61 protein-coding genes (1 of these 61 cut by a window edge) are annotated in these 57,671 nt (G+C 45.0%); 51 read left to right on the top strand and 10 right to left on the bottom strand.

Annotated elements, in window-relative coordinates; all coding sequences use genetic code 11:
• The first annotated feature begins 325 nt into the window (after positions 1 to 325).
• The 11 genes from MHZ95_RS14355 to MHZ95_RS14305 all read left to right on the top strand — a co-directional run bounded on the left by MHZ95_RS14355 (position 326) and on the right by MHZ95_RS14305 (position 9,059).
• On the top strand, positions 326 to 841 hold the full coding sequence (locus MHZ95_RS14355) for a YqeG family HAD IIIA-type phosphatase (protein WP_239391467.1): 516 nt from the start codon (positions 326 to 328) through the stop codon (positions 839 to 841).
• A 2-nt stretch (positions 842 to 843) separates the two neighbouring features.
• On the top strand, positions 844 to 1,944 hold the full coding sequence (gene yqeH, locus MHZ95_RS14350) for a ribosome biogenesis GTPase YqeH (protein WP_239391466.1): 1,101 nt from the start codon (positions 844 to 846) through the stop codon (positions 1,942 to 1,944).
• Between the two features lie 13 nt (positions 1,945 to 1,957).
• Positions 1,958 to 2,788, top strand: coding sequence for a shikimate dehydrogenase (aroE, locus tag MHZ95_RS14345; protein ID WP_239391465.1), 831 nt, complete (start codon positions 1,958 to 1,960; stop codon positions 2,786 to 2,788).
• A complete protein-coding gene (gene yhbY, locus MHZ95_RS14340; protein WP_239391464.1) occupies positions 2,788 to 3,078 on the top strand; it encodes a ribosome assembly RNA-binding protein YhbY in 291 nt (96 codons plus the stop codon). Before aroE ends, yhbY begins: the two co-directional genes overlap by 1 nt.
• 16 nt (positions 3,079 to 3,094) lie before the next feature.
• Complete coding sequence (locus tag MHZ95_RS14335) at positions 3,095 to 3,664, top strand: nicotinate-nucleotide adenylyltransferase (RefSeq protein WP_239391463.1); 570 nt, start codon at positions 3,095 to 3,097, stop codon at positions 3,662 to 3,664.
• On the top strand, positions 3,654 to 4,208 hold the full coding sequence (gene yqeK / locus MHZ95_RS14330) for a bis(5'-nucleosyl)-tetraphosphatase (symmetrical) YqeK (RefSeq protein ID WP_239391462.1): 555 nt from the start codon (positions 3,654 to 3,656) through the stop codon (positions 4,206 to 4,208). Before MHZ95_RS14335 ends, yqeK begins: the two co-directional genes overlap by 11 nt.
• A 32-nt stretch (positions 4,209 to 4,240) precedes the next feature.
• Positions 4,241 to 4,588, top strand: coding sequence for a ribosome silencing factor (gene rsfS, locus MHZ95_RS14325; protein WP_239391461.1), 348 nt, complete (start codon positions 4,241 to 4,243; stop codon positions 4,586 to 4,588).
• Complete coding sequence (locus MHZ95_RS14320; protein ID WP_239391460.1) at positions 4,578 to 5,324, top strand: class I SAM-dependent DNA methyltransferase; 747 nt, start codon at positions 4,578 to 4,580, stop codon at positions 5,322 to 5,324. Before rsfS ends, MHZ95_RS14320 begins: the two co-directional genes overlap by 11 nt.
• A gap of 246 nt (positions 5,325 to 5,570) precedes the next feature.
• Positions 5,571 to 6,173, top strand: coding sequence for a helix-hairpin-helix domain-containing protein (locus MHZ95_RS14315; RefSeq protein WP_239391459.1), 603 nt, complete (start codon positions 5,571 to 5,573; stop codon positions 6,171 to 6,173).
• 34 nt (positions 6,174 to 6,207) lie between these two features.
• Positions 6,208 to 6,771: a ComE operon protein 2 gene (locus tag MHZ95_RS14310; RefSeq protein ID WP_239391458.1), complete on the top strand. Its 564-nt coding sequence runs from the start codon at positions 6,208 to 6,210 to the stop codon at positions 6,769 to 6,771.
• A 152-nt stretch (positions 6,772 to 6,923) separates the two neighbouring features.
• Positions 6,924 to 9,059: a DNA internalization-related competence protein ComEC/Rec2 gene (locus MHZ95_RS14305; protein WP_239391457.1), complete on the top strand. Its 2,136-nt coding sequence runs from the start codon at positions 6,924 to 6,926 to the stop codon at positions 9,057 to 9,059.
• A 57-nt stretch (positions 9,060 to 9,116) separates the two neighbouring features.
• Here MHZ95_RS14305 and MHZ95_RS14300 read toward each other — a convergent pair whose 3' ends face one another.
• Entirely contained in the window at positions 9,117 to 9,251 is a 135-nt protein-coding gene (locus MHZ95_RS14300) for a YqzM family protein (protein ID WP_239391456.1), read from the bottom strand.
• A 163-nt stretch (positions 9,252 to 9,414) separates the two neighbouring features.
• Here MHZ95_RS14300 and holA point away from each other — a divergent pair, with 163 nt between their 5' ends.
• Entirely contained in the window at positions 9,415 to 10,431 is a 1,017-nt protein-coding gene (holA, locus tag MHZ95_RS14295; protein WP_239391455.1) for a DNA polymerase III subunit delta, read from the top strand.
• A gap of 42 nt (positions 10,432 to 10,473) precedes the next feature.
• Here holA and rpsT read toward each other — a convergent pair whose 3' ends face one another.
• Positions 10,474 to 10,725 carry a 30S ribosomal protein S20 gene (rpsT, locus tag MHZ95_RS14290; RefSeq protein WP_239391454.1) on the bottom strand — a complete coding sequence of 84 codons (252 nt, stop codon included), beginning with the start codon at positions 10,723 to 10,725 and terminating at the stop codon, positions 10,474 to 10,476.
• 231 nt (positions 10,726 to 10,956) lie between these two features.
• Here rpsT and gpr point away from each other — a divergent pair, with 231 nt between their 5' ends.
• From gpr to MHZ95_RS14270, 4 genes are all read left to right on the top strand, one after another.
• Positions 10,957 to 11,994, top strand: coding sequence for a GPR endopeptidase (gpr, locus tag MHZ95_RS14285; RefSeq protein WP_239391453.1), 1,038 nt, complete (start codon positions 10,957 to 10,959; stop codon positions 11,992 to 11,994).
• 50 nt (positions 11,995 to 12,044) lie between these two features.
• Positions 12,045 to 12,845, top strand: coding sequence for a stage II sporulation protein P (gene spoIIP / locus MHZ95_RS14280; protein WP_239391452.1), 801 nt, complete (start codon positions 12,045 to 12,047; stop codon positions 12,843 to 12,845).
• Positions 12,846 to 12,915: 70 nt separating this feature from the next.
• Entirely contained in the window at positions 12,916 to 14,739 is a 1,824-nt protein-coding gene (gene lepA / locus MHZ95_RS14275; RefSeq protein WP_239391451.1) for a translation elongation factor 4, read from the top strand.
• Between the two features lie 452 nt (positions 14,740 to 15,191).
• A complete protein-coding gene (locus tag MHZ95_RS14270) occupies positions 15,192 to 15,701 on the top strand; it encodes a DUF3189 family protein (protein WP_239391450.1) in 510 nt (169 codons plus the stop codon).
• A gap of 962 nt (positions 15,702 to 16,663) precedes the next feature.
• Here the strand turns inward: MHZ95_RS14270 and MHZ95_RS14265 are convergent.
• Positions 16,664 to 17,164, bottom strand: coding sequence for a hypothetical protein (locus MHZ95_RS14265; protein WP_239391449.1), 501 nt, complete (start codon positions 17,162 to 17,164; stop codon positions 16,664 to 16,666).
• 470 nt (positions 17,165 to 17,634) lie between these two features.
• On the opposite strand from MHZ95_RS14265, the gene hemW reads away from it, so the two are divergent.
• From hemW to MHZ95_RS14230, 7 genes are all read left to right on the top strand, one after another.
• Positions 17,635 to 18,768 carry a radical SAM family heme chaperone HemW gene (hemW, locus tag MHZ95_RS14260; RefSeq protein ID WP_239391448.1) on the top strand — a complete coding sequence of 378 codons (1,134 nt, stop codon included), beginning with the start codon at positions 17,635 to 17,637 and terminating at the stop codon, positions 18,766 to 18,768.
• 150 nt (positions 18,769 to 18,918) lie between these two features.
• Positions 18,919 to 19,974 (top strand): heat-inducible transcriptional repressor HrcA, encoded by a 1,056-nt coding sequence (hrcA, locus tag MHZ95_RS14255; RefSeq protein WP_239391447.1) that lies wholly within the window; start codon positions 18,919 to 18,921, stop codon positions 19,972 to 19,974.
• Complete coding sequence (grpE, locus tag MHZ95_RS14250) at positions 19,971 to 20,567, top strand: nucleotide exchange factor GrpE (RefSeq protein ID WP_239391446.1); 597 nt, start codon at positions 19,971 to 19,973, stop codon at positions 20,565 to 20,567. The genes hrcA and grpE overlap by 4 nt, the downstream gene beginning before the upstream one ends.
• Before the next feature lie 33 nt (positions 20,568 to 20,600).
• Positions 20,601 to 22,424 (top strand): molecular chaperone DnaK, encoded by a 1,824-nt coding sequence (gene dnaK, locus MHZ95_RS14245; protein WP_239391445.1) that lies wholly within the window; start codon positions 20,601 to 20,603, stop codon positions 22,422 to 22,424.
• Positions 22,425 to 22,611: 187 nt separating this feature from the next.
• Positions 22,612 to 23,733 (top strand): molecular chaperone DnaJ, encoded by a 1,122-nt coding sequence (dnaJ, locus tag MHZ95_RS14240; protein ID WP_239391444.1) that lies wholly within the window; start codon positions 22,612 to 22,614, stop codon positions 23,731 to 23,733.
• Between the two features lie 15 nt (positions 23,734 to 23,748).
• Complete coding sequence (prmA, locus tag MHZ95_RS14235; protein WP_239391443.1) at positions 23,749 to 24,693, top strand: 50S ribosomal protein L11 methyltransferase; 945 nt, start codon at positions 23,749 to 23,751, stop codon at positions 24,691 to 24,693.
• 4 nt (positions 24,694 to 24,697) lie between these two features.
• Positions 24,698 to 25,438, top strand: a complete 741-nt coding sequence (locus MHZ95_RS14230; protein ID WP_239391492.1) for a 16S rRNA (uracil(1498)-N(3))-methyltransferase — start codon at positions 24,698 to 24,700, stop codon at positions 25,436 to 25,438.
• Between the two features lie 99 nt (positions 25,439 to 25,537).
• Here the strand turns inward: MHZ95_RS14230 and MHZ95_RS14225 are convergent, their stop codons facing one another.
• The gene (locus MHZ95_RS14225) at positions 25,538 to 26,167 is read right to left on the bottom strand and encodes a hypothetical protein (RefSeq protein ID WP_239391442.1); all 630 of its coding nucleotides are present in this window, start codon (positions 26,165 to 26,167) and stop codon (positions 25,538 to 25,540) included.
• A gap of 182 nt (positions 26,168 to 26,349) precedes the next feature.
• Between MHZ95_RS14225 and mtaB the strand changes: the two genes are divergently transcribed.
• The 15 genes from mtaB (at position 26,350) to recO (ending at position 39,499) form a co-directional block, all read left to right on the top strand.
• Positions 26,350 to 27,705, top strand: coding sequence for a tRNA (N(6)-L-threonylcarbamoyladenosine(37)-C(2))-methylthiotransferase MtaB (gene mtaB, locus MHZ95_RS14220; RefSeq protein ID WP_239391441.1), 1,356 nt, complete (start codon positions 26,350 to 26,352; stop codon positions 27,703 to 27,705).
• A gap of 107 nt (positions 27,706 to 27,812) precedes the next feature.
• Positions 27,813 to 28,484: a deoxyribose-phosphate aldolase gene (gene deoC / locus MHZ95_RS14215; protein WP_239391440.1), complete on the top strand. Its 672-nt coding sequence runs from the start codon at positions 27,813 to 27,815 to the stop codon at positions 28,482 to 28,484.
• 184 nt (positions 28,485 to 28,668) lie between these two features.
• Entirely contained in the window at positions 28,669 to 28,842 is a 174-nt protein-coding gene (gene rpsU / locus MHZ95_RS14210) for a 30S ribosomal protein S21 (RefSeq protein ID WP_016426884.1), read from the top strand.
• A gap of 181 nt (positions 28,843 to 29,023) precedes the next feature.
• A complete protein-coding gene (locus tag MHZ95_RS14205) occupies positions 29,024 to 30,361 on the top strand; it encodes an NfeD family protein (protein ID WP_239391439.1) in 1,338 nt (445 codons plus the stop codon).
• Positions 30,361 to 31,374: a flotillin-like protein FloA gene (gene floA, locus MHZ95_RS14200; protein WP_239391438.1), complete on the top strand. Its 1,014-nt coding sequence runs from the start codon at positions 30,361 to 30,363 to the stop codon at positions 31,372 to 31,374. The genes MHZ95_RS14205 and floA overlap by 1 nt, the downstream gene beginning before the upstream one ends.
• A gap of 37 nt (positions 31,375 to 31,411) precedes the next feature.
• On the top strand, positions 31,412 to 31,879 hold the full coding sequence (locus MHZ95_RS14195; RefSeq protein ID WP_239391437.1) for a hypothetical protein: 468 nt from the start codon (positions 31,412 to 31,414) through the stop codon (positions 31,877 to 31,879).
• Between the two features lie 49 nt (positions 31,880 to 31,928).
• Entirely contained in the window at positions 31,929 to 32,177 is a 249-nt protein-coding gene (locus MHZ95_RS14190; protein ID WP_239391436.1) for a hypothetical protein, read from the top strand.
• Positions 32,170 to 33,261 (top strand): sporulation protein YqfD, encoded by a 1,092-nt coding sequence (locus MHZ95_RS14185; RefSeq protein ID WP_239391435.1) that lies wholly within the window; start codon positions 32,170 to 32,172, stop codon positions 33,259 to 33,261. Before MHZ95_RS14190 ends, MHZ95_RS14185 begins: the two co-directional genes overlap by 8 nt.
• A gap of 56 nt (positions 33,262 to 33,317) precedes the next feature.
• Entirely contained in the window at positions 33,318 to 34,220 is a 903-nt protein-coding gene (locus MHZ95_RS14180; RefSeq protein WP_370643053.1) for a PhoH family protein, read from the top strand.
• Positions 34,221 to 34,359: 139 nt separating this feature from the next.
• Positions 34,360 to 36,486 (top strand): HD family phosphohydrolase, encoded by a 2,127-nt coding sequence (locus MHZ95_RS14175; protein ID WP_239391433.1) that lies wholly within the window; start codon positions 34,360 to 34,362, stop codon positions 36,484 to 36,486.
• A gap of 22 nt (positions 36,487 to 36,508) precedes the next feature.
• Complete coding sequence (ybeY, locus tag MHZ95_RS14170) at positions 36,509 to 36,979, top strand: rRNA maturation RNase YbeY (protein ID WP_239391432.1); 471 nt, start codon at positions 36,509 to 36,511, stop codon at positions 36,977 to 36,979.
• A 5-nt stretch (positions 36,980 to 36,984) separates the two neighbouring features.
• The gene (locus MHZ95_RS14165) at positions 36,985 to 37,341 is read left to right on the top strand and encodes a diacylglycerol kinase family protein (protein WP_239391431.1); all 357 of its coding nucleotides are present in this window, start codon (positions 36,985 to 36,987) and stop codon (positions 37,339 to 37,341) included.
• Positions 37,342 to 37,353: 12 nt separating this feature from the next.
• Positions 37,354 to 37,761 (top strand): cytidine deaminase, encoded by a 408-nt coding sequence (locus MHZ95_RS14160; RefSeq protein WP_239391430.1) that lies wholly within the window; start codon positions 37,354 to 37,356, stop codon positions 37,759 to 37,761.
• Positions 37,748 to 38,662, top strand: a complete 915-nt coding sequence (gene era / locus MHZ95_RS14155; protein WP_239391429.1) for a GTPase Era — start codon at positions 37,748 to 37,750, stop codon at positions 38,660 to 38,662. The genes MHZ95_RS14160 and era overlap by 14 nt, the downstream gene beginning before the upstream one ends.
• A 51-nt stretch (positions 38,663 to 38,713) precedes the next feature.
• A complete protein-coding gene (gene recO / locus MHZ95_RS14150) occupies positions 38,714 to 39,499 on the top strand; it encodes a DNA repair protein RecO (protein WP_239391428.1) in 786 nt (261 codons plus the stop codon).
• Positions 39,500 to 39,652: 153 nt separating this feature from the next.
• On the opposite strand, the gene MHZ95_RS14145 is transcribed toward recO, so the two are convergent.
• On the bottom strand, positions 39,653 to 41,023 hold the full coding sequence (locus MHZ95_RS14145) for a glycine--tRNA ligase (protein WP_239391427.1): 1,371 nt from the start codon (positions 41,021 to 41,023) through the stop codon (positions 39,653 to 39,655).
• Positions 41,024 to 41,346: 323 nt separating this feature from the next.
• Here MHZ95_RS14145 and ccpN point away from each other — a divergent pair, with 323 nt between their 5' ends.
• From ccpN to MHZ95_RS14105, 8 genes are all read left to right on the top strand, one after another.
• Positions 41,347 to 41,976, top strand: coding sequence for a transcriptional regulator CcpN (gene ccpN / locus MHZ95_RS14140; protein WP_255726782.1), 630 nt, complete (start codon positions 41,347 to 41,349; stop codon positions 41,974 to 41,976).
• Between the two features lie 10 nt (positions 41,977 to 41,986).
• Complete coding sequence (locus MHZ95_RS14135) at positions 41,987 to 42,802, top strand: pyruvate, water dikinase regulatory protein (protein WP_239391425.1); 816 nt, start codon at positions 41,987 to 41,989, stop codon at positions 42,800 to 42,802.
• A 555-nt stretch (positions 42,803 to 43,357) separates the two neighbouring features.
• Positions 43,358 to 45,181 (top strand): DNA primase, encoded by a 1,824-nt coding sequence (gene dnaG / locus MHZ95_RS14130; protein ID WP_239391424.1) that lies wholly within the window; start codon positions 43,358 to 43,360, stop codon positions 45,179 to 45,181.
• 34 nt (positions 45,182 to 45,215) lie between these two features.
• Complete coding sequence (rpoD, locus tag MHZ95_RS14125; RefSeq protein WP_239391423.1) at positions 45,216 to 46,334, top strand: RNA polymerase sigma factor RpoD; 1,119 nt, start codon at positions 45,216 to 45,218, stop codon at positions 46,332 to 46,334.
• A gap of 139 nt (positions 46,335 to 46,473) precedes the next feature.
• On the top strand, positions 46,474 to 47,028 hold the full coding sequence (locus MHZ95_RS14120) for a hypothetical protein (protein WP_239391422.1): 555 nt from the start codon (positions 46,474 to 46,476) through the stop codon (positions 47,026 to 47,028).
• 254 nt (positions 47,029 to 47,282) lie between these two features.
• Positions 47,283 to 47,648 (top strand): cytochrome c550, encoded by a 366-nt coding sequence (gene cccA, locus MHZ95_RS14115; protein ID WP_239391421.1) that lies wholly within the window; start codon positions 47,283 to 47,285, stop codon positions 47,646 to 47,648.
• A gap of 156 nt (positions 47,649 to 47,804) precedes the next feature.
• Positions 47,805 to 48,503 (top strand): tRNA (adenine(22)-N(1))-methyltransferase, encoded by a 699-nt coding sequence (locus MHZ95_RS14110; RefSeq protein WP_239391420.1) that lies wholly within the window; start codon positions 47,805 to 47,807, stop codon positions 48,501 to 48,503.
• Positions 48,500 to 49,618: a Nif3-like dinuclear metal center hexameric protein gene (locus MHZ95_RS14105; protein WP_239391419.1), complete on the top strand. Its 1,119-nt coding sequence runs from the start codon at positions 48,500 to 48,502 to the stop codon at positions 49,616 to 49,618. The genes MHZ95_RS14110 and MHZ95_RS14105 overlap by 4 nt, the downstream gene beginning before the upstream one ends.
• 41 nt (positions 49,619 to 49,659) lie before the next feature.
• Here the strand turns inward: MHZ95_RS14105 and MHZ95_RS14100 are convergent, their stop codons facing one another.
• Together MHZ95_RS14100 and vrrA are read right to left on the bottom strand one after the other, a co-directional pair.
• Positions 49,660 to 50,637 (bottom strand): 4-hydroxy-3-methylbut-2-enyl diphosphate reductase, encoded by a 978-nt coding sequence (locus MHZ95_RS14100; protein ID WP_239391418.1) that lies wholly within the window; start codon positions 50,635 to 50,637, stop codon positions 49,660 to 49,662.
• Between the two features lie 99 nt (positions 50,638 to 50,736).
• The gene (vrrA, locus tag MHZ95_RS14095) at positions 50,737 to 51,243 is read right to left on the bottom strand and encodes a VrrA/YqfQ family protein (RefSeq protein ID WP_239391417.1); all 507 of its coding nucleotides are present in this window, start codon (positions 51,241 to 51,243) and stop codon (positions 50,737 to 50,739) included.
• A 113-nt stretch (positions 51,244 to 51,356) separates the two neighbouring features.
• Here vrrA and MHZ95_RS14090 point away from each other — a divergent pair, with 113 nt between their 5' ends.
• On the top strand, positions 51,357 to 52,652 hold the full coding sequence (locus MHZ95_RS14090; RefSeq protein ID WP_239391416.1) for a DEAD/DEAH box helicase: 1,296 nt from the start codon (positions 51,357 to 51,359) through the stop codon (positions 52,650 to 52,652).
• Positions 52,649 to 53,554, top strand: coding sequence for a deoxyribonuclease IV (locus MHZ95_RS14085; RefSeq protein WP_239391415.1), 906 nt, complete (start codon positions 52,649 to 52,651; stop codon positions 53,552 to 53,554). The genes MHZ95_RS14090 and MHZ95_RS14085 overlap by 4 nt, the downstream gene beginning before the upstream one ends.
• 67 nt (positions 53,555 to 53,621) lie before the next feature.
• On the opposite strand, the gene MHZ95_RS14080 is transcribed toward MHZ95_RS14085, so the two are convergent.
• On the bottom strand, positions 53,622 to 53,870 hold the full coding sequence (locus MHZ95_RS14080) for a hypothetical protein (protein ID WP_239391414.1): 249 nt from the start codon (positions 53,868 to 53,870) through the stop codon (positions 53,622 to 53,624).
• 188 nt (positions 53,871 to 54,058) lie between these two features.
• Between MHZ95_RS14080 and MHZ95_RS14075 the strand changes: the two genes are divergently transcribed.
• Genes MHZ95_RS14075 through MHZ95_RS14065 form a run of 3 tightly spaced genes read left to right on the top strand, consistent with a single transcriptional unit; the run spans position 54,059 to position 56,102 of the window.
• Positions 54,059 to 54,829 (top strand): metal ABC transporter ATP-binding protein, encoded by a 771-nt coding sequence (locus tag MHZ95_RS14075; protein ID WP_239391413.1) that lies wholly within the window; start codon positions 54,059 to 54,061, stop codon positions 54,827 to 54,829.
• On the top strand, positions 54,826 to 55,692 hold the full coding sequence (locus MHZ95_RS14070; protein WP_239391412.1) for a metal ABC transporter permease: 867 nt from the start codon (positions 54,826 to 54,828) through the stop codon (positions 55,690 to 55,692). Before MHZ95_RS14075 ends, MHZ95_RS14070 begins: the two co-directional genes overlap by 4 nt.
• The gene (locus MHZ95_RS14065) at positions 55,689 to 56,102 is read left to right on the top strand and encodes a Fur family transcriptional regulator (protein ID WP_239391411.1); all 414 of its coding nucleotides are present in this window, start codon (positions 55,689 to 55,691) and stop codon (positions 56,100 to 56,102) included. The genes MHZ95_RS14070 and MHZ95_RS14065 overlap by 4 nt, the downstream gene beginning before the upstream one ends.
• Positions 56,103 to 56,334: 232 nt before the next feature.
• Here the strand turns inward: MHZ95_RS14065 and MHZ95_RS14060 are convergent, their stop codons facing one another.
• Positions 56,335 to 56,925: a 5' nucleotidase, NT5C type gene (locus MHZ95_RS14060; protein WP_239391410.1), complete on the bottom strand. Its 591-nt coding sequence runs from the start codon at positions 56,923 to 56,925 to the stop codon at positions 56,335 to 56,337.
• Positions 56,922 to 57,671: the 3' portion of a flavodoxin-dependent (E)-4-hydroxy-3-methylbut-2-enyl-diphosphate synthase gene (ispG, locus tag MHZ95_RS14055; protein ID WP_370643047.1), read on the bottom strand. 372 nt of this gene lie beyond the right edge of the window; the window shows 750 of its 1,122 coding nt (coding positions 373–1,122); the start codon falls outside the window, past its right edge — the gene reads right to left on this strand; it ends in the stop codon at positions 56,922 to 56,924. The genes MHZ95_RS14060 and ispG overlap by 4 nt, the downstream gene beginning before the upstream one ends.

Genomic DNA, 57,671 nt, shown 5'->3' with positions numbered 1-57,671 from the left:
TGCTTAGCTACAGAACAAAGCGATTGACCAAGGAAGCGGATGGGAGGCAGTGCAACCTGCTCTTTTCTTTTGTCTAGGCTCCGGGCGCCAGATGCTCGGGTCATAAGTCGTTTCGGCTGCGAGGCAAAGAACGCCTCATCGCCGACTCGCCTTATGCCTGTCGCGGGCCTACAGGAAGTAGGTCACGCTGTCGTTGCCACAGGACGTGGCGACCTTAGACTGCGATTCTCATTTCAGGCGCCCTGCTCTTTTCTTTTCGGTGCGTGAAAGGCGGAGTGTTATGTTATAATCGTTTCAGAATTAGAACTTAATCGGAGTGGATTTCGTGTATAACTATTTTTTACCGGATGAATATGTGAAAGACATCTTTCAAATCAAACCGGAAGTGCTGAAAGAAAAGGGGATTAAAGGCATTATTACAGATTTGGACAACACCCTTGTCGAATGGGATCGTCCGGAAGCGACTCCAGCCATCATCGACTGGATGAAATCCATGAAAGAAGCGGGCATACAAGTGACGGTCGTCTCCAATAATAATGAGATGCGGGTGAAAACGTTCTGTGATCCCATTGGAACGCCATTCATTTGCGAAGCGCGGAAACCGTTGCGTAAATCCTTTAAAAAAGCATTGACGACCATGGGAATTCGAAAAGAGGAAGCTGTGGTCATCGGTGACCAGCTGATGACCGATATCCTTGGCGGCAATCGAAAAGGTTTACATACGATCCTTGTCGTGCCTGTCGCGAACTCAGATGGATTTTTTACAAAGTTTAACAGAATGATGGAAAGAAGAATCATGGCCGGACTGAAACGGAAAGGCCTGATCAAGTGGGAGGAATAAGTTTGGAACAATTGAAATGTATCGGATGCGGCATTACGATCCAAGTGGAAGATCCAAAAGTGGAAGGCTATGCACCGCCTGCCTCCTTGGAAAAAGAGGAAGTCATTTGCCAACGCTGTTTCAGGTTGCGGAACTACAATGAGTTGCAGCCTGTTTCCTTATCGGGCGATGATTTCCTGAATATCTTGAACGGGATCGGGGAAAGGGACGGTATGATTGTCAAGATCGTTGATATCTTTGATTTCAACGGCAGTTGGATCAATGGCTTACACCGTTTTGTCGGTCATAAAGATATTTTGCTGATCGGCAATAAATCGGACGTGTTGCCGAAGTCCGTCAACCGCAATCGACTCATCAATTGGATGCGGGCCGAAGCGGTGAAACTCGGTTTGAAACCGGTTGATGTCCTTCTTGTCTCCGCTCATAAAGGGCATGGGATGGAAGAGGCGCTGGCAGCGATCGATACGATACGGAAAGGCAAAGATGTCTACGTCGTCGGCTGTACAAATGTCGGAAAGTCGACCTTCATTAATCGTATCATTAAAGGAGCGACAGGGGTGGGGGAAGTCATAACGACATCCCATTTCCCGGGAACGACTTTGGATCTTGTCGAGATTCCGCTCGATGATGGAAAAGCGATTTACGATACACCGGGGATTATCAACGATCACCAAATTGCACACCATCTGGATGCGATAGATTTGAAAGCCATCACACCGAAGAAAGAGTTGAAGCCGAAAGTGTTCCAGTTGAATCCGGAACAGACGCTTTTCATCGGTGGACTTGCACGTTTCGATTTTATCAAAGGGGATCGCTCATCCTTTACGATCCATGTGTCCAATGAGTTGCCGATTCATCGGACAAAATTGGACAATGCGGATGCGCTTTATGAAAAACATCTCGGCGACATGCTGTCACCGCCATCGGGTGAGTCGCTGGAACAATTGCCGCCTTTTGTACGGCATGAATATTCGATAAAAAAAGCGAAAACGGATCTCGTCATTTCAGGTCTGGGCTGGATCACTGTCCAGCATCCCGACGTTGTCGTTGCCGTTCATGCGCCTCGTGGGGTAGATGTTGTACTGAGGCCTTCGCTCATTTAAGGGGGAGTGTTCGATGAAAAAATGGTATGCGGTCATCGGTGACCCGATTGCACAATCCATGTCGCCTGGTTTGCATGGCGCATGGTTCGAAGAAAATGCAATCGATGCCACGTATATTCCGCTTCATATACAGGCGGAAAAACTTGAACAAGCTGTAGAAAGTTTAAAAACCTTAGGATGCAGCGGTTGGAATGTGACGGTTCCACATAAAAATGCTATCATTCCATTTCTGGATCGATTGGATTCATCTGCAGAGCAGATGGGAGCTGTCAATACGGTGCATGTTTCGCCGGATGGCACGCTAGTTGGCTCCAATACGGATGGGCTTGGTTTTGTCCAATCATTGGAAGAGGCATATGGAGAACAGTGTAAAGGACGAAAAGTTCTTTTAATCGGTGCCGGTGGAGCCGCGCGGGGGATTGCTTTTGCGCTGGAGCACATGGGTTATGGTCCGATTGTCATTACAAACCGCACAGTGGAAAAAGCGCAACAATTGGCAACGAATCTCAAGGATGCCACTGCACAAACACTGGCAGAAGCGGAAGAGACACTAGCTGATTATGGTTTGATTGTCCAAACCACTTCAGTCGGTATGAATTTCGCGCAGGAAGGCATGCCGCTGAATCCAGAAAACATCGCTGCCGATGCAGTCGTCGCAGATATCATTTATAACCCGCTCGAAACGGAATTTTTGGCACAAGCTCGCAAAAATGGGGCGAAAACGTTGAATGGGGTCGGCATGTTCGTCCATCAGGGCGCCCTTGCATTCCAGACATGGACAGACATTCGTCCCGATACGGAAAAAACCATTGAAAAAATAACAGCAATAGTTGGAGGCAAATAATGTTAACAGGTAAGCAAAAAAGATTTCTACGCAGCGAAGCGCATCATTTACAACCCATTTTCCAAATCGGAAAAAGTGGTTTGACGGAGTCGGTCATCCATCAAATCGAAGAGGCGCTTGAAGCGAAAGAATTGATCAAAGTGAATATTTTACAAAACTGCGAAGAAGATAAAAACGACATTGCGGCTGAACTGTCGGAGCGAGAAGGACTAGAAGTCGTTCAGGTAATCGGCAATATCCTCATTCTGTATAAAGAGTCCAGAGAGAAAAAACGCATCGTCTTGCCATAAGGAGGGATTTGCTTCCATGAAAAAGGTAGGCATACTTGGCGGTACGTTCAATCCTCCTCATATCGGGCATCTCATCGTCGCAAACGAAGTGAAAAATGCCTTGGGACTGGACGAAGTTCGGCTTATGCCGACCGCCGTTCCACCCCATAAAGTGGCACAAGGCGATGCAACAGCAGAAGAGCGCCTGCAAATGGTCGAACTTGCCGTGTCAGGGATAGAAGGCTTGACGGCCTGCCCGTTTGAAGTGGAACAAGGCGGCGTATCCTATACGTATGAGACGATGAAAAGGCTGACGGTCATAGAGCCGGAGACGTCCTTCCATTTCATCATTGGCGGGGATATGATCGATCAGTTACCGACATGGTATCGGATTGATGAGTTGGTCCGTCTTGTCCAATTCATCGGAGTCAATCGACCAGGAAACAGCGGGGAAACGGAGTATCCAGTCCAATTGGTGGACATTCCGCAGATCGACTTGTCGTCCTCATTGATCCGGGAACGTTTTTTGGAAAAGCGGACAGTCCGTTTTTTGATTCCCCACGAAGTGGAGTCGTTTATCCGGGAGGTGGGCCTATATGGATGTTGAACAGTTGAAAAAAGTCTTGCAACAACGATTGACACAATCGCGCTATGAACATGTGCTCCGTGTTGCAGAAACAGCTAAAGCGATGGCGGTGCGTTACGACATTTCGGTGTTGAAAGCGGGACAGGCGGCATTGTTCCATGATATTGCAAAATGTATGTCCAAAACGGACTTACGTGACATATTGGAACGAGAACAAGAAGATCCGCGACTGCTCGACTTCCATCACGAACTATGGCATGGTCCTGTCGGTGCGGTAATTGCGCAGCAAGAATTCAACGTTGCAGATCCGGATGTTGTGCATGCGATTCGTTATCATACAACTGGACGAGCAGGAATGTCCGATCTTGAAAAACTGATTTATGTTGCTGATATGATCGAGCCCGGACGTGATTTTCCAGGCGTGGAAACATTGAGGGAGCTTGCAAATGAAAATCTCCATGCAGCGATGGGCGCTTGCATCTATCAGTCGGTGAAGTATTTGGTGAATAAAAAAGTCTCGGTTTATCCAGATTCGATCGATTGTTATAATATATACATCGATTGAGTCAAGGATATTCGGAAAGGAAAAGTGAAACAATGACAACTACATTACTAACAACAGCTTATCAAGCGGTGGATGATAAAAAAGGGGAAGACATTGTCGTCTTGAATATGGAAGGGGTATCGCTTATTGCCGATCAATTTATCATCTGTCATGCCAATTCGGAGCGGCAAGTACAAGCCATCGCAAAAGAAGTGGCAGATAAAGCGGCAGAAATCGGTCATCCTGTGAAACGGATGGAAGGCCTCGACTTGGCGAGATGGGTGCTGGTCGATCTTGGCGATGTCGTCGTACATGTTTTCCATCGTGACGAGCGCGGATACTATAATTTGGAAAAACTTTGGGGAGATGCCCCGTTGTTGAATATGACAGATGGAAACTAAGCAGTCTTATGGAGAATTCGCTGCCGTCTATGATGAACTGATGACGGATATCCCGTATGAGACATATGTGGAACTCGTCATGACGGCAACGGCAGGACTTCGCGGCAAACGTATTTTGGACATTGGTTGTGGAACCGGTCTATTATCTGTCCAGTTGGCAAAGCAAGGGGCTGACGTGACAGGGATCGATCTGTCCGCAGACATGTTGGCCGTTGCGGAAAAGCGGGCGCAGGCACTTTCCTTGCCTGTAAAGTTCGTGCAGCAACCGATGCAGCAATTAGCCGGCGTTACCGGCTATGATGCGGCAGTTATTGCGATTGACTCGCTGAATTATTTACAAGAACGTGAAGAGGTCCTTTCAACTTTCCGCAATATTCATGCGGCACTGGTAGTGGGAGGGACGCTCCTCTTTGACGTCCATTCCACATTTAAGACGGATGTCATTTTCATGGAGGGACCTTTTACGTTCGATAACGGTCGAATCGCTTACATATGGGAAACGGAGGAGGGGGAGCATCCCCATTCCGTTTATTCGGAACTTGCTTTTTTCATTCAAGAACAAAATGACGCCTATCGACGGTTCGATGAAGTGCATACACAGCGGACATTTCCGGTACATGACTATGTCAACATGCTGGAGGAAGCTGGTTTTTCAATTGAACGGGTTTTTGCGGATTGGGAAGATTTAGCGCCTGACGAAGAAAGTGAAAGAATCTTTTTTCAAGTAAGAAAATAACCCTTTTTGACTTCATCCAGTTGAGGTTAAAACCTCAACTGGATGAAGTCATGCCTCCGGCGGATGCCACAGATTTTTCAGATGAATTTATCGAGCAAGCTCGATAAAATCTGGGCGCAATAACGCCTCGGCGTTATTGATTTTGGACGGTCATTCATTTATATTGAAAGAGACTCCATATGGATGCCGCCAAAGAAAGGGTGAATACGACTGTTTCTTTCGCTTGTATCCGGCAAGTGGCGTAAGATGATCACCCCCATTGCTGTAGTCGCTATCGTCAGCGCTTTTCTGTTCTTCCCCAAAGGACAGGACGACGATCAAACATATGTTATGAGCGACTCCAACCCATTCCCTGAACTGATTGAAGAAGAAATTGAAGAAAATGAAACGGTCCTTCCACCTGTCCCCGAACCCATCGTTGTCGATGTGAAAGGGGCTGTTCAACATCCTGGCGTCTATTCGTTATCGGAAGGCGAACGGCTGATCGATGCCATCCATGCGGCAGGCGGATATTTACCCGATGCGGATTCCCGCATGCTGAACCACGCCTTAAAACTGACGGATGAATTTGTCGTCTACGTCCCGAGCGTTGGGGAAGAGCCGATCGACATTATCCAAACGACGACAGCCGGGAAAAGTGCGGGACAAAATGATGGAAAAGTCAATATCAATACAGCGGATGAACAAGAACTGATGACCATTCCGGGTGTCGGTCCTGCGAAAGCCGCCGCCATTATCCAATACCGGACGGATCATGGACTGTTCAAAACGCCTGAATCATTGATGGAAGTGTCCGGGATCGGACAAAAAACATTTGAGAAGCTGGAATCACAAATTACAGTGAAATGAGTGCTTAAATTTTATCTATACGAGGAGGGTCCATATGGAGCGCATTACATGGGACCAGTTTTTCATGGCGCAATGCCATCTATTAGCAGTGAGAAGCACATGTACAAGACTTGCAGTCGGTGCGACAATCGTCCGAGAGAATCGGATTATCGCTGGAGGTTATAATGGATCAATTTCAGGAGGCGACCATTGCATCGATCATGGCTGTTATGTCGTGGACAATCATTGCATCCGTACGATCCACGCGGAGATGAACGCTTTGCTGCAATGTTCGAAATACGGCATTCCGGTTGCAGGTTCGACGTTGTATGTCACCCATTTCCCGTGTCTCCAATGCTCGAAGGCGATCATTCAATCGGGTATCCGCCATGTGATCTATGCCACAGATTACAAAAATAGCGAATATGCCATCGAGTTATTTAAACAATCCGGTGTCACTGTACAGCATATTCCATTCGACGAAAAGAAAGTGGATTTTTCCAGTGAACAGAAACTGGAATTATTTAATGAATTGCTTCAAAAAATGCAGACACTTGGTCTAAGAGATGAAGAACTGGCTCCCTATACACAAAGGGTGAATGACTTATTCGGGAAATAATCTCGCGTGTCCGTGTCATCTATATCGCATTTCCGGTAGCCGTATCGGCATTCGCCGCATACGGACCGGTCCATTTACTATCTCTTAATCTGTTGTTACTCCCCATTTTCCTACGTAGAAAAGAAGAATTCCTCACACCTATCCTCGCAGTTTTGGCTGCTTGTCTCTCTTTTTTTGTCATCTCAGCAAACTTACCGGAAACGATCGAATCCGGACCGGCTACCTTGACGTTGACTTGGTCGGACAATGTGAAAATTGACGGCGGCAAGATAAAGGGCTTCGCGACAACATCGACAGGGTTAACTGTCTATGCCATCTATTCCTTTAAAAATGAACGGGAGAAAAACCTGTTTCAGGATGCCCCGTTCCCTTCCATGCAATGGACGGTCACCGGTTCTTTCCGGGAACCGGAGCTCCCTTCACATGCGTTTTCTTTCGATATGCAAAAATATATGCGGATGTACGGCGCGTCGGGAATTTTCGAGGCGGAGACTTTGTTGAAAGTCGATCAGCGATCCGGAATCGGCGTCAAGTTGCGTGAACAGCGCCGTCAAGTGAAAAAACATATCGAGAATACCTTCCCTGAATCGTTGGTCGTGGAGGCGGAAGCATTATTGATCGGGGACCGTAGCGGGATGGATGAAGATTTGGCTGCGGATTATCAGACACTGGGCATTACCCATCTGTTTGCCATTTCCGGGTTGCACGTCGGGTTGCTGACGTTTCTTTTCCGCAGTACATTGCTCCGATTAAGCATGAGGCGGGAAACGGTCGACCTTTTGCTGATCATCCTATTGCCGTGCTATGCGGTATTGGCAGGTGGGGCCCCGTCGGTCTGGCGGGCGGTGTCTGCAACGGTCCTCGTACTGCTGGCCGCTTCAGGACGCATGAAGATCAGGTTGGAAGACGCGCTGGCCATCAGTGCGATCATTTTCATATGGATGCAGCCTTATGTATTGTTTCAACCGGGATTCCAGTTATCTTATTTGGCTGCATTCGCACTCGTCTATTCATCGGCCATTTTGGCGACTTCCCGTTCCGCACTGAAGACGTCGTTTTTTGTGACATCCATTAGTCAGCTGGCGTTATTTCCCGTCTTGCTGTTTCATTTTCACGGGTTATCCATTTCATCATTTATTGTGAATCTAGTCTATGTCCCGCTTTATTCCATCATCATTTTACCAGCAAATATCATCCTGTTGGTGACATCCTACTTGTCACCAGTTATCGTTAACAGCATGTTCTATGTCTATGAGCCGTTCAGGGATGTGGTCGGCGACGTGACAAGTTCGATCGCCTCTTTGCCTTATCAATTATGGACACCGGGAAAACCCGGTGCCTGGTTGACCTCGATCGCGGTTGGAGGTGTTATGCTTTTTCTCATCCGTTGGGAAAGCGGAGCCCGATTTGGGCGGAGCGTCCTTTTTCTTCTCGTCCCAGCATTGCTCATCCATTTTACACCGTACACGGACAGTTCCTTGCACGTGACCTATCTGGATGTGGGGCAGGGGGATAGCATTGTCATTGAACTGCCTTATCGGAAAGCGGTCTATGTCATCGACACGGGTGGAACGATCACATTTGGGGAACCCGATTGGCGCACGCCATCCAAACCGTTTGAAGTCGGAAGGAAAATCGTCGTCCCTTATTTGAAAGGTCGAGGCATTACGACTATTGATAAGTTGATTTTGACGCATGCTGATGCGGATCATGTGGAAGGGGCAGATGAAGTATTGGAAGAGGTGACCGTAAGAGAAATTCATATTTCACCTGGGAGTGAGGAAGAGCGAAGCATGCAGGATATTTTGCGGTTGGCGGATCAACAGAACATCCCGATTGTTCCGATACAAGAAGGGATTTCATGGAGGATGGGCGATGCGGCCTTCTATTACGTCGGACCGACAACGGAGAAATATGTTGGAAACGATAGCTCGCTCGTTTTGTATATGACGACAACGGGACCTTCATTTTTATTTACTGGAGATATGGAGGAAGAAGGGGAAAGACGCTTTCTTCAGAAATATGGGCAAGCAACATTCAGCTCCCTCATTTTAAAGGCAGGCCATCATGGTAGTAAGACGTCCAGTAGTGAGCCATTTATTGCGGCGCTGCAACCGGAATGGACGATTTTTTCAGCGGGAAGGAATAACCGCTACGGCCATCCGCACCCGGAAGTCGTAGATCGATTTCGCGATTACGGACTGAAAACGATGGCCACCGCAGAATCAGGTTCGATCACTGTTACGATAAAAGGGGATCGTTACCAAATCACTTCGATGGAAAAATGAAAAAACGGTTTCGCGATTTCCGTAATGGAAATGCAAAACCGTTTTCTTCACGTTTGTTTAGCCAGCGACTACGTCGATAATTGTAGCAATAACAAATATTGCTGAGAAAGCTACGAAAGCGACAACAAAGCCAACTCCCGAATCGATCGCATCATTACGTTTTGACTGGACGTCATGTTCAAACTCATTCATTGCTACCCCTCCTAATTCCACTTTAGTATAGATGATTGCCCACTAAAAATCCATAGCTTTCGCCTTTTTCTAGATTTGTGAAAGAAAAAGACACAAATTGTTCATATGAACGGTTGTTCTTGTTGTATAATTGAGGTCGAGGATTGCTGAAGAGGTGATACAAATGGCGAATGCCATATGGAAGAAAATAGCTGCGGGACAAATTGATCCAGTCTACTTGTTGACCGGACTTGAACAACATATATTTGATACGACAGTGAATCGACTCAAAAAAGCAATGCCGGATCTGGATGAAGCATCACTCATCCGATTTGACTTGGAAGAGACGCCTGTCGAAGCCGTCATTGAGGAAGCCGATACGTTGCCGTTCCTGCAAGAACGAAAATTGATCATCGCAGGAAATGCCAACTTTTTGAAAGCGCAAGATAAAAGTAGGGAAAAAGTGACGCATAATCTGGCTATGCTGGAAACATGGCTCGCCAATCCATCGCCGACTGCTGTGGTGGTTTTCATGGCACCTTACGAAAAGTTGGACGCGAGAAAACGGATTACAAAAATCATGAAAGAACAGGCGACCGTTATTGAAGCGGAACGTCTCCAAGGGAAGGACCTAATAGCTTGGATCCAACAGGAGGCGAGCTCGATCGGAACGTATATTTCAGCGGATGATGCCCAGTTGCTCGTCGACATGGCAGGAGATCAACTGCTGACACTAGCTACAGAGATAAATAAAATGGGTACGTATTTGAATGGAGAAGGTGAGATTACCGCATCGGTCATTGAATTGCTCGTCCCGCGCACACCCGAAATGGATGTTTTCCGGCTGACGGATGCTTATGTGGCGGGGAGGGTGCCGGATACAATTTCAATCTATCACGACTTGTTGCGGAACGGGGAAGAACCGATCATGCTCACTTCGCTCATCGCCAGTCAAATCAGGTTGATGATTCATGTAGGGACATTGCGGAAAAAAGGATACCACCAACAACAAATTGCCAAAACATTAGGTGTCCATCCATACCGGGTGAAATTGATGATGGAAAACCGGCAAATCCCTCAGGCGGAGCGGCTGCTTGTTATTTTGGACAAACTTGCGGAAATCGATTATAAATTAAAATCGACGGGTGGAAAAAGAGAACGCGTCCTGGAATTGTTTTTCATGGAACCGCTCAGAAAATGAAAAAAGGTCGTCCATTACAGGACGACCTTTTTTACATTTGGATTATAAAGCTTTTTTAGTAAGACGTGCTTTTTGACGAGCAGCAGTGTTTTTGTGGATAAGACCTTTACGTGCAGCTGTATCCATTTTTTTGATTGCGTCTTTTAGAAGGATAGTAGCATCCTCAGCTTTAGCGTCAAGAGCAACTTCAGCTTTACGTACAGCTGTACGCATAGCATGCTTCGTAGTTGAGTTTTGTTCGTTAGCAGCAGCGCTTTGTTTAACGCGTTTGATAGCTCCTTTGATGTTTGGCAATTCATTCACCTCCAATTTCAGGTAAGGCAAGAGTGTTTCCACGAATTTACGGATATCTCTTTACAACAAGCATTATTTTAACAAATTGAGAACTAGATTGCAACAAGAAAAGCTGTAGGGAACGCAACCAAAGTTCGCCGCGTCCTGCAACGATGGTTACAAGACCAACATCCTGTTGACCTAAGAATATTTCCTTGACACAACGGACAAACTTGTTGTTGAGGTGATTGGATGGAGAAGTTGGATTTTTTTAGAACGGATCTTCTCGATGAAAGCGAGGAAATGGTCCGGCATCGGACGGCATCGGAAAAAAATCGATTAAAAGAAGAGGAAGGCATTTCGTTTGGCGAATCCAGATTAGGTCGTGTTGTCGTCACGTCCGTCGTGGTCGATGCTGAAGGGGAAAAAAGGATTGGCAAGAAAAAAGGAACATATATTACGTTAACCGTACCAGCGTTGACTCCAGGTGATACGGAAGGGATAGACGACCTAGCGCGTGTGCTAATCGACAAACTGGAAGAAATGATCGCAGCGATCCCATCTGTGAAAGATGGGAAAATCCTCTTTATAGGATTGGGGAATCGCGATGTGACCCCGGATGCGGTCGGTCCATTGACGATGGATCGTTTGCAATCCATTGTGCCGGAATATTATGCAGAGGATGGCAGTGAAGTGTTTGTCTATGCGCCGGGCGTTACGATTCAAACCGGCTTGGAAACGGCTGATTTTGTCCAAGCGCTTACCGATAAGATAAAGCCCGATTTACTTATCGTCATCGACGCGCTTGCCGCAAGGAGCAGTGCAAGGCTTTGCCGCACGATCCAATTGACGGATACGGGCATCCACCCGGGATCCGGTGTCGGAAATAATCGGAAAGAAGTGTCAGAAGAAGTTTTAGGGGTTCCGGTCATCGCAATCGGCATTCCGACCGTTGTGGACGGCCCTGTCCTAATTGCGGATGCAATCGATTCGATGTTTGGCTATATCGCTTCTAAGATCAGTGAAAAGGATAGCCCATCTTCTCGGCTTTCGGTTACGCCTTGGCTGCACAGTGAAAACAAAGATGCAGATCGTTCTACATTGCTGCCGATTTTTGGAGATTGGGCATCTTGGCCGCATGAAGACCGTATTCAATTGTTTGAAGAAGTATTAGCGAATCATGAACTACGGACGTTCATTTCGCCGAAAGAGATTGATTCTTGGGTTTCGATCTATGCGGACACGTTGTCGGATTCATTGTCATCCTGGGTAGCTAATTTAAAAAAATAGTCATTGCTCCGTTTTCTGACGCATATAGTTGGAAAACGGAGGGATGCCATTTGAAAAAAACATCGCTAATCTGGGGCTCACTCATTCTGTTTCTCTTCCTGTTTCCTGTCTTCGTCAGTATGACGGCAGAAGGACAAACGGCGAAATCTCCTAAACTTGTCAAGGAATCTTCCTACATGGTCTACGCCGCTAATGTGTTGGAGGAAGAGTCAAAAGCACAAACGACTGGGAAAGCACTTCTTTATTTTACGCATTCGCATGAAGCATATGAACCAATGACGAAAGCTTATGACGGAAAAGTCGCTGTCTCTCATCATTCCGAAAACATCATGAAAATTGGGGAAAAGCTAAAATCACAGTTGGATGTCAATGGGGTTGAAACGACAATTTTACCGATTGATATCCAAGCGCAAATGGAGAAGAAAGGAATTGCTTATGCACGTTCCTATAAAGAAATCCGTCCTTATGTGCAGAAGCAAGCTCAAGCCGACAAATATGACTTCATCATTGATCTCCATCGCGATCATCTGCGGGCAGATAGAACGACGATTGTCCATAACGGAGAAAAGTATGCGAAAGTTGCATTTGTCATCGGAAAGAATAATCCGAATTATAAACAGAACCAAGCGAAGGCGAAGCTGCTGAAGGATGAAATGGAAAAATTGGTACCTGGGATTACCCGGGATTTTATTGTGAAAAGTGGACCGGGCGTTGATGGCAAGTATAACCAGGATTTGCATCCGTCCCTTTTGCTGATCGAGCTCGGTGGGATCGGCAATGCGGAAGATGAGCTGAATCGGACCGTTTCTGTCATCGGAAGTGCAGCTGCAGCGGTACTTCAAAACTCCTGACGTGTCGAATATTGAAGTCTAGGCGGTTCACTGCTATAATTCATACTAGCTAAACTAGGAGTGAACTGAGATGAATTTAGAACAGAGATTGGCACGTCAGAAAAACATACGGAATTTTTCCATCATTGCCCATATCGATCACGGTAAATCTACGCTTGCCGATCGCATATTGGAACAAACCCAGACACTAACTTCCAGGGAAATGAAGTCCCAGACGCTCGATTCAATGGATCTGGAACGTGAACGTGGAATTACAATCAAATTGAACGCTGTGCAGTTGACGTATACGGCGAAAGACGGGCAGGAATATACATTCCACCTGATCGACACGCCGGGACACGTCGACTTTACATATGAAGTGTCACGAAGCCTCGCTGCATGTGAAGGGGCTATTCTCGTCGTCGATGCAGCGCAAGGTATTGAAGCGCAAACGCTAGCGAACGTCTACTTGGCACTTGATAATGATCTGGAAATTTTACCGGTCATCAATAAAATCGACCTGCCTGCCGCCGATCCGGATCGTGTCAAACAGGAAATTGAAGACGTCATCGGATTGGACGCTTCGGAAGCGGTCCTTGCATCGGCAAAAGCGGGCATCGGCATTGAAGACATCTTAGAACAAATCGTCGAAAAAGTGCCGGCTCCTCAAGGGGACCCGGAAGCACCGTTAAAAGCGCTCATCTTCGACTCCCATTACGATGCGTATAGAGGCGTTATCGTCAATATCCGAATTGTAGAAGGGACGGTCCGACCTGGCGATAAGATCCGCATGATGGCGACGGGCAAGGAATTCGAAGTCATCGAGACGGGCGTCTTCACACCGTCAGCGAAACATCGCGATGAATTGACAGTAGGGGACGTTGGTTACTTATCGGCTTCCATAAAAAATGTTGGGGACACACGAGTCGGGGATACGATTACAGGCGTGAAAAACCCTGCGAGTGAACCGCTACCAGGCTATCGTCGCTTAAATCCGATGGTATTCTGTGGATTGTATCCGATCGATACATCCAAATACAACGACTTGCGTGAAGCACTTGAAAAGTTGGAGTTGAACGACTCTGCGCTTGAATACGAAGCAGAGACATCCCAAGCACTCGGCTTCGGATACCGTTGTGGCTTCCTCGGTCTGTTGCATATGGAAATCATCCAAGAGCGGATTGAACGCGAATTCAATATTGACTTGATCACAACAGCACCAAGTGTTATTTACAATGTCATCATGACGGATGGTACTGAACTGAAAGTGGACAACCCTGCCATGATGCCAGACGCACAGAAAATCGACCACGTCGAAGAACCATATGTCAAAGCATCCATCATGGTCCCGAATGATTATGTCGGTTCTGTCATGGAACTGTGCCAACATAAACGCGGAAACTTCATCACGATGGATTATATCGATGCGTCACGTGTCAACATCATCTACGAATTGCCGTTGGCGGAAATTGTCTATGACTTCTTCGACCAATTGAAATCAGGTACAAAAGGATACGCTTCATTTGACTACGAACTCATTGGCTACAAAGAATCGAAACTCGTTAAGATGGACATTTTGTTGAACGGTGAACAAGTGGATGCACTCAGCTTCATCGTCCACCGCGATTTCTCCTACGAACGCGGAAAAGCGATCGTTGAGAAACTGAAAAAATTGATCCCAAGACAACAGTTCGAAGTACCAGTCCAAGCCGCAATCGGCCAAAAAATCGTTGCCCGATCCAACATCAAATCGATCGGGAAAAACGTTCTCGCGAAATGTTACGGTGGAGACATCTCCCGTAAACGTAAATTGCTTGAGAAACAAAAAGAAGGTAAGAAACGGATGAAACAAGTCGGTTCCGTTGAAGTGCCACAAGAAGCCTTTATGGCTGTATTGAAGATGGACGAGGAATAAAAATTATAGGTATGCACTTCGTGTTTTGAATGAACCGTGTGAAATAGTGATATGCCACCCTGTTGCCACCGAGCGAAATTTTCTTGGCGACAGCAGGTCATTTCAAATCACGCATACATGATCAGAATCAGTGTAATGGGCACCGTATTTGGGTTTGTTTTTTGCAACCCAAATACGGTGCTTTTATATATATTAATAAATGAAGCCCCATGAATGCACGGCCTGTGATTCTTGGAAAGACGGATTGGGCTGATAGTACCTTATACTTTGCAACTGGGAGTTAAGAAGGTTTTGGAAGGTAGTGGGCTTGGTGGATGTTAGGTAACAAAAAAGTTTCTTTTTCATTTGTCGGAAAGAGGATTATGAAAATAAATGAAAAATAACGAATTTGGGTTTAGTTTTTAGATTAATTGTCCATAATGGTCTGAGATAACAATTCGAAGGATGATATCATGATTTATATTTATAATGACTATGGCGGAACTCATACTACATCACTGGCAGCTGCATATCATTTAAAAGAATTAGACCAATCGGAACGTAAACTTACTAAAGAAGAAATATTAAGTGTAAACTATTTCAATAAATTAACTAAAAAGGATTCCGGGAAAATCATTTTCCATGGGATAGATGAAAATGGAGACTCCGTGTATACAATAGGTCGGAAATCCTCAAAATTGGTTGTTCCAGCAATGAAAAATTTGATTTTATTGATTCAAAGTAAACATCAATTTCAAGAACAAATAATATTCTCCAATACATCACCCACTGTACCGATCGCGATGTCGATTGGTGGTTTTTTGTCTAGAGGCTTAAAAATTGATATTCTTGGTGTGCCATTACTGGTTATAGGTGCCAAACAATGTTGCGATAATATTTTTCGGTTGGTAGAAAACACAAAACGTATAGCCCAATCCAGTAAGGAACAAGTGACTATTTTAGACAATCAAGAATTTAAGTAATACTTCTTAACAAGGAGCCGATCCAGAAAATCATTTTTTACTGATTTTCTGGATCGGCTCCTTTCGATTAAAAATCATTAATCGCGCGTCAAAGAAACGTATTCAATTGAATCGGAAATGAGTGTTACTACATGGTTTACTCCGATGAAAGAAATCCTTTGGGAAGGCAGTAAATGATAAGACTCAAAATCTGTCGTAGACGTGATGGAAGAGTCGCTACTACTTTGTACGTTTATTGACTTTAATGATTCAACGAGAATACTAGATTCTGATTTCAGCTGTATAAATGCGTTCCAGCTCAAGCGGTTCACCTCCTTAATTGACACTGCTTGCCATTGTTGTGCTCGTCCCATTTTTAGTAACTCTTTATACATTACAATAGACGTTATTTAATTATTTACGTTAAAAGAGTTCTAAAAGATTCATTTTAATAGATGCGCACGATATTATTGATTATGAAGAACACGATGTTCAATTTTCAACATAAGCAGAGCTTTTATACTAAAATTTAATGGTATTAAGAGAGGTAAAGGTGAATACGGATGAGTAGAAATCTATGGTCACTTATTTTAAATTCATTAAGAATTGTAACAGGTTGGTATATATTCTTTTCTTACATTCTCATACCTTTCAATGGAGTGTTAAGAGCCGATCAACATGCATTAGCATGGGATTATTATGACACCCGAATTATAGTAGGCTTACTTCTATTTGTTCTTTTATTCGGATCAAGAGATCAGCTAATTGGCGGACTAAAAATATATAGTCATATCTTGAATACTAAGTTAACGACAAATGTATACGTTGGAAGGGCCTATTACTCTATACTTGTTGCACGTATTTTGGTAATATATTTTTTCATCATGATTTATACACTATTTTTTCTTCCCTTTACATTAATTAATACATTGTGGCTATCTGTTAAAAAAACGACCACTTTTGTCATCTCAGTTGTAAATTATTCACGTTAAAGGCGCATCGTAAAAAGTGTCAAAGATGCCTTTATACTTCGTTTTTAAGCTTTTAATATTCTTGGGATCTGTAGAGAGTATATTGATGACGTCTCCACTCGCTCCGAAGTGAATCAGATACTTACTCGTGTCAATCATCAATAAAGCTTTGGAGGCACGCTCATTTTTATAGAGAAGTACATCTATTGTATATAATATCGCATCATTCACGGCTACGTTTTTTATTGATGCAATCTTACCGAACCCTTCGTCAAGATCAAATTCTTCACTTGTGAGTTTATGTTCCTTCCAATTAACCAAGCGTATCCGCTTTGACAAGTTATTAGTGAGATATTTATTTTTTCTATTATATTCTAGCGAAAGGAATAGATCGACAGTTGGCTCATCCATCGTAAGATGATTCATAAATTTTCGAATCCCATTCACTCGAACTTCTCTGAAATAATCTGTTGAGAATCTAACGCGGTTTTCCATCGGTGCATTAAAATACATAGAAGAACTTCACGGCTCAGTTAGTAGAACCCCAGATTTGGTATGAATGGATTTTGTCGCTGAGAGTCTTGTCATAGGTACCCCTCCTAGTTTATTTTGAACAGCCATTTTATTCCGATTCTATCGAATTGCGGGGGGATGGCTATTATTATGATACACTTTTACCGAAAAAAGGATGATTTATTCTGTACCTATTCTTTAGTTTATCGACTCAGCAATTTTCATCGATGTGTCCCTAATGACTTGTTCAGATGGATTTTATTCATTGAATAGTATGTGAAAAAATGAACTTCAAACATACAGTAGCCCGACGTTTGTACGCCAAGTCAAAATGCTGTATGATACAATTTAGTACATTCAATAACGAATAGCGTCCATAGCTGTTTTGAAGATGGACGAGGAATGAATAGAGAAGTGAAAAGGGAGGCATCATAGCCTCCTTTTTGCTGTGAAGGAAGGAAGTGGCGGTAATGAGAGGAATGTATATCCACATCCCGTTTTGCCATCAGATTTGTCACTATTGTGATTTCAATAAAGTGTTTTTCAAAAATCAGCCTGTTGATGCGTATATCGAATCGATTGGGCAGGAACTTGCTGTTATGCGTCAGGAAGGGATTTCCTTCAAAGGGCTTGAAACGGTATTCCTAGGCGGTGGAACGCCGACGTCTTTATCCGAACAGCAATTGGATCGTCTGCTTGCCATCGTCAATGAGTATGTCGATGTGCCGTCGTTAACGGAGTTTTCGACGGAAGCGAATCCTGATGAGTTGACCTATGGCAAGTTGAAAGTGTTAAAAAACGGGGGTGTCGATCGGCTGAGTATCGGTGTTCAATCATTTGATACAGAGTTGCTCAAAAAGATCGGTCGAACGCATAATGCCGATGATCCGGTTCGTGTTATCGCGGATGCACGGAAAGCCGGTTTTGAAAATATGAGCATCGACCTCATTTACGGATTGCCGGGACAAACCATCGCTCAATGGCAAGATACGCTGAACAAAGCATTAGCGCTTGATTTGCCTCATTACTCAGGGTACTCACTCATTGTAGAGCCGAAAACCGTTTTTTATAACTTAATGAACAAAGGTCGTTTACCACTTCCTGGAGAAGATATCGAAGCAGAAATGTTCGCCATGCTCATGGATCATATGGATCAACACGGCCGTAAACGGTATGAGATCAGCAATTTTGCTGATCCGGGTTATGAATCTATCCATAACCTCATCTATTGGGAGAATGCCACGTATGCGGGTGTTGGTGCAGGTGCGCATGGTTATGTGAATGGCGAGCGTTATTCAAATATCGGTCCTATTGTGAAATATATGGAAAAAACGGCGGCAGGAGAACGTCCGATTCAACAGAGGCATCTCGTTACGGAAACGGAAGCGATGGAAGAAGAGATGTTTTTGGGGCTTCGAACTGCAAAAGGGGTCTCCTTTTCTTTATTTGAAAAGAAATTCGGGCAATCGCTGGAGACAGTTTACGGCGATGCGATCGAGCAGCTCGTCCAGGATGGCTTGGTGGAACGGTCGGATGATAGGGTTAAACTGACACGAATTGGGGTATTCAGAGGGAATGAAGTGTTTCAACAATTTCTTGCGTAAAACGAAGTCAATTCGTTGACACGCTCATTTGAATTTGATAAATTATCAATAGCATTAGCACTCGATGTTATAGAGTGCTAACAAGGCGACTGGCAAAATCTGTTGCCCAACAAGCACCCCGTTCAAAAGGTGCTGATAGGAGTGATGATTATGTTGACGAACAGACAATTGCTTCTTTTGCAACTGACAGTTAACGATTTCATCGAATCCGCACAACCCGTCGGCTCCAAACAGCTTTCACAAAAGAAGGAGGCGCCATTTAGTTCGGCGACCATCCGGAATGAGCTGGCGGAGCTTGAGGAAATGGGCTACTTGGAAAAGACCCATACATCTTCCGGAAGGGTACCATCCGAAAAAGGATACCGGTTTTACGTCGATCACTTATTAAAACCGGAAAAGTTGAAAACGGAAGATAGTTTCCAGTTGCGTTCGATTTTTCAAGAAAAGATTGTTGAAATGGAGGAATTGATTCGGAAATCAGCGACAATCCTTTCCGATTTGACGAACTATACATCCATTCTACTCGGTCCGGATACGACACTGCATGCCGTAAAGCGTTTTTCAATCGTACCATTAGATGAAGAAACAGCAGTGGCCATCATTGTGACGGATAATGGAAAAGTTGAAAATCGACTATTCAACGTGCCGGAAGGATTTACGGCGTCAGATATTGAAAAAATGGTGAACATACTGAATGAACGACTTGTAGGAACTCCGCTTGTCCAACTTCAGCAATCACTTCTGAAGGAAACGAATATGATTTTGGAACGTCATATTCACCATGCATCGGAGCTTTACACCGCTTTCCAACGAGCCGTTTCCATTGAACCGGAGGAGCGTTTGTTCTTCGGTGGGAAAATGAATATGATGAAACAGCCTGAATTCAATGATGTTCAAAAGATGAAAACATTTTTTGAGCTGATGGAAAAAGGCGTTCCGGCAAAAACGTTTTTTCAGGACGATTTGGCAGGAATCCATGTCCGTATCGGTTCCGAAAACAACAACAATGCGATGGAGGATTATAGCGTCATCACGGCAACTTATTCAGCCGGAGAGCAGATGGCCGGTTCCATCGCGATTATCGGTCCTAAACGGATGGACTATGCAAGGGTCATTACGTTGCTTGATTTGATGAGCAGTGATTTGTCCAGCGAGCTGGCAAGGCTGACAATCGGTGGCGGATCAGCAGGGAGGAAAGAACATTGACAGAAACGAAAGCCGACTTAAATGACGAAGAAGTAGTAAAAAACGATTCAACAGCGGAAGAAACAGCTGTTGAAAATGAAAACGAAACAATGGTAGAACAACAAGCTGCAGAGGCGGATGAAAACTCGACTGCAGCCGAACCTGAAACTGAGATCGAAGAATTGAAGGCGAAGCTTCAGGATGAGGAAAACAAATACTTCAGATTGCTTGCAGATTATGAAAACTTCAAACGAAGAGCGACGCTTGATCAGGAAGCATTGCAGAAATATCGGGCGCAGAGTGTCGTTAACAATCTGATTCCTGTGCTTGATAATTTTGAACGTGCCTTGACCGTTGAAGCGAAGACTGAAGAAGTGAAGTCGATGATGACGGGGATGGACATGATCTATCGCACGCTTGTCGATGCATTGAAAGCGGAAGGGCTCGTTGAAATTGAAGCACTTGACAAGGAATTCGATCCGAATTTCCATCAAGCGATCATGACGGGTACCGATGAGGAAAAGCCATCAGGCGTTGTGCTTGAAGAATTGCAAAAAGGGTATTTGTTAAAAGATCGTGTACTGCGACCTTCGATGGTTAAAGTTAACGAGTAATGATTGAGCATTTTATCTAGGAGGAATTTGATTATGAGTAAAATTATCGGTATTGACTTAGGGACAACTAACTCTGTAGTGGCGGTATACGAAGGCGGGGAGCCGAAAGTAATTCCAAACCCGGAAGGTAACCGTACGACACCATCCGTTGTTGCATTCAAAAACGGTGAGAGACAAGTCGGTGAAGTAGCGAAACGTCAATCAATTACGAATCCGAACACAATCATGTCAGTTAAGCGTCATATGGGTTCTGACTATAAAGTGAAAGCGGAAGACAAAGAATATACGCCGCAAGAAGTTTCTGCAATGATCCTTCAGTATATGAAAGGCTATGCGGAAGAGTATCTTGGCGAAAAAGTGACAAAAGCGGTTATCACCGTTCCTGCATACTTCAGCGATGCACAACGTCAAGCGACACAAGATGCAGGTAAAATCGCAGGTCTTGAAGTGGAGCGTATTATTAACGAGCCGACAGCAGCAGCACTTGCATACGGTTTAGATAAGACAGAAGAAGATCAAATCATTCTCGTCTATGACCTTGGTGGTGGTACGTTCGACGTATCGATTCTAGAACTTGGCGACGGCGTTTTCCAAGTGCTTTCCACTGCGGGGGACAACCAACTAGGTGGGGACGATTTTGACGATGTCATCATAAACTATCTTGTGGACGAATTCCGTAAAGAAAACGGCATCGACCTTTCCAAAGATAAAATGGCGATGCAACGTTTGAAAGACGGCGCTGAAAAAGCGAAAAAAGACCTTTCTGGCGTAACATCTGCACAAATTTCCCTACCGTTCATCACAGCAGGAGAAGCTGGTCCACTTCACCTTGAAGTGACCCTATCCCGCGCGAAATTTGACGAATTGACTGCGCATCTTGTCGAGCGTTCAATGGTACCGACTCGTCAGGCGATGAAAGATGCGAACCTTTCACCATCTGAAATTGACCGTGTCATTCTTGTAGGTGGTTCGACACGTATCCCAGCAGTTCAGGAAGCGATTCAAAAAGAAACTGGAAAAGAGCCATACAAAGGCGTTAACCCTGATGAAGTCGTTGCAATGGGTGCAGCTGTCCAAGGTTCAATCTTGAGCGGAGACGTAAAAGACGTTGTACTTCTAGACGTTACACCACTTTCACTCGGTATCGAAACGATGGGGAATGTCTTCACGAAATTGATCGAACGTAACACGACGATCCCGACAAGTAAGTCCCAAGTGTTCTCAACAGCGGCAGATAACCAGCCTGCGGTTGACATCCATGTATTGCAAGGGGAGCGCCCGATGTCTTCGGACAACAAAACGCTTGGCCGTTTCCAATTGACGGATATTCCACCAGCACCACGTGGCGTTCCACAAATCGAAGTAACATTTGATATCGATAAAAACGGTATTGTTACAGTTAAAGCGAAAGACTTGGGTACGCAAAAAGAACAAAACATTACGATCCAATCCAGCTCTGGCCTATCTGACGATGAAATCGAACGCATGGTAAAAGATGCTGAAGCGAATGCGGAAGCAGACAAAAAGCGTAAAGAAGAAGCGGACTTGAAAAACGAAGCGGATCAGCTTGTCTTCATGGCTGAAAAGACATTGAAAGATCTTGAAGGAAAAGTTTCCGAAGAAGAAGTGAAAAATGTCGAGGAAGCGAAAGAAGAATTGAAAGCTGCAATCGAAGCGGCAAACTTCGACGATATCCGTACGAAGAAAGAGAAATTAGAAGAAATCGTTCAACAGCTATCTATGAAACTGTATGAACAAGCGGCTGCTGAATCAGCGCAAGGTGCTGACAATGCAGGGGATTCCAAAGATGACGGTGTTGTCGACGCTGAGTTTGAAGAAGTAGACGACAAAAAATAATAGAGTACTTGAATTCAAGTTCAGCCTTTGGCGGACGTTCCAAACTGTGAATTACGCCGGGCAGCATGAAAAAATTCTTGACGGAAAAGTCAAAGTCCGATATTCCGGCTTTGGCTTTTTCGATTTTTATCGGGCGTGCATAATGATACAATAGGCATAGGCCAAAGTATTTCGGGAGAGTGTAAAAATGAGCAAACGAGATTATTATGATGTGCTTGGATTATCAAAAGGCGCATCCAAAGACGAAATCAGGAAAGCGTATCGGAAGCTATCCAAAAAGTATCATCCGGACTTGAACAAAGAACCGGGCGCAGAAGAGAAATTCAAAGAAGTGACAGAAGCTTTTGAGGTGTTGAGCGACGACACGAAAAAAGCGAATTATGACCAGTTTGGCCATGCAGATCCGAACCAAGGCTTTGGTGGTTTTGGTGGTGGCGGAGATGGTTTCGGATTCGAAGATATCTTCAGCACGTTTTTCGGTGGGGGTGGATCAAGGCGCCGTGATCCGAATGCGCCTCGCAAAGGGGATGACCTCCAATATTCTATGACGATTGACTTCATGGAAGCTGTTTTCGGAAAAGAGATGGAAATTGAAATTCCGAAAGAAGAAACATGTGAAACATGTGACGGCTCAGGTGCAAAAAAAGGGACTTCCCCAACAACTTGTACACATTGTGGCGGTTCCGGTCAAATCAGCATTACACAAAACACGCCGCTTGGTCAAATGGTGAATCGCAGAACATGTCCACATTGTCAAGGGACAGGGAAAATCATCCCTGAAAAATGTACGACATGTCACGGTAAAGGCAGAGTAACCAAAAACAAAAAAATCAAAGTGACAATTCCTGAGGGTGTTGACGATGGTCAGCAACTGCGCATCTCAGGACAAGGTGAAGCAGGACATAATGGCGGTCCGGCAGGGGACTTGTATATCGTATTCCGTGTTCGCCCACATGAAAAATTCATACGGGAAGAAGACGATATTTATTTGGAATTGGGTCTGACGTTCCCGCAAGCTGCACTCGGTGATGAGATTGAAGTGCCGACTGTGCATGGCAATGTGAATTTGAAAATTCCAGCGGGCACACAAACAGGCACCCGTTTCCGCCTAAGAGGCAAAGGGGTTAAAAACGTCCATGGCCGCGGCATAGGCGATCAACATGTGGTCGTAAAAGTAATGACACCGAAGAAAATGACGGAAAAACAGAAAGAATTGATGCGTGAATTTGCAGCCATTGGTGGAGATTCGCCAGATGAGTATTCAAGCTCATTATTTGATAAAATCAAACGAACAATCAAAGGCGACTGAAAGGGATGAAGTGATTTGAAGTGGTCGGAAATTTCCATTCATACAACGCATGAAGCAACAGAAGCGGTAGCGAATATTTTGCACGAAGCGGGTGCCAGTGGGGTAGTGATTGAAGATTCGTCCGAACCGGACCGGATTCATGAAGACCGTTTTGGTGAAATCTATGCACTCGATAAAAAGGATTTTCCGACTGATGGCGTCATCGTCAAAGCATATTTACCTGTCAATAGTTTTCTTATCGAAACGATGAAAGACATTGAACAGGCGATTGAAGGCTTAACGGAATTCGGCTTGGATGTCGGACAGAACAGCATTCACACGCATGAGATCGACGAAGAGGATTGGGCGACTGCGTGGAAGAAATACTATCATCCTGTCAAAATATCCGGGCGATTCACAATCGTCCCGACCTGGGAACAATATGATCCTGTCGATTCGGATGAATTGATCATCGAGTTGGACCCAGGAATGGCTTTCGGAACCGGCACGCACCCGACAACGGTCATGTGTCTCCAAGCACTTGAAAAGTATGTGCGCGAAGGGGATACGGTCGTCGATGTCGGAACCGGGTCTGGTGTCCTTTCCATCGGTGCGGCCCTGTTAGGCGCGTCTCAAGTCCATGCGCTTGATTTGGATGATGTCGCGGTTGTAGCAGCGAAAGAAAATATTAAATTGAATCATGTTGAAGAGAAAATTCTTGTAACACACGGCAATCTATTAGATTCCGTCAAAGAACCTGCTAATATTATCGTTGCGAATATATTGGCAGAAGTGATCATGACCTTTTCCGAAGATGCTTACGCCATCTTACCGGAGGATGGATTATTCATCGTTTCGGGCATCATCGGTCAAAAACGCGATATGGTAAAAGACGATTTGATTTCCAAAGGCTTTGAAATTATCGAGTCGGTCTTGATGGAAGACTGGGTTGCCATTGTTGCCCAAAAAAGGGGCGTGTAACGGTTTGCAGCGCTATTTTCTTTCTGCCCCGTTCGATGACGAAGGGAAAGCCGAAATCTCCGGCGACGATGGAAAACATATCGTCCGTGTCATGCGAATGGTGTCCGGTGATCAAGTCATCGCGGTTTCAGGCGGTCACGCATATGTTTCAACCATTTCCGAGCTGGCTACAGATGGGGTGATCATCCAACGCGAAGGAGACGCACTGCCATCCAGTGAAATGCCCGTTTCTGTGACGATTGCATGCGGTCTGCCGAAAGGCGATAAGCTCGATTGGATTACACAAAAAGGCACGGAACTCGGCATGGTAGGCCTCATTCCCTTTGAAGCGGAGCGCTCCATCGTCAAATGGGATGACAAAAAAGGCGGCAAAAAGGTAGAGAGACTTCGCAAAATCGCGAAAGAAGCGGCGGAGCAATGCCATCGTACCCTTATTCCCGAAGTCGCAACAACTTATACGTTCAAGCAATTGATTAATGCAGCGAAAGCGTATGATGTCTTGTTCTTTGCGGATGAGGAAGATGCAAAAAACGGAAAACCGCATAAGATCGCGGAGCGGCTCCAAAACGTGTCTCCTAAACAAACGGTACTGGTTGTGTTCGGTCCTGAAGGCGGCCTATCCCGGAGCGAAGCGGAAGCACTGCACTCCGCTGGTTTTTTACCGATGGCATTAGGTCCGCGCATCTTAAGGACTGAAACGGCCCCCTTATATCTACTGTCAGCCATGTCGTATGAATTTGAATGAAACTGCGTGAAGTAGTCTAACCTGTACGACAAGCGAACATAAAAAAGCGATCCGTCCAGTGTTGGATAGGTCGCTTTTTGTCTATCTACGAGACAACCATTAAAGTTCTTCAACTTCGACTTGCCCGTTTTTAACAATTACAATTTGTCCTCTATTTAATTTTTCCTGAAGTTCATTTGTTTTTGCAGTTTTGTTAATCGTACCTCGTGGAAATGAATAAGAAGAATTACAAAAACTGATCATCCGATTTTCATCGGGCACGTTTTGGGAAATGCTAACAGAATAAGTAACCCCATTTTGGCCGATGCCAGTCACTTCAAAGTAGAATGAATTGTCACCGACTAAGTTTTCCAGTAGTCGTAGCGTAAAAATACCTTGAATGATGGAAGCACCAAATATCAATGTGCCAAACCCCGAAACTTGTAAAACAGTACCGGTATCAATAGAAAAACACTGAGGGGGATAAACAACTGTAGAGTCAAATGATATGCCAGGACTAAAGAAGGTGGTTGAAACGGAACCACCTTGAAGTTTGCATTGCGGACAAATATTTGCGGAAAACTTGAAAGATGCACCCGAAAAATTCACTATACCTGAACAATCACATACCTTTTTAGGTACGTCGGCAATATCCATTCCTTTTAATACTTTTGATACCGGCGCGACATCACACGGTTTAAACCGACTTTTACAACGGCGGCAAGAACAGTCCTTTTTACACGAACCCAAAGAATGCACCTTCTTATTTACGCATTTACTTGTAACTTACTCAAATTATTATTTTTTGCTTGTGCACACTAAACAAAAAAATTAGGCTCAACATGTTTATTTATGCTATCATAAAACTCGTTGACATTTTATTTAATCTAATGTAATTGCGATAATGCTTATAATGAAAGGATGAAATATATATGAGTAACGAGCTACCGAAAAACGTAAGCTTTCACACCCTCGGTTGCAAAGTAAACCATTACGAAACTGAGGCGATCTGGCAATTATTTAAAGAAGCCGGCTATGATCGTAAGGATTTCGAACAAAACGCCGATGTTTACGTCATCAACACATGTACAGTGACGAATACGGGAGATAAGAAAAGCCGTCAGGTTATTCGCCGCGCTATCCGGAATAATCCGGATGCGGTCATTTGTGTAACGGGTTGTTATGCGCAAACATCACCTGCTGAAATTATGGCGATTCCGGGAGTGGATATCGTCGTTGGAACGCAAGATCGGACAAAATTACTTGGTTTGATCGACGAATATCGGGCGGAGCGTCAACCGATCAATGCCGTTCGCAATATTATGAAGAACAGAGTGTACGAAGAGCTTGACGTTCCTGCTTTTACAGACCGCACACGGGCATCTTTGAAAATACAGGAAGGGTGCAATAATTTCTGCACGTTCTGTATTATTCCATGGGCGCGTGGCCTCATGCGCTCTCGTGATCCGCAAGAAGTCATCCGCCAAGCACAACAGCTTGTCGATGCAGGATATCTTGAAATTGTCCTGACTGGTATCCATACGGGAGGCTATGGGGAAGACTTGAAAGATTATAATCTTGCCCGTCTTCTTCGCGATTTGGAAACGCAAGTGAAAGGATTGAAACGCCTTCGTATCAGTTCTATCGAAGCGAGTCAATTGACTGATGAAGTCATTGAAGTGCTCCGTGATTCGAAGATCATCGTCCGCCATCTGCATATTCCGATCCAATCCGGTTCCAATACTGTATTGAAACGGATGCGTCGTAAATATACGATGGAATTTTTCGCGGAGCGTTTGGATCGCCTTCGTGAAGCGTTGCCACATTTGGCAATCACTTCGGATGTTATCGTCGGTTTCCCAGGCGAGACGGAAGAAGAATTCATGGAAACTTATCGTTTCATTTGCGATCAGCGCTTCTCTGAACTGCATGTGTTTCCATATTCCAAACGGACAGGGACGCCTGCTGCACGTATGGAAGACCAAATCGATGAAGAAGTGAAAAATGAGCGCGTTCATCGACTGCTTGAGTTGAATGACCAACTTGCGAAGCAGTATGCATCCTCTTTCGAAAATGAAGTACTCGAAGTTATTCCGGAAGAGAAGTATAAACTCGATCCAGATAGCAGGCTTTATGAAGGCTATACAGATAATTACTTGAAAGTTGTCCTGCCTGCCGATGAATCGATGGTCGGTAAAATTGTCCGTGTGAAGTTGACGAAAGCGGGCTATCCTTATAATGAAGGACAATTTGTCCGCGTCATGGATGACCAAGAAATCCACGTCTAATAAGAAAAGCCATTCCAGCCAAACGGGTTGGAATGGTTTTTTCGTGCACAATTGGACTGTTCTTGCTATGATTGGAGAAGTACGGACAACTACGGGGAGGTATTCAGTTGAATACGGATTTTGCGACTTATATTGATCATACATTGCTAAAAGCGGAAACGAAAAAAGAGGAGATTCTGAAGCTTTGCGAAGAAGCGCGTACATACTCCTTCGCTTCAGTCTGTGTCAATCCGACTTGGGTGAAAACGGCAGCGGAAGCGTTGGCAGGTTCGCCGGTTAAAGTATGTACGGTCATCGGTTTTCCGCTAGGGGCATCGACGTCCGAAGTAAAGGCGTTTGAAACTGCGGATGCGATACAAAACGGTGCCGGAGAAATCGATATGGTGATCAATATCGGTGCACTTCGAGGCGGGGATGACGCAACCGTGAAAAAGGATATAGAGGCAGTTGTTCAGGCTGCAAAAGATCGAGCGATTGTCAAAGTGATCATTGAAACAGCCTTATTGACAGAACAGGAAAAAAGAAAAGCATGCGAATTATCCGTTTTGGCAGGTGCTGATTTTGTCAAAACCTCTACTGGTTTTTCAAATGGAGGGGCGACGGAGGATGATGTCAAATTGATGCGGGCAGTCGTCGGACCACAAATGGGTGTGAAGGCATCCGGTGGTGTCCGGAGCTTTGAAGAAATGAAGAAAATGATCGATGCAGGCGCTACGAGAATCGGAGCTAGTTCCGGTGTTCAGATTATGCAAGGACTTGCATCCACATCTGATTATTAATCGGCGAAGTGCAAAGATCAGGATGGCATATCTAGCGAATCAACCTCACTTAGAGGGATATGGGATTTTTTCTAAATAAAGTTGAAAGTTTTATATTGACCTATTTTTATTTCTGCGGTATAATTCTTGAGTACATGGCACTTGGTCATGTTCCGAAGTGTGTTTGGAGGGAGGGACAAGAGATATGTCGAAAACTGTTGTTCGTAAAAACGAATCGCTTGAAGATGCTCTTCGCCGCTTCAAACGTACTGTATCCAAAAGTGGAACAATACAAGAGGTAAGAAAGCGTGAGTTTTATGAGAAACCGAGCGTAAAGCGTAAAAAGAAATCTGAAGCTGCAAGAAAACGTAAATTCTAATTTTCTGTAGCCATGAATTCGATCTTGTAATGAATCTAAAAATTCGTAAACCGGAAAATCCGATAAGGGTTTTCCGGTTTATTGTTGTGTAGAAAAAGATTTTTCTGAGCAAAATGAAACTTACGAGATTTTCAACCGTATATAGAGTTATAATGGATAGTAAAGAGAGGTGAAAAACAGCATGCATAAAATGATCGGAAAACTTCTCCTGTTCATTTTATTTTTATCAGCGATATTCATTCCTTTCGTGCAAACTGAAGCCAGTCAGAAAACAGTGTATAGAGTCCCTGTTGAAGCCGAAGTTGAAAAAGGTTTATACGCTTTTTTACAGCGTTCGTTTTCGGAAGCGGAACAAGCGGGCGCAGATGCGATCATCCTCGAAATCGATACGCTTGGAGGCTTTACGGATGCAGCGGATAAAATCGGTAAATTAATGGATGAGACCTCTGTCCCGATCATCGCTTACATTAACAATCGAGCCATTTCAGCTGGTGCATTTATCGCGCTTCATGCACAAGACATCTATATGACCCCCAATGCAACGATCGGGGCTGCCCAGGCGATTGTAGCAGATGGCAATGCAGCGGATGTCAAAGCGCAAAGTAAATGGGTTGCAGATATGATCAATGCGGCAAATTCTTCAGATCATGATCGTGATACGATGTATGCACAAGCGATGGCGGATCCTGATGTCGATCTTCCTAAGTACCGAGCGGAAATGGGCAAATTGCTGACATTGACAGCTTCGGAAGCATTGGAAGTCAATTATAGTGAAGGGACCGTTTCGTCTTTTGAGGATGTGCTTGCAAAGGCGGGCTATGAAAATGCGGAAGTTATTTCAACGGAAGTCACTATTTTTGAAAAGATCGCCCGATTCATTACGCATCCGATTGTTGTTCCGATTCTTTTATCCATTGCAGGTCTTGGCCTAGTCGTAGAATTATATTCTCCTGGATTCGGTGTACCGGGTACGATGGCGATTTCATCATTGTTGTTATTTTTCTATGGACACCTTGTTGCAGGACTGGCAGGTTATGAATCCATCGTCCTCTTTGTGATTGGGGTAGGACTTGTCATAGCGGAGTTTTTCTTGCCAGGTGGCATTGCAGGGATCATAGGGTCGCTCGCGATTATTGGAGGTATCATTTTGGCAGGCGGCAATCCGATGTATATGGCGATTTCGGTCCTTATCGCGGTTGCCATCGCTAGTATAGGGATGGTGATTCTTATGAAATTTTTCGGTAAAAAATTGCATCTGCTCAATAAAGTCGTACTGATGGATGCGACGGATACGGAAAGCGGTTACGTTTCAAATGTGAACAGGGTGGAATTATTAGGGCGTATTGCGAAGACGTCTACACCGCTTCGCCCGGCCGGTGCCATCGAACTGGATGGTGAACGAATTGATGTTGTTTCGGAAGGAAGTTACATCGACAAAGGAAAGAATGTTACAATTGTGAAAGTGGAAGGTTCCCGTATTGTTGTGCGGGAATCAGAAGAGGAAGGGGAGACTGAATAATGCCAGGTATTTTGGAAGCAGGAGGTTTAATTACGGCAGTGGCTATCATTTTTGTCGTCATTATCCTATTGGCTGTATTTTTCACACTTGTCCCTGTCGCGCTATGGATTTCTGCCATGGCAGCAGGCGTGCGGGTCAGCATCTTTACACTTATCGGAATGCGTCTTCGCCGGGTTATCCCGAGCCGAGTCGTCAATCCTTTGATCAAGGCTCACAAAGCGGGCTTGAATGTCGGGATCAACCAATTGGAAAGCCATTACTTAGCAGGGGGGAACGTCGACCGTGTCGTCAATGCCCTGATTGCAGCGCATCGTGCGAATATCGAGTTGACGTTTGAGCGTGCAGCGGCGATCGATCTTGCGGGCCGTGATGTGTTGGAAGCGGTCCAAATGTCCGTTAACCCGAAAGTGATCGAAACACCATTTATCGCCGGTGTCGCCTTGAACGGGATTGAAGTAAAAGCGAAAGCGCGTATTACCGTACGTGCCAATATTGATCGTCTCGTCGGTGGTGCGGGTGAAGAAACGGTTATTGCCCGTGTTGGTGAGGGGATCATTTCTACGATCGGTGCGTCTGTCGACCATGCGAAAGTATTGGAAAATCCGGATATGATTTCACAAACAGTGCTCTCCAAAGGACTTGATTCGGGAACAGCCTTTGAAATTTTATCCATTGATATCGCCGACGTGGATATCGGCAAAAACATCGGTGCGGAATTACAGACAGAGCAGGCGCAGGCGGATAAAAACATCGCCCAAGCGAAAGCGGAAGAACGTCGTGCGATGGCTGTTGCGAGCGAGCAGGAAATGAAGGCGAAAGTTGAAGAGATGCGCGCGAAAGTGGTAGCCTCCGAAGCGGAAGTTCCACTTGCGATGGCGGAAGCGCTCCGCACAGGCAATATCGGCATTATGGATTATATGAACTATAAAAATATCCAGGCTGATACAGGCATGCGAAACTCCATCAGTAAAGTCGGCGATGATAAGCAGAAGCCTGACGGTAAAAAAGAGTAACGGATGATCATCCGATTCCCGGAAAGGGGATGTATCGATGGAACAACTGATCATTTTTGCCATCTTGGCGATTCTTGGCTCGTTATTCAGCGGTAAGGACAAGAAAAAAGCACCCCGGCAAGGGGAACCGAAACCTTTTACAGCTGGACAGGATAACCCGGTCAAGAAGCTGAAAGAAATGTCGAAAGAAATGGTTCAGGAAATGCAAAAAGAGCTACAGAAAGGGACGGGCGAACCGCCTAGTAGGCAAACGCCGCCTATAGCAGCTCCGCGCAAACCAGTGACGGCTGGACGGATTACGGTAAATGAGGAACCGGTTGAAGTGCAGAAGAAACAGGAGCGCCCTACGACTGACCGGCATCGCGGACGGCTTTCAGCGCATGGCGGGACACGTAAATTGTCAGCCGAAGTCGACAAGAATGATCTTGTCCCGAAAACGAACGAGGATTTCTTGAAAGGCATCATCTTTTCTGAAATTTTAGCTCCACCAAAATCAAAACGGTAAGCATTGACCCCCTGCCTATTTCATATGTTATGGCAGGGGGTTTTATCTTTTGAGAAAATTATTTGATACGGGTTCATCAGTGACGATTGAAGAGTTCCGTTTAGTACGGATCAATGGGCCTTATGCACTTTTGAAGCTCGGCCCCGATTTTGCAATGATCAAATGTGGGCATTTCCGGATTGAGGCGAAGGGCGAAGAATTGACCGTGGAGACACTTTCGGAAGAAGTAGCGGTATTTACGTTTGCGTCCATCACAGCACTGGAAATCAAAGAAGACGGAGCGTTGCCTTATGCATAAACGGTATGCGATTAAAATCACGGGTGCCCATGATGTCTCCAGCTTTATTTCCAAACTCGTCTCGAACGGTACGAAAATTTCTTCATTGTCTATTCAAAATGGGGCAGCACACTTTCAGACCGATCGCAAAGGCTTGCAATCCATCCGTCAATTGCGCCGTAGTTATCGTGTGAAAGTGTCGGTTAGACAGGTTGGACTGGAGAAGGGGTTTAAAGGTATCTTCTCGTCCTATCGTTTTTTGATAGCTTGTCTTATTCCATTTCTTGCTTCCTTTTTTCTTTGGACAGTCAATGTGGAATCGGATATGCCTGAGGTTGCGGAAAGAATTGAGAAGAAACTTGAAAAAAGCTCGATTGTTCCACTAAAACCCCTCGCTTTAATCCCGGACGAAGGTGAAATTCGCCGGGAGCTCATGCTGGATGACCCTGCTTTGTCATGGGTCCGTTTTAGACGGGTTGGAACAACACTTACCGTCATTCCGATGCTCTCACCCCAATCGGATGAGAACGTGGAGGAAGATGGCCCTCCTGCGGACCTTGTTGCACGCACAGGAGGCGTAATTACGCGTTTTGAACTGAAGAAAGGGGAAAGGGTAGGACATGTCCATCAGACGGTTAAGAAAGGGGATGTGCTCGCTACAGGCGTTCTGGAGCAAGGAGGAAAAACAGCTGTCGTCGGTGCAGATGGTGCCGTTTTTGCGGACTATTGGATCGAGTATTCCTTCAGTCTACCCAAAACGATCGATTTTCACATGCAAGGTGAGGAAGTCATGCAGTTTTCATTTCACTGGCCTTGGCAAAAGAACAAAGCGGATGAACAGGATGCATCGCCTTGGTCGTTCATCCGATCTGAACGTCATGTGGAAGAAAAATCAGGACAATTTGAATTGGTCGAAGGCATGGAAGAGACAGTATTAATTCCAATGTTGAAAAACAAGTTATTGTCCGAATCATTTTCAAAAGCGATCGTGCGGGATGAGAAAATTTTGCACGTGTCATTCGATAATGATAAAGTTAATGGGACTATATTGTTTCTGATCAATGATAACATTGCAGTCAAAAGACCGATATCCCAAGGAGACTGAAACTATTGAATGAACATTTGATTCAACTGCATATTGAGGACCCGAACGAAGCGGTCATGCTACTTGGCATTTCAGACCAAAATATGAAATTGATTGAAGAGGAATTAAAGATTACAATCTTAATGAGGGGCGATACAATATCGCTCAGTGGAGAACAGAGCAATTCGGCGAAAGTATTATTCGAGCAGTTGCTAAAAGTCATCCGTAAAGGCATCAATATCAATCAACGGGATGTTTCGACCGCACTCGAAATGGTGAAGGCCGGAACGATTGAATATTTCGCTGAATTGTATGATGAGGAGATCGCGCGAAATACGAAAGGGAAAGCAATCCGGGCGAAAACGATTGGACAACGGGAATATGTCCATGCAATTCGTACACGTGATCTTGTTTTCGGAATTGGGCCGGCTGGTACAGGGAAAACGTATTTGGCTGTCGTCCTTGCCGTTCAAGCGATGAAAACCGGTTCCGTGAAACGCATTATATTGACACGTCCCGCTGTGGAAGCAGGAGAGAATTTAGGATTTCTGCCAGGTGACTTGAAAGAGAAGGTTGATCCCTATTTACGTCCACTTTATGATGCACTCCATGATGTCCTTGGGGCGGAGCATACAGAGCGCCTCATTGAGCGTGGCGTGATCGAAATCGCCCCACTTGCCTATATGAGAGGGCGCACGTTGGACGATGCGTTCGTCATTTTGGATGAAGCGCAGAATACGACCAAAGCCCAGATGAAAATGTTCTTGACGCGTCTTGGCTTCGGTTCGAAAATGGTGATCACCGGAGACAAATCACAAATCGACTTACCGAAAGGCGTTGATTCCGGACTCATCGCAACAGAAACGATTCTTAAAAATGTGAAGGATATCCACTTTCAATATTTGGAGCAAGGCGATGTAGTCCGTCACCCGCTCGTTGCGAAAATAATCGAAGCTTATGAAGAGGAGCAGTCATCCTAACTTGACTGCTTTTTCTTTAGAAATAAGAAGCAAGTGTACGCAATCCACGATATACTAATACTGATGTCAAAGCGCCCGTGCTTGTCGCATCTACGCGGGCGTTTACATTTTTCGATAGAAGAGAAATGGGGGAATTCCAATGCTGCAGCCAATTCGTAGGTTTTTGTTCTCACTTAAATTCAATTTCCTATCTTTATTTCTTATTGGATTATCCGCGATCCTTCTCTTTTCGCTCATGTACGGGAGTGTCAAGAAAGAAACATATGAACTGGAATCATTACAAATTTCACCGGATACGATCCGTTCGATCAAAACCGTTGAAGATACGGTGAAGACCGAGCAGGATCGGGAGCGGGCGGCTCTTGAAGTTCCTCCTGTCTACCAGTTTTCCGATGACGTTGGACCGAATCGGCAAGCGATTGCCACGTCGATATTCGACTTTCTAATCGATGTAAAAGAGATGGGGCAAGCAACAGACGGTACTAACGAAACAAAAGCTTTGGACAGGAAAGAGCAGATTAACGAAATGCGCGAGAGGCTTAAGAATCTTGAAAAGGAAGAACCGGGCCTCCGGTTGAGTGACGAAGCCATCTCAAATCTTTTAGAACAGAAAACAGATGTTTTGAAAGACGTGCAGCAGATTATGTCAACGATTATCGGGGAAGAATTATCGAAACCGGTACGGGCGAGTGATCTTTCCGCAGTCCGTTATGAAGTGGAACGGAAAATTCGACTTTCGGATAAGATACCGCCAGCCATTTTGCAATCGGTGTTAACAATTGGCCGTCTACTTGTCGTAGAAACGGAAACGATTAACGAAGAAGCGACACAGGCAGGGATTGAACAAGCGAAAGCCGCTGTTGAACCGACAAGGATTTTACAAGGACAAGTCATCGTGCGGGAAGGCCAAATGATAGACCGAGAAATTTATAGACAGCTTGAATTGACAGGATTATTGACCAATCAATCCACAGTCAAACCATTTGCAGGCTTGAGCTTATTTGTGCTCTTCATTTCGGCGATCATCTTCATGCATTTCAATACTTGGCGGAAGGAGAGTTCCGTAAAGAAAAAAGCATTGCTCATCGTGCTTTCCGTTTTCCTCCTCCTTGTTGTATTGATGAAATTGATTGCGCTGATTGAAAAAGATTTTGACGTATTATTAGCGTTCATGTTCCCGACTGCGTTAGCACCGATGCTCGTTAAGTTGTTGACGAACGAACGGCTTGCGATCATGATGACGATTATCACCGCTGCCACGGCAGGTGTGATGTTACAGGAAGGATACGCCGCCATTATTCAAATGGAAGTGGCATTGTACATATTGTTCGGAGGGATTGTCAGTCTTTATTTACTTGGAAATGGGGGAAGGCGTTCGAATATTTTGCGGACGAGTGCAGGAGTCGCGGCTTCCAATATGCTGTTTATCGCCTTTTATTTACTGATGACACAGTCTTCTTATGAAATGTCAGAGCTCGCTTTTTATGTCATCGCGGCAACAGCGTCCGGCATATTATCGGGGGCATTGACTATTGGGCTCATGCCATTCTTTGAGTCTGCATTTGGCTTGTTATCGGATATGAGATTGATAGAACTATCGAATCCGAACCATCCATTATTAAAGAAAGTGCTGACTGAAACGCCTGGCACGTATCATCATAGTGTCATGGTTGCAAACCTTTCGGATGCAGCATGCGAAGCGATTGGAGCGAATGGATTGCTTGCACGAGTTGGCAGTTATTATCATGATATCGGCAAATCAGTCCGGCCTGGATTTTTTATTGAAAACCAGCATGGCGGAAAAAATCCGCATGATGCGTTGCCACCTGAAAAAAGCCGTGATATCATTATTGCCCATGCAGAAGATGGTGCAAAGATTCTTGAAAAGCATAAAATGCCAACTGAAATCATCGATATCGCCCGGCAACACCATGGAACGAGTACGTTGAAATATTTTTACGTAAAAGCGAAGGAATCCGGGAAAGATGTGAAAGAGGAAGACTTCCGCTATGCAGGTCCGAAGCCACAAACGAAAGAAGTTGCCATCATATCCATTGCGGATAGTGTAGAAGCGGCAGTCCGGTCGATGAAAGAGCCGACCCCGCAAAAGATTGCGGGATTGGTCCGGGCAATTGTCAATGATAAATTGAAAGATGGCCAATTCGATGAATGTGATATTTCCATGAAAGAATTGAAGCTGGTCGAGAAAGTGATTTGTGAAACATTAAACGGAACTTTCCACAATCGGATTGAATATCCGGAGTAAAATTGAAAGGAGTGTTACCTAGATGCTTGAACTGTATTTTGAAGATGAAACAGGGGCGGTTGATGAGACGGTTATCGAACTGATTCGAAAATTATTAGCGCATGCCGCTACCGAAGAGCAAGTGGCAAGTGGAGCGGAAGTTTCTCTTACATTTATGACCGATGAAGCCATTCAAGCAGTGAATGCTGAATACCGGGGGAAGGATGTTCCGACAGATGTCATTTCATTTGCGCTTGAAGAGATGACGGAAGGCGAATTGGCTATTGTTGCGGAGGAAGGAATGCCCGTTGTTTTGGGAGATATCATCATTTCCGTTGAAACTGCACAAAGGCAAGCGGAAGAGTACGGCCATGATTTTAATCGTGAAATCGGTTTTCTTGCGCTACATGGTTTTTTACATCTACTCGGCTATGATCATATGACCGACGAAGATGAAGCCGTCATGTTTGGACGACAAAGGGAGATTCTGACTTCGTTCGGACTTGAGAGGTGAGGCGGATGCGGCGTTTTTTCAAAGCGTTCGTCTATGCGTGGAACGGTATCCTTCATGGCATCAAAGCAGAGCGCAACATGAAAATGCATGTTTTAGCCGCCATCGTCGTGGTTGTGGCAGGTGTTCTAACAAAGCTTTCACATGTTGAGTGGTTTATCGTCATGATCCTGATTGGCGGCATGTTCGCATTGGAGTTGATGAATGCCGCAATTGAACGCGTCGTTGATTTGGTGACGTCGGAAAGGCATCCATTAGCCCAGCAGGCGAAAGACTTGGCGGCAGGTGCTGTCCTTGTCTTCGCAATCATTAGCGCGATTATCGGACTATTACTTTTTGTTCCGAAATGGTTGTATTTCATGTAGAGAGGTGTTTAGATGGAAAAAAATAAATTGATGGAAGAGTCGAAAAAAGCACGGGAGAAGGCCTACGTCCCTTACTCGAAATTTCCGGTAGGTGCTGCTTTGTTGGCGGAAGATGGAACTGTTTACCGTGGTTGTAATATTGAAAATTCAGCTTATAGCATGACCAATTGTGCGGAGCGGACGGCCTTTTTTAAAGCGGTTTCGGAAGGCGTTCATACATTCAAGGCGCTCGCTGTCGTTGCCGATACGGAGGGACCGGTTTCGCCTTGTGGTGCTTGCCGGCAAGTAATCGCCGAATTTTGTGATAGGCAAATGCCCGTTTACTTGACGAATTTGAAAGGCGATGTGTTGGAGACAACGGTCGCAGAATTGCTTCCGGGCGCTTTTTCCAAGGAGGATTTAGATTATGCAGCAGAATAACCAATCATTCAAATCGGGGTTCATTTCCATTATTGGACGTCCGAATGTCGGGAAATCGACTTTCCTGAATCGTGTAGTCGGTCAAAAAATTGCCATCATGAGCGATAAACCGCAAACGACGCGCAATAAGGTGCAAGGTGTTGTCACGTCAGATGAATCACAGTTAATCTTCATTGATACACCAGGAATCCATAAGCCAAAGCATAAGCTTGGTGATTTCATGGTGAAGACAGCGCGTAATACATTGAAAGAAGTAGACGTCGTCATGTTTATGGTCAACGCCGATGAGCCGATCGGGCGTGGCGATCGCTTCATCATCGAGTTGCTTGAAAATACACAGACGCCGGTCTTTTTGATAATCAATAAAATTGATTTGGTCCACCCGGATGAACTGTTGAAAGTGATTACAACTTATACGTCCGAATATGATTTTGCGGAAATTGTTCCAATTTCAGCGATCAATGGCAATAATGTGGAACGGCTCATGGACACGTTAACAACATACATGCCGGAAGGTCCGAAATATTATCCGGATGATCAAGTAACAGATCACCCGGAACGCTTCATCATCTCCGAATTGATCCGCGAGAAGGTATTGCATTTGACGCGGGAAGAAATTCCGCATTCCGTCGCTGTCGTTATCGAGAAAATCGAGCGGGAAGAGAAACGGGAAATGGTCAATATCATGGCTACAATTGTCGTTGATCGAGATTCTCAAAAAGGTATCGTTATCGGGAAAAGAGGCGCGTTGCTAAAAGAAATAGGAACGAAGGCGAGACATGATATCGAGATGCTTCTCGGTTCGAAAGTATTCTTGGAGCTTTGGGTCAAAGTACAAAAAGATTGGCGCAACAAACCGGGCCAATTGAAGGAATTTGGCTTCAGGGAAGACGAGTACTGATCCAAGCGTCTGGCGCCCGAAGCCTAGACAATAAAAATTGGAGTGATTGCCTTGCTGAATAAATGGGAAGGGATCATTCTAAAAAGTATCCCTTACGGCGAATCGAATAAAATTGTGACGATTTTCACCAAAGAAGCCGGTAAGTTGACGGCGATGGCAAGGGGTGCGAAGAAACCGGCAAGCCGATTGGCCGCCATCACACAACCGTTTACGCATGGCACTTTTCTGATTCGTACAGGAAGAGGGATGGGAACGCTTGAACAGGGAGAGCGGGGCGAATCGATGCGCTTCATCCGTGAGGATCTTGAAGCCACCGCTTATGCCAGTTATATCATCGAGCTCATTGATCGGCTAACGGAGAATAATGAGCGCATCCAAGGCATTTATGAGTTGCTATATGATGCTTTACATGCGATTGACGAACAATATGATCCGGAAGCGATCGCATTGTTTGTCGAGTGGAAGATGCTGCCGGTGGCCGGGATCCATCCCGTCCTCCATCAATGTGCCAATTGCGGGGCGACGGAAGGGGAGTTTGCGTTTTCCTTTCAGGAAATCGGTTTCCTTTGTCATCGTTGCTTCCATGTCGATAAGTATTTGATCCGAATTTCTCCGACGCAACTGAAGCTTATCCGGACCTTTTACACAGTTCCGATCCATCGTGTCGGCAACTTGACATTGAAAAAGACGACGAAACAATTCATGAAAAAATTGGTGCGCACTGTTTATGATGAACAGGTGGGAATCCGATTGAAGTCCAGGTCTTTTTTGGACCAGCTCGAATCGACCCCCGAATTATTGCCACTTAAAGAAAAACCGGAGGAAGAAGGCGAATAAGCCAACTTTCTCCGGTTTTTCTTTGCTATTATTTTAACTTGATTCAGCAGAAGTCCCCCACTTCCATAAGTGGTGGGATGAATGCCAGAATGCATTTCAATCAGAGGGAGTTCAAACTCCCTGCTGATTCAAGTTAGGCCTCCGACGGATTACTTAAAATGCAAGATGTTTAGCGATATAGTCTTTCACTTCTGCGATCGGCATACGGACTTGTTCCATGGAATCTCGATGACGTACAGTTACTTGGCGATCTTCTTCGGAATCGAAGTCGTACGTAATACAGAACGGTGTACCGATTTCGTCTTGACGGCGATAACGTCTTCCGATCGATTGTGCATCATCGTATTGGACAACGAAATGTTTACGGAGTTCCGCGTACACCTCATCCGCTCCTTCAGCCAATTTCTTTGAAAGTGGCAGGACAGCTGCCTTTACAGGAGCCAGGGCAGGGTGGAAGCGTAAGACGGTACGTTTGTCATCGCCTTCCAAAACTTCTTCATCGATAGCATCGCAAAGGAATGCGAGTGTTACACGATCGGCACCTAGTGAAGGTTCGATACAGTACGGGATGAACTTTTCATTCGTGACTGGATCCTGATAATGGAAGTCCTCACCTGAGTGCTCCATATGACGGCTCAAGTCGAAGTCCGTACGGTTCGCAATGCCCCATAGTTCGCCCCAACCAAATGGGAATTTGTACTCGATATCGACAGTACCTTTTGAGTAATGGGACAGCTCATCCTCATTATGTTCACGTAAACGCATATTTTCTTCTGTCATGCCTAGGTTCAGCAAAAATTGTTTTGAAAAGTCGCGCCAGTATTCATACCATTCCATATCTTCGCCAGGCTTGCAGAAGAACTCAAGCTCCATTTGTTCGAATTCACGCGTACGGAAAGTGAAGTTTCCTGGCGTGATTTCATTACGGAAACTTTTACCGATTTGTGCAATACCGAAAGGCATTTTCTTCCGCATTGAACGTTGGACGTTTTTAAAGTTGACGAAAATCCCTTGTGCGGTTTCAGGACGGAGGTAAATTTCGTTTGCGGATGAATCCGTCACGCCCTGTTGTGTTTTGAACATCAAGTTGAATTGACGGATTTCCGTGTAATCCATCGCACCACAATCCGGACAGTTGATGTTATGCTCGTGGATGAGTTCCTCCATCTTTTCGAATGGAAGGCCATCAACGACCATTTCAATCCCTTTTGCATCCAGTGCATCTTCGATCAATTTATCTGCTCGATGACGGGTTTTACACTTTTTACAATCGATCATCGGGTCATTGAAGTTTCCGATATGCCCAGATGCAGCCCATACTTTCGGGTTCATTAAGATCGCTGCGTCAAGGCCGACGTTATAAGGGGATTCCTGAACGAATTTTTGCCACCAAGCTTTTTTGATGTTGTTTTTCAGTTCAATCCCGAGCGGACCGTAATCCCATGTATTAGCGAGGCCTCCGTAAATTTCAGATCCCGGAAAGACGAAACCTCTCTGTTTTGCCAAATTCACTACTTTTTCCATCGATAAATCCCTCCATTTTCAAATGAAAAAGCACCCATCCCTGGACGTCATGTCCAGGGACGAGTGCTCGATTACCCGCGGTTCCACCCTGTTTGGCTATTGGATCTAGCCCACTTTATCTTGCTATGGCTCAAGGCTGCCGTTTCATGTCAGTACGGGCTTTCACTATCCCCGTTCGCTTCTGATTGACACTACTTATCTTCCTGTCTCCGCCTATTCAATTCAAAAACAGTGTAGCACGGTTCCGCTTTCTTAGCAATAGTTGACGTCTTCGTATATAATAATCAGGGAGAAAGAATTGAACGATTAGGGCGGTGAAACATATGGAACTGAATAAGCGCCAGACCGAGATTCTAGAAATCGTCAAATCGGATGGGCCCATCACTGGCGAGCAGATTGCGGAACGTCTTAAACTGGCGAGGGCTACGATCCGTCCGGATTTGGCCATATTGACAATGGCGGGCTTTCTAGATGCAAGGCCCCGTGTCGGCTATTTCTATTCAGGAAAAAAACCAGTCCAATCGGTTGCAGATAGTATGACCGGCATGAAAGTCCGTGATTTCCAGTCGATACCGGTCGTAGTAGCGGAAAACATTTCAGTATATGACGCCATTTGTCATATGTTTTTAGAAGATGTCGGAACACTTTTTGTTGTCGACAGTTCGTCGCTGCTCACTGGTGTTCTATCAAGGAAGGATCTATTGCGGACGAGCCTTGGCAACAATGAGTTGGATAAAATACCGGTACATGTCATCATGACGCGGATGCCAAATATTACTTATTGTGATAAGCAGGACACCTTACTGCATGTTGCGAAGCAAATGATAGACAAACAGATTGACTCCCTTCCGGTTGTCGCCGACAATGGGATGGGTCTTGAAGTTGTCGGAAGGATTACTAAAACGAATATTACCGCAGCTTTCCTTTCACTTGCGGATGACCATGAACTTTGAGGGGGATACAATGAGAAGGTTAACATTATTCATCGTTTCCGACTCTATCGGTGAAACGGCCGATTTAGTTGCAAAAGCGGCCGCAAGTCAATTCAGGCAAGGACTTGAGACGGTTTCCATGAAACGATTTTCACATGTCGAAGATGAATCGCAACTGAATGAAATTGTCTATTTAGCAAAAAAGCAAGAGGCAATCATCGTCTATACGCTAGTAAAGAGCGGCATGCGTTTCCGTTTAAAAGAAGAATGTAAAAACAAGGGGATCAAATGTATTGATCTAATGGGACCTATCGTCGATCTGATCAGTGCGGAACTTGATGAACATCCCATTGAAGAACCGGGGCTTGTCCGGAAATTGGACGAAGATTATTATAAGAAAATCGAAGCGATTGAATTTGCGGTTAAATACGATGATGGCAGGGATCCAAGAGGGATTTTAAAAGCGGATATCGTGCTCGTCGGTGTCTCTAGGACATCCAAGACACCGTTGTCGCAGTATTTGGCTCATAAGCGTTACAAAGTGGCAAATGTGCCGCTTGTGCCGGAAGTGGACCCGCCGGAAGAGCTTTATATGATCGATCCGGAAAAGTGTTTCGGCTTGATCATATCACCGGAAAAACTGAATTTCATCCGGAAAGAAAGATTGATCGCACTCGGTTTAAAGGATGATGCGAACTATGCGCAGCTTGATCGGATAAAAACCGAGATCGAACATTTTAAAAAAGTCGTTGAGAAGATCGGTTGCAATATTGTTGATGTAACCAATCGTGCAGTTGAAGAAACCGCTAATGTTATCCTAAGTGAAATATCTTCTCGAAACGGATAAAAGACTAAAAGTGATCATATCTTAAAATGTAAAGGAGGAGGACCACCCCGTTGAAATGGGATGGTTCTTCTTTTGCGGGTGCTACGAATCTTTTATCTTCAATCAGCAGAAGCTCCCACCTCAGGCGGGATGAATGCCAGTTTTGTTTTCCTGCTCAGCGAGTGTTCAAACGCCCGCTGAACGAAGAATGGAAGGCAGTCTAAGTAGCGCGACGTCCTGATAAAGTGCCTTAATTTCTGCAAAAAAACGCAGAAATACGGCAAATCGAACCCTTCGCTGTTCGATTCGCAACGACTGCATGACCAACATCCTGTAGGACCGCGGATGTCATAGATTTTGAAAGGAGTTAATTGAGCCATGCTCAATTCAAAATCTGGACGCAATTACGCCGAGGCGTAATTGATTCATAAATAAATGGTATTAAATTCGAGAAAAAAATGTCGGATTAGTGTAGTATAAAAGTTTCGGAGTATAATCGAAAAAATTTTGTCGAATAGGAAGGGTTTTTGAAAAATATATCGAAATCAAGTAGTTAAGAGTGGAGAATGGTAATAGATGACGAGAATTTCAGAAGAAACGATTGAAGCCGTCCGGACGAAGACTGATATTATCGATTTGATCGGGGAATACGTGCAATTGACAAAGAGGGGGAAAAACTGGTTTGGCCTTTGTCCATTTCATGGCGAGAGCACACCTTCCTTCTCTGTTTCGGAAGAGAAGCAACTTTTCCATTGTTTTGGTTGTGGTGCGAGCGGCAATGCGATCACCTTCATCATGGATATCGAAAATCGTCCATTCACCGACGCGGTGGTGCAGCTTGCCGAACGTACCGGAATCGAGATCGATGTGCCTATCGGCGCGGTTGCTGGGGCAAAATCGCAAAATGAGTTCAAGTCGATGCTGGAAGCGCATGCGCTTGCAGCGAATTTTTACAGTCATTTACTCCTAAACACTGTGGAGGGTGAGGAAGCACTACAATATCTTGAAAAAAGAGGATTTACGAGAGAGCGTATCGAAAACTATGGGATTGGGTGGTCTCTGCATGATCGGGAAGCACTATCCGGATTGTTGAAACGGAAAAACTTCGATATGAAGGAGATGGAGCGTGCCGGTCTGTGCATCATGAAGGATGATGGGACAGGTTATTTTGACCGGTTCCGGGGACGTATTATGTTTCCACTTCGTGACGATAATGGGAATATCGTTGCTTTCTCGGGACGGATCTTACATGGATCGAAACAGGAAGCTAAATACTTGAATAGTCCTGAGACGCCGATATTCGAAAAAAGTAAAATTTTATACAATTTCCATAATGCACGTCTTAACGTTCGGAAAACGGGTAAAGTAATACTGTTTGAAGGATTTATGGATACAATTTCAGCGGATCGGGCAGAAGTGACGAATAGTGTCGCCGTTATGGGTACATCCTTGTCCGACACGCATCTTTTGAAATTGAAAAGGATCGCAAAGGAGTTAATCATCTGTTGCGATGGAGATGATGCCGGGTGGGAAGCGGCTAAACGATTTGCAGAAATGGCCATGAAGAAAGGGATAGAGGTTCAAATTGCCCTGTTGCCGGGCAATATGGATCCCGATGATTATATTACACAATACGGTAGCGAAGCTTTCCGTGAAAAAGTGATCGGCAATCCGCATTCCTTCTTGTCGTTTATAATGGCTTATGCAAAACGTTCGAAGAATTTATCGTATGAAAATGATGTGTTGCAATATATTCATGAAGTACTGGAAGAATTATCTCTCCGATCATCTCCTGTCGAAAGGGATTTGTATATCCGCCAATTATCTTCAGAAACCGGGATATCTGCAGAGGCGCTCCAACAGCAATTTATCAAAATGGCTGGCCAGCAATCCCAAAAGACAAAAGCGGATCTAGTCGACACGGAGGAACAAGTACGCCCCTATCCTATTCAGGCAGCTCCCTCCCGTAAAATAACGGGGACTGAGCGTGCTGAACGGTTATTGCTATATCATCTATTAAACGACGGGGCTTTGTTTGATCGATTGAGGGAAGACAAACCGGATTTGTTTGTACGAGACGATTATGTAGCCATCTTTGTCCGGTTAGCCGGATTTTACGAGGAACATGGAACTCCCGATTTCCATCGGTTTGCCGAGACGTTGGAAGATCGTGAACTTAGAAAGATCGTACTCGAGGCGGCGATGATTGAAAGGGATTCCGAACATACTGAGGAAGAAATAGATGATTGTATTAGTCATCTTGAAAAATATCGGATCCATTTGATGATCCAAGCAAAAATGCACGAATCAAAAGAAGCTGAAAAGATGAATGATCATACCCGGGCACTGGAGCTGGCCAGGGAAATCATACAGCTCCGGAAATCATGGGCGGCATTATAGCCGCATTCCGGTGTACGAAGGAGGAACGGGTAAGATGACTAATAAAGAACAATCCGGCGAAATGGAAATGGAAATGACAATTGAAGAAGTGAAGGCCAACCTGTTGGAGGCTGGAAAAAAATCAGGTGAACTGACACTTGATGAAATTACTGAAAAATTAGCTGCATATGAAATGGAGCCCGAGCAATTCGAGGAGTTTTTAGATCAGATTGAAGCGCAAGGGATCGAAATGGACCGCAAAGAGGACGACGAACCTGGTGAAGAGATTAAAGCGGAGGCAGAGGAACAATTCGATCTGAATGATTTAAGCGTTCCCCCAGGCGTAAAGATCAACGACCCGGTTCGGATGTATTTGAAAGAGATCGGGCGAGTCGACCTCTTGACAGGGAAAGAAGAAGTCGAACTGGCTATCCGGATACTGGACGGTGACGAAGAAGCGAAGAAGCGGCTTGCAGAAGCGAACTTAAGGCTCGTCGTCAGTATTGCGAAAAGGTACGTAGGCCGTGGCATGCTGTTCCTGGATCTGATCCAGGAAGGGAATATGGGACTTATTAAAGCGGTCGAGAAATTTGACCATACCAAAGGATTCAAATTCAGTACGTACGCCACATGGTGGATCCGTCAGGCCATTACGCGCGCTATCGCGGACCAAGCGCGGACCATCCGGATTCCGGTCCATATGGTCGAGACGATCAATAAATTGATCCGCGTGCAGCGTCAATTACTGCAAGATCTCGGACGGGAACCTTCGCCGGAGGAAATTGGTGAAGAGATGGATCTGACGGCGGAAAAAGTGCGGGAGATTTTGAAGATTGCACAGGAACCGGTGTCACTCGAAACGCCGATTGGTGAAGAAGATGACTCCCATCTAGGGGATTTCATCGAAGATTCGGAAGCTCAATCACCTTCTGATCACGCAGCTTATGAGCTGTTGAAAGAGCAACTGGAAGATGTTCTGGATACATTGACGGATCGCGAAGAAAATGTCCTGCGCCTTCGCTTTGGCCTGGATGATGGACGTACACGTACACTTGAAGAGGTAGGGAAAGTATTCGGTGTTACACGTGAGCGTATTCGTCAGATCGAGGCAAAAGCATTACGCAAACTCCGCCATCCATCCAGAAGCAAACGTCTGAAAGATTTTCTCGAATGATGAGACATGCATCGGCATATTTATGTGCCGGTGCATTTTTAAAGAGAAAAAGGTGAATTGATTGTGGAACGATGTCAAATCCCGTTCTCTTACAAAATGGAATGGACGTTTCTGCAAAGATCAAGGAGAGAAAGTCATTATGAATCCACAGCGAAAACGCATTATCATTTCGGAAATCAAATATTGGAAACAAAGTAAGCTGTTGCCTGAACATTACTGTGATTTTCTCATTGCACTCTATGGACAAGGGGATGGAGAGAACGTTTCCGCTGCAAAAGCGGATGATGCGATACTTGTGAAAGAGAAAAAGAGGATGAACTGGACCATTCTTCTGCTTTCATGTCTGGCGCTCATCGTATGCAGCATGATGTTTGTACTTGTTCAATATCCGGGTGTAACAATGACGTTAACGGTGCTTTTCACATTTATGTTGTTACAATTGACTTTTCGTAAAAAGCAAAATCGCTCATTGACTTCATTTTTATACATCCTAGCCGCTTTCCTATTGCTGGTCACGTCGTTCAAACTGTGGTTTTTATTTTTTGAAGGTCAATTCAATCTATTAATCGCTTTATTGATCTTGAACTGTGCACTATGGTTGATGGCTGGCCGTCTACTAAAATTGCTCTATTTTACAATATCCGGTGCAGCCGGCCTTTTATTAATTACCGCCTTTCTCATCATCTCTTACTAGTCTTTAATTGAGGAAAGTAACAGCCGGAGTGTAGCATATGATTATCACTAGATTGATAGGATGTTTACAAGGAAAAGTGTAAGTGAAGCTGAATCAGGAAACAAAGGAGTTTGTAACGACAAAATATATGTCGAAATTGTCACAAACGACAAAAGATTACCGATAACTCTTTCAGTTTCCTAGCGAATACAGTACAATGATAGTTGTGCACTGTATCTATTACAGAATAGATCCTGATGAAGGAGGGTAATTCAATGAGTAAAAATCCTGTAATTCCTTATATCCTGATTTTTGCGCTTGGACTAGGTCTTATTTTCTTCATGTCCCTCTATGGACTTGAACAAAAAGAGGAAATCGCTGGTCAGGGTGAAGAAGGTAACACTGAAGAAGTAGCAAGCTCAGCGGATTTCGATGCTGAAGCAGTGGCTCAAGGGAAATGTGTCGGCTGTCATGGTGGTGACTTGACAGGCGGAATGGGACCTGGATTGGTTGGAACAAGCCTTTCCGCAGACGAGATTAAAGACATCATCCAAAACGGTAAAGGAATGATGGGTCCACAAGGTATCACAGATGAAGCTGAACTTGATGCCATGGCGGAATACATCTTATCACTTAAATAATCCGTAACATGTAAAGGGCTGTCAGTCAGCAGAATGATTCTGTCGACTGATGGCTCTTTCTATTTGTGTCGGAAGTTGTGGTTATTGTGTGTGCAAAATGCGTGCACTTCTTATACAATAAGTAAAGTATTGGAGAGAACGAAAGGAGGGAATCTGGTGAATACGGAGAAATTATCAAACAGACTTGCGGCAGTCGCTTCCTTTGTAGAGAAAGGAGCAGTCGTTGCGGATATCGGCAGTGATCATGCTTATTTGCCATGCTTTCTTATCCGTTCGGGTAAAATCGCTCAAGCGGTGGCAGGGGAAGTGGCGAAGGGGCCTTTTGACTCGGCTGTCAGAAATGTACGGCGGGAAGGGCTTTCCGACGCTGTTACCGTTCGATTGGCGGACGGCCTGTTCGCCATTGAAGCGCAGGATACCGTGGATACTGTAACGATTGCTGGAATGGGAGGACCGCTGATCGCCACTATTTTGGAAAATGGCAAAGACCGTCTCCAAAAAGTGAAACGAATTATCGCACAGCCTAATATATATGCAAAGGCAGTCCGTGAATGGGCAGTGGCAAATGAGTGGAAAATCATTGATGAGCATATTTTGAAGGAAGACGGTAAAATATACGAGATCATTGTATTGGAGAAAGGTACGGCACAATATGATGAGTTGGAAATGACTGTAGGTCCTTACTTGCACGCTTCGAAGACGGATGTATTTCTGGAGAAATGGAAGCGGGAATCGTCGGAATGGAAGCGTGTCCTTGATTCGTTAGAAAAAGCGGAAGCAACAGATGCCATTCTACAGAAAAAAGAACAATTGAAAATGCAGATCGAGCTTGTAGGAAAGGTGTTGGGAACATGAAGAAAGTGAACGGACATGAAATCATCGCCCTTTTTGAGCAATGGTCTCCAAAACGATTTGCGATGGATGGAGATCCCGTGGGGCTTCATATCGGTCAATTGAACCGGCAAGTTGAAAAAGTGCTTGTGACATTGGATGTCAATGAAGAGGTCATCGACGAAGCCATTCACCATGGAGCGAACTTGGTCATCGCACATCATCCGCCCATTTTTAGACCGCTTAAAAACATCATGACAGACACTCCGCAAGGCAGGATGATCGAAAAGTGCATTAAACATGATATTACCGTCTATGCAGCACATACGAATTTGGATGTTGCACCAGGCGGGGTGAATGATCTGTTAGCATCGAAATTAGGTCTGATCGACACGGATATTATTGAACCGACCTATGTCGAACACATGTATAAGCTAATCGTCTTCGCGCCACAGTCCCATGTAGCGGAAATCAGACAGGCGCTCGGAAAAGCAGGGGCAGGTGCAATCGGTGATTATACCTCTTGCAGTTTCAGCTCCGTTGGAACAGGGCGATTTACACCGAATGATGCAGCTCAGCCATATATAGGCGCGGCCGGGAAGGAAGAAGCGGTAGCAGAAGAGAAAATTGAAGTGATACTCCCGTCCATTCTGCGGGAAAAAGTACTTAAAGCGATGCTTGCAGCCCATCCATATGAGGAGCCTGCATATGACTTATTCCAGCTGGATCAACCGAACGTCCGCTATGGACTTGGACGTATCGGGAAGCTGAAAGAGAAAACGACACTTGCACAGTTTGCCGCCCATGTGAAACATGTATTTGGTGTTCCGGCACTTCGGTTTGTCGGTGAAGAGACGAAAGAAATCCGCAAAGTAGCAGTTCTTGGTGGAGACGGCAACAAATACATAGGTGCAGCGAGAAGAGCTGGTGCAGACGTCCTTGTCACAGGGGATTTATACTACCATGTAGCGCATGATGCACAAGCAATGGGACTTGCCGTTATCGATCCCGGGCATAACATCGAAAAAGTGATGATTGATGGGGTCGCCAACTATATGCAAAACGCTTGCGCAGAAGCGGGATATGAAGTGCAGTTCATTGAATCCAAAATTATTACAGAACCATTTAACTTTATATAAACACAAAAAACCGGTCCCTAGTGAAGGAGACCGGTTTTAAGTTATGTTGTTGCATATGGTTCGATGCGTTGAACCGGTGATGGATTTTTGATCTTCGGTAAGATTTTTTCCAACTTGAATTTTTTTTCAGGCTGATGGGTAGATGGATCCTCAGGATCGAATTGTTCAAGGAAGGCTATAACTTCCCGGACAATGATTGTTGGCGTGGAAGCCCCTGCCGTAACAGAAACTGTTTCAACACCTTCGAGCCATTTTACATCCAGTTCCGAGACGTCCGAAATCCGGTAGGACGGCGTATTGGCAATCTCGACTGAAACTTGTGTAAGACGGTTCGAGTTATTGCTTTTCGGGTCCCCGACGACGATGAGTAGGTCGGACTCCCCGGCCTGCTCAGCAACCGCTTCCTGACGCACTTGTGTTGCCAGACAAATTTCTTTATGGACATCAATATGAGGATACTTCTCTTTCAAAGCGTCCATGATATGAGCAACATCCCATTGACTCATCGTCGTTTGGTTTGTCACTAATAGCTTCTCATTTTGAATGTCCAGTTTTTCGACATCGGCAATTGTTTCGATCAAATGTACAGCATGCGGAGCAACCCCGATTGCCCCTTCCGGCTCGGGATGATGCTTTTTACCAATGTAAATGATATCATAGCCTTCGGATGTTTTTTCTTCGATCAAATCATGCGTGACCGATACGTCTGGACAGGTTGCATCAATCGATACAAGGCCTTTCCTTTTAGCCAATTCCCGGACTTCGGGAGAAACGCCATGTGCGGTAAAAATAACCGTGCCCGTCTCGACTTTTTCCAGGATGTCCAGCCGGTTTTCCCCATCCAGTGTGATGATGCCATCTTCTTCGAAAGCATCTGTCACATGTTTGTTATGGACAATCATACCCAATATATAAATGGGTCTCGGCAATGTTTTGTCGAGCGCCGCATTTCTTGCAATGACCATTGCATCGACAACCCCATAGCAATATCCCCTTGGGGAAATCTTCAACACTTTCATGCCAACTCACTCCTCTAATAGGATCTACAACCCATTATAGCGGAGTCTGGCATAGGTTTCAAAATTAATCGATTACACCTCAGCGTCTAAGCATCAAGTTTAGCTAGGAGGCTGGAAGATTCGCGGAATCGATGTGCCGGATGTCGCAGCCGCACCACTTGCGGCTGTGGCGGCGGTAGAAGCAGCTGCATCAGCGGCTGGAAGTGATTGGAACCCTTTATACAAGCGCCACATGGCTGGTAGATTCTGTACCATTGGCGCAAATTGTTGGACGACAGGTGCAAATTGCTGTGCTGTGTTCAAGAAACGGTTGGCCGTTTGCATATAGGTATCCATTTTGGAAGGGGTTTCCTGCATACCTTGAGCCATACCTTGAGCGGGCATCGAACCGCCGAATGCATGCTGCATCTGTCCGTCAGAAAAAGCTTGATTGCCGGGACCGTTCGGGATGTTTTGGTTCATCGGTCCGTTCGGAAATGGCTGGCTTGGTCCAAAACCTGGACCCATTTCTTGACCCATTTGAGGAGGCGGTCCGAAACCGAATTGTCCCATATAAGGCGGAGCCGGCTGTTGACGTGCGAACGGATAAAAGGATTCGTACCTCATGATGATCTCCTTTCAAAATATCAGAATGTACTTTCACATTGTATACTATGCGTAAATCGCATACGGCGGAACGGAATCGTGATATAATAGCTATATGATTAGGAGGAGCACGTATGTCAAAATATACAGATTATCAATTTAAACCGTTTCTACGGGAAGCGATCGGGAGGCTCGGCTTTGAAAATCCGACACCGATCCAAAAAGAAATGATTCCGCTTATTCTGAAAGGGACGAGCGCAATTGGACAAGCCCATACTGGTACAGGAAAGTCGCACAGTTTTATCATTCCGGTGTTGGAGCGCATAAATACCGAAGTCGACGAATTACAAGCGGTCATTACAGCTCCGACGAGGGAACTGGCTACGCAATTGTCTAATGAATTGGACAAGATGACGGAAGAAACTGCTATCCGCAGCTCATTACTCATCGGAGGGACCGATAAGCAACGCTCGATCGGCAAATTGAAATCGAATCCGCATATTGTGATTGGTACACCGGGACGCATTCGTGACATGACCGAGAATGGAGCGCTTGCGATTCATACGGCGAACATTTTGATCATTGACGAAGCAGATCTAGCCTTCGACATGGGTTTCATCGAGGATATCGATCAATTTGCTTCGAAAATGCCAGCCGATTTGGAGATGTATGTATTTTCGGCAACTATTCCTGAAAAATTGAAGCCATTTTTGACTAAATACATGGAATCACCTGTGCATGTCAAGATTGGTGAACGCCAATCTTTGACCGAAGGGATGCATTACGCGCTCGTTCCTGTACGAAGTATGAGTCGTAAGAAAAAACTATTGCATGTCATGGAAGCGATCAATCCTTATCTCGCCATCATTTTCACAAACACACGGCAGCATGCAGATGAAATCGCCGATTATCTTGCCGAAAATGGCATCAAGGCGGGCCGGATTCATGGGGATTTGACGCCGCGTGAACGGACTCGTATGATGAAACAGATTCGGGATCTCGAATTCCAATATATTGTCGCAACTGATCTTGCGGCGCGCGGAATCGACATTCCGGGCGTCAGCCATGTGATCAACTACGAATTGCCGGATGATCTGGAGTTTTTCATCCATCGTGTCGGACGTACCGCACGTGCCGGTCTTGAAGGAACAGCCATCACTTTATATGAGCCTTCAGAAGATGATAAAGTGGTCAGAATTGAAAAGATGGGGATTCCATTCGTCCATGAAGATGTGAAGAAAGGCGAATGGATTGAAATAAAAGAACGTCATGCAAGAAAAAATCGCCTGAAACAAGACGACGAAATCGAACGTAAGGCTGTGTCAATCGTCAAAAAACCAGCGAAAGTGAAGCCTGGCTATAAAAAGAAAATGGCACAGGAAATTGAAAGAGTCAAGAAACGCGAAAGGAGATTGAAACGAAAAAAATGACAATAAAACAACCATTATTACTCGGCTCCCATGTGTCGATGAGCGGAAAAAAAATGTTGCTCGCTTCAAGTGAAGAAGCGGCAGCGTATGGGGCGACGACGTTTATGATCTATACGGGAGCACCTCAAAACACACGGAGAAAGCCGATCGAGGAATTGAATATTGCGGCAGGCCAATTGCATATGGAGGAACATGGATTGTCGAATGTCGTCGTCCATGCGCCCTATATTATCAACATCGCCAATACGACGAAGCCAGAGACATTCGAGTTAGGCGTCAATTTTCTTCAACAGGAAATTGAGCGGACCGCGGCACTTGGAGTGGATCAAATTGTCCTGCATCCGGGCGCGCATGTCGGGGCAGGTGCCGACAAAGGGATCGCCAAAATTATCGAGGGGCTTAACGAAGTGCTTTCCCAAGATTATCCCGTGCGTATTGCACTTGAAACAATGGCGGGAAAAGGAACTGAATGCGGTCGCAGTTTTGACGAGATTGCTGCCATCATTGATGGCGTCACGCATAACGAACGGTTATCGGTTTGTTTTGATACTTGCCACGTCCATGATGCCGGCTACGATATTGTAGGCGATTTCGAAGGGGTTCTGAATGAATTCGATCAAATTATTGGAAACGAACGAATTTCTGTCATACATGTGAATGATAGCAAAAATGAACGGGGTGCAAAGAAAGACCGCCATGAAAATATCGGTTTTGGTCATATCGGTTTTGAACCGCTTTCCTATATTGTTCATCATCCTGGCTTCCAAGCAATCCCGAAAATTTTAGAAACGCCATTTGTCGGAGCTGATCCGAAAAATAAATTGGCACCCTATAAGGTTGAAATCGACATGTTCAAATCTAACACGTTTGAACCGGAGAAAATCGAAGCGCTCCGAGTGTAAACTCTTTCTCAGTTATACAAAAAAAGGAAGTGCGGTCTGCTGCAAATCATTTTGCAGACCGTACTACTTATTTTCTAGTGTCTAAATATTTCTTGAAGAGAATTTCTGTTTTTTGATTTCCAATCGCTTTCCGGACTTTTTGGATAAAGGGCTCAGGAATGCCTGTAAAAATCCAATGAAATGAAACTTCGTCTACCAATGGGCGAAGTGCGCGGATCTCGCTTATAGACAGATCAATTCCATAATGCCTAGCTAACACTTTCACTTCGTCATCACTACTCGTTTTAATTTCACTCAATAATTGAGCATAGTCCACGCTTTCATCCTTTCTTTCCTTTTCATGGATTCCTTTCCCGTTGCAGATCAATAAGTTGTAACCTTACATATAATCGTTTATAATCTTACAAGTGAATCGGAATGATTCCTATTATAACTAGATTTGGCGGATCATATCATGCCAAAAGAGATTGATCTTGCTTCAATGGATCAAGGAAGGAAAATACTATGACAAACAACATTATACAATTGGACGACGTCAGTTTTAGTTATGAACAGTCGCTCGCACTCGATCATATTTCCCTCCAAATAGGAGAAGGGGAATTTTGGGCGCTCATTGGGCCGAACGGTTCTGGCAAATCGACATTGCTCAATATCATTTTAGGAATTTTAAAACCGTCTAGTGGCACAGTCAAGCTTTTTGGAGATGATATGCGGTCATTTAAGCAACGTGAACGGATCGGCTATGTGTCCCAGAAATCCAATTCTTTCAACTCAGGATTTCCTGCAACTGTGCTCGAAGTGGTACGGAGCGGATTGACAAGGAAAGTTGGGCTGTTTAGAAGTTTTACGAAAAAGGATGAGCAACGAGCAATGGAAGTGCTACGGATTGTCGGGATGGAGCGTTTTGCAAAACAGAATATCGGCGAATTATCAGGAGGCCAACAGCAGCGTGTTTTTATTGCCAGAGCACTTGCAGGGAAACCGGATCTTCTGATTATGGACGAACCGACTGTCGGGATTGACCAGCAAAACGTCGCATCGTTTTATACTATGCTGAACCGCTTGAATCGTGAGCATGGCATTGCCATTGTTCTCGTCACACATGAAATCGATCTTGTCACGGAGCTGGCAACTCATGTCGCTTGTCTAAATCGAACGATCCATTTCCATGGAGTTCAGTCCGACTACAAAAAAATGGATGATGACGATATTTCCAGATGGTACGGTCATCCGGTACGCCGTGTGCATCATCAAATGCCGGAGGTGCAACAATGATCAGCGCCATCCTATCTTATGAGTTTTTGCAAAATGCATTTCTGTCGGGTTTGATCATTGGAATCATTGCACCGTTACTCGGTTTGTTTATCGTTGTCAGACGTCTTGCGCTGATTGCGGATGCACTTAGTCATGTGGCGCTCGCGGGAATCGCTGGGAGCCTTTATTTAAGTCAGCAAGTGTTGTTTTTCTCGGCTTTGAATCCCGTCTATCTTGGCATTGCTTCGGCTGTTGGCGGATCATTGCTGATCGAGAAGTTGAGAGGCGCTTATCGGCATTACGAAGAGCTTGCGATACCGGTCATATTATCGGCCGGAATTGGGCTAGGTGCTATTTTCATTTCGTTGTCAAAAGGGTTTGGCTCGGACTTGGTTGGTTATTTGTTCGGATCTGTATCCGCGGTGAGCAGGCAGGATTTGTGGGTGGTCATCGTGATTGCCATCGTTGTCATTGCTTATATCCGATTTTTTTACAAGGAATTATTCATTGTGTCTTTCGATCCGGATTATGCCAAAGTTTCCGGCGTCAATTCGAAATATATCCAGATGTTATTCATGATTATTACCGCGTTGGTTATCGGGGCTTCCATGCGGATTGTCGGTATTCTACTTGTCTCTTCGTTGATGACAATACCGGTGGCTGCAGCGATACAGCTTGCGAAAAGCTTTAAGGGTGCGCTGATCTACTCCATCGTATTCGGGGAATCGGCCGTATTGATCGGTCTTATATCAGCCTATCATTTGGATATCGCTCCTGGAGGTACGATTGTCATTACTTCCATACTGATTTTACTTCTGGTGCTTGCTTGGAAAAGAATTCAAAACATGCGCAATGCGCGTGCAGTGAAGGAGGGGATTTTATGACACTTGATGAAGCTTGGCGCATCTTACAAGAAAACCAATTTAAACGGACGAAAAATCGCGAGACGATTCTGCGCTTTTTCTCTAAAAATGATCGATATATGACAGCGCTGGATGTGAAAAATTTTATGGAGAACGATAATCCCGGTATCAGTTTCGATACGATTTACCGCAATCTCAGTACCTTCTCGGAGTTAGGGATACTTGAGGAGACGGATTTGAATGGGGAACGTCATTTTCGGATGCAGTGTGATCCGGGTGTCCATCACCATCATTTCATCTGTACGGATTGTGGGAAGACGCGTAGCATCCCACATTGTCCAATGGAAATGATTACCGTCAATTTGCCTGATTATGAAGTGGAAGGCCATAAATTTGAAATTTACGGAAAATGTCCTGCTTGTGTTAATTAATCAATTACGCCTTGGCGTAATTGCGTCTAGATTTTGAATTGCGCTTGCGCAATTAACTCCTTTCAAAATCTGTGACATCCGCCGGAGGCTTAACTTGAATCAGCAAGTAGTTTGGACTTCCCCTGATTGAAATGCTTTCTGGCATTCATCCCGCCACTTATGGAAGCGTGGGAACTTTGCTGAATCAAGTTAAAAGAACCGTTGCGAATCTCAAAACGAGATTCGCAACGGTTTATTTTTTGCCTATCGTTTGTTCCATTGGAAAGAGTTTTTGGATCCATTGATTTGCTTCTTGCCAAGTAGAAACCCGGATGACGCCCTCGGGAATTGGATCCCTGTTATAAGGCGTATCAAACAGGATAACGGGAATATCCAATTCTTCATGAATCGCGACGGCATTGTCATGTTTGTCTTCAAAAAATGCATGTACACCATATTTTTTCGCTGTTTCAATCTTATCATGGCTGCCGACGAGTTCAATATGATCATACGGGATTTGTTCTCGTTGAAACCAATTTAAAGTAGCCTCTTGAACCTGTGGACCACGGGCTGAAATATAGTACAGTTCGAATTGGGCTTTCCAACTGTCCAAAATCTGCTTGGCATACTCCTGAGCTGGGGATGTACTGTAAATATGTGATTCGGCTCCCGTATACCATTCCCAAAACACTTGTCTGTCGACCGGAAACGCTTTGGTCAAGTCGTATTCTTTAATATCATCCAAGATCAAGTTGCAGCCGAACTGCTCGTTAATATGGGGCAGGAGGGAAGTGGGGCATGTCACCGTACCATCGATGTCAATGCCGAATCGGATGATGTTCATTCCGATTTTCCTGCTTGCAATAGTTGTTCTTGGCGTTGTTTTTCGAAGTATTCCTCAGCCAATTTATCGATCTCAATTTTTAGTTCTTCGACCATCGTTTCTTCAGGAACTTTACGGACCGTTTTCCCTTTCATGAAGAGCAATCCTTCACCACGTGCGCCTGCGATACCGATATCCGCCTCACGTGCTTCACCCGGTCCATTTACCGCGCAACCGAGAACCGCAACTTTCAATGGCGCTTTGATTGTAGAAATGTATTCTTCCACTTCGTTCGCAATGGAAATGAGATCGATCTCGATGCGGCCGCACGTCGGACAAGAAATGAGCGTTGCGGCATTGGAAGATAAACCAAAAATTTTCAATAGCTCGCGCGCTACCTTTATTTCTTGGACAGGATCTGCACTTAATGAAACACGCATCGTATTACCGATACCGGCAGATAATAATGTTCCGAGCCCCGCTGCGCTTTTGATCGAGCCGGCAAAAAGTGTACCGGACTCGGTAATGCCCAGATGCAATGGATAATCGAAAGCGGCCGCGGCTTTTTTATAAGCTTCGATCGCCAAATTGACATCAGAAGCTTTCAACGAGACGATAATATCGTGGAAATCAAGATCTTCCAAAATTTTTATATGATGAAGAGCACTTTCTACCATTCCGTCAGCGGTCGGGTAGCCATACTTTTCAAGGATTTTCTTTTCAAGTGACCCGGCATTGACCCCGATCCGGATCGGGATACCTTTCGC

The sequence above is a fragment of the Sporosarcina sp. ACRSM genome (assembly GCF_022346545.1).
Classification (GTDB): Bacteria; Bacillota; Bacilli; order Bacillales_A; family Planococcaceae; genus Sporosarcina.
The sequence above is the reverse complement of the archived record's forward strand: the minus strand, read 5'-3'. Positions and strand labels throughout refer to the sequence as shown.

What these genes read in the sequence shown, in the direction of transcription:
- aroE (WP_239391465.1), top strand. Translation starts at nt 1,958, where the DNA reads ATGAAAAAATGGTATGCGGTCATCGGTGACCCGATTGCACAATCCATG.
- yhbY (WP_239391464.1), top strand. Translation starts at nt 2,788, where the DNA reads ATGTTAACAGGTAAGCAAAAAAGATTTCTACGCAGCGAAGCGCATCAT.
- MHZ95_RS14335 (WP_239391463.1), top strand. Translation starts at nt 3,095, where the DNA reads ATGAAAAAGGTAGGCATACTTGGCGGTACGTTCAATCCTCCTCATATC.
- yqeK (WP_239391462.1), top strand. Translation starts at nt 3,654, where the DNA reads ATGGATGTTGAACAGTTGAAAAAAGTCTTGCAACAACGATTGACACAA.
- rsfS (WP_239391461.1), top strand. Translation starts at nt 4,241, where the DNA reads ATGACAACTACATTACTAACAACAGCTTATCAAGCGGTGGATGATAAA.
- MHZ95_RS14320 (WP_239391460.1), top strand. Translation starts at nt 4,578, where the DNA reads ATGGAAACTAAGCAGTCTTATGGAGAATTCGCTGCCGTCTATGATGAA.
- MHZ95_RS14315 (WP_239391459.1), top strand. Translation starts at nt 5,571, where the DNA reads ATGATCACCCCCATTGCTGTAGTCGCTATCGTCAGCGCTTTTCTGTTC.
- MHZ95_RS14310 (WP_239391458.1), top strand. Translation starts at nt 6,208, where the DNA reads ATGGAGCGCATTACATGGGACCAGTTTTTCATGGCGCAATGCCATCTA.
- MHZ95_RS14300 (WP_239391456.1), bottom strand. Translation starts at nt 9,251, where the DNA reads ATGAATGAGTTTGAACATGACGTCCAGTCAAAACGTAATGATGCGATC.
- holA (WP_239391455.1), top strand. Translation starts at nt 9,415, where the DNA reads ATGGCGAATGCCATATGGAAGAAAATAGCTGCGGGACAAATTGATCCA.
- gpr (WP_239391453.1), top strand. Translation starts at nt 10,957, where the DNA reads ATGGAGAAGTTGGATTTTTTTAGAACGGATCTTCTCGATGAAAGCGAG.
- lepA (WP_239391451.1), top strand. Translation starts at nt 12,916, where the DNA reads ATGAATTTAGAACAGAGATTGGCACGTCAGAAAAACATACGGAATTTT.
- MHZ95_RS14270 (WP_239391450.1), top strand. Translation starts at nt 15,192, where the DNA reads ATGATTTATATTTATAATGACTATGGCGGAACTCATACTACATCACTG.
- MHZ95_RS14265 (WP_239391449.1), bottom strand. Translation starts at nt 17,164, where the DNA reads ATGTATTTTAATGCACCGATGGAAAACCGCGTTAGATTCTCAACAGAT.
- hemW (WP_239391448.1), top strand. Translation starts at nt 17,635, where the DNA reads ATGAGAGGAATGTATATCCACATCCCGTTTTGCCATCAGATTTGTCAC.
- hrcA (WP_239391447.1), top strand. Translation starts at nt 18,919, where the DNA reads ATGTTGACGAACAGACAATTGCTTCTTTTGCAACTGACAGTTAACGAT.
- dnaK (WP_239391445.1), top strand. Translation starts at nt 20,601, where the DNA reads ATGAGTAAAATTATCGGTATTGACTTAGGGACAACTAACTCTGTAGTG.
- dnaJ (WP_239391444.1), top strand. Translation starts at nt 22,612, where the DNA reads ATGAGCAAACGAGATTATTATGATGTGCTTGGATTATCAAAAGGCGCA.
- mtaB (WP_239391441.1), top strand. Translation starts at nt 26,350, where the DNA reads ATGAGTAACGAGCTACCGAAAAACGTAAGCTTTCACACCCTCGGTTGC.
- rpsU (WP_016426884.1), top strand. Translation starts at nt 28,669, where the DNA reads ATGTCGAAAACTGTTGTTCGTAAAAACGAATCGCTTGAAGATGCTCTT.
- MHZ95_RS14205 (WP_239391439.1), top strand. Translation starts at nt 29,024, where the DNA reads ATGCATAAAATGATCGGAAAACTTCTCCTGTTCATTTTATTTTTATCA.
- floA (WP_239391438.1), top strand. Translation starts at nt 30,361, where the DNA reads ATGCCAGGTATTTTGGAAGCAGGAGGTTTAATTACGGCAGTGGCTATC.
- MHZ95_RS14195 (WP_239391437.1), top strand. Translation starts at nt 31,412, where the DNA reads ATGGAACAACTGATCATTTTTGCCATCTTGGCGATTCTTGGCTCGTTA.
- MHZ95_RS14185 (WP_239391435.1), top strand. Translation starts at nt 32,170, where the DNA reads ATGCATAAACGGTATGCGATTAAAATCACGGGTGCCCATGATGTCTCC.
- MHZ95_RS14180 (WP_370643053.1), top strand. Translation starts at nt 33,318, where the DNA reads ATGCTACTTGGCATTTCAGACCAAAATATGAAATTGATTGAAGAGGAA.
- MHZ95_RS14175 (WP_239391433.1), top strand. Translation starts at nt 34,360, where the DNA reads ATGCTGCAGCCAATTCGTAGGTTTTTGTTCTCACTTAAATTCAATTTC.
- ybeY (WP_239391432.1), top strand. Translation starts at nt 36,509, where the DNA reads ATGCTTGAACTGTATTTTGAAGATGAAACAGGGGCGGTTGATGAGACG.
- MHZ95_RS14165 (WP_239391431.1), top strand. Translation starts at nt 36,985, where the DNA reads ATGCGGCGTTTTTTCAAAGCGTTCGTCTATGCGTGGAACGGTATCCTT.
- MHZ95_RS14160 (WP_239391430.1), top strand. Translation starts at nt 37,354, where the DNA reads ATGGAAAAAAATAAATTGATGGAAGAGTCGAAAAAAGCACGGGAGAAG.
- era (WP_239391429.1), top strand. Translation starts at nt 37,748, where the DNA reads ATGCAGCAGAATAACCAATCATTCAAATCGGGGTTCATTTCCATTATT.
- MHZ95_RS14145 (WP_239391427.1), bottom strand. Translation starts at nt 41,023, where the DNA reads ATGGAAAAAGTAGTGAATTTGGCAAAACAGAGAGGTTTCGTCTTTCCG.
- ccpN (WP_255726782.1), top strand. Translation starts at nt 41,347, where the DNA reads ATGGAACTGAATAAGCGCCAGACCGAGATTCTAGAAATCGTCAAATCG.
- MHZ95_RS14135 (WP_239391425.1), top strand. Translation starts at nt 41,987, where the DNA reads ATGAGAAGGTTAACATTATTCATCGTTTCCGACTCTATCGGTGAAACG.
- dnaG (WP_239391424.1), top strand. Translation starts at nt 43,358, where the DNA reads ATGACGAGAATTTCAGAAGAAACGATTGAAGCCGTCCGGACGAAGACT.
- rpoD (WP_239391423.1), top strand. Translation starts at nt 45,216, where the DNA reads ATGACTAATAAAGAACAATCCGGCGAAATGGAAATGGAAATGACAATT.
- MHZ95_RS14120 (WP_239391422.1), top strand. Translation starts at nt 46,474, where the DNA reads ATGAATCCACAGCGAAAACGCATTATCATTTCGGAAATCAAATATTGG.
- cccA (WP_239391421.1), top strand. Translation starts at nt 47,283, where the DNA reads ATGAGTAAAAATCCTGTAATTCCTTATATCCTGATTTTTGCGCTTGGA.
- MHZ95_RS14105 (WP_239391419.1), top strand. Translation starts at nt 48,500, where the DNA reads ATGAAGAAAGTGAACGGACATGAAATCATCGCCCTTTTTGAGCAATGG.
- MHZ95_RS14100 (WP_239391418.1), bottom strand. Translation starts at nt 50,637, where the DNA reads ATGAAAGTGTTGAAGATTTCCCCAAGGGGATATTGCTATGGGGTTGTC.
- vrrA (WP_239391417.1), bottom strand. Translation starts at nt 51,243, where the DNA reads ATGAGGTACGAATCCTTTTATCCGTTCGCACGTCAACAGCCGGCTCCG.
- MHZ95_RS14090 (WP_239391416.1), top strand. Translation starts at nt 51,357, where the DNA reads ATGTCAAAATATACAGATTATCAATTTAAACCGTTTCTACGGGAAGCG.
- MHZ95_RS14085 (WP_239391415.1), top strand. Translation starts at nt 52,649, where the DNA reads ATGACAATAAAACAACCATTATTACTCGGCTCCCATGTGTCGATGAGC.
- MHZ95_RS14075 (WP_239391413.1), top strand. Translation starts at nt 54,059, where the DNA reads ATGACAAACAACATTATACAATTGGACGACGTCAGTTTTAGTTATGAA.
- MHZ95_RS14070 (WP_239391412.1), top strand. Translation starts at nt 54,826, where the DNA reads ATGATCAGCGCCATCCTATCTTATGAGTTTTTGCAAAATGCATTTCTG.
- MHZ95_RS14065 (WP_239391411.1), top strand. Translation starts at nt 55,689, where the DNA reads ATGACACTTGATGAAGCTTGGCGCATCTTACAAGAAAACCAATTTAAA.
- MHZ95_RS14060 (WP_239391410.1), bottom strand. Translation starts at nt 56,925, where the DNA reads ATGAACATCATCCGATTCGGCATTGACATCGATGGTACGGTGACATGC.